Origin of the sequence: Aquidulcibacter sp., from assembly GCF_049239865.1 — a bacterium.
Classification (GTDB): domain Bacteria; phylum Pseudomonadota; class Alphaproteobacteria; order Caulobacterales; family Aquidulcibacteraceae; genus Aquidulcibacter.
In genome coordinates this window covers 56,351-111,505 of record NZ_JBMLTR010000080.1, presented here as the reverse complement: position 1 = coordinate 111,505, position 55,155 = coordinate 56,351, and the positions used below count along the sequence as shown (strand labels likewise).

59 protein-coding genes (2 of these 59 only partly in view) are annotated in these 55,155 nt (G+C 55.4%); 34 read left to right on the top strand and 25 right to left on the bottom strand.

The features are described 5' to 3' along the window. The 3 genes in view from ACOVRA_RS06195 to ACOVRA_RS06185 are tightly spaced (at most 43 nt apart) and all read left to right on the top strand, a layout consistent with a single transcriptional unit that may run on beyond the window. Positions 1-1,400, top strand: the 3' portion of a protein-coding gene (locus ACOVRA_RS06195) for an MFS transporter (RefSeq protein ID WP_421719527.1). It extends 31 nt beyond the left edge of the window; 1,400 of the gene's 1,431 nt are visible here — the last part of the coding sequence; its start codon lies beyond the left edge, outside the window; its stop codon occupies positions 1,398-1,400. A gap of 43 nt (positions 1,401-1,443) precedes the next feature. Next, positions 1,444-2,835, top strand: a complete 1,392-nt coding sequence (locus ACOVRA_RS06190; RefSeq protein ID WP_421719556.1) for an anthranilate synthase component I family protein — start codon at positions 1,444-1,446, stop codon at positions 2,833-2,835. Next, complete coding sequence (locus ACOVRA_RS06185) at positions 2,832-3,650, top strand: aminotransferase class IV (protein ID WP_421719526.1); 819 nt, start codon at positions 2,832-2,834, stop codon at positions 3,648-3,650. Before ACOVRA_RS06190 ends, ACOVRA_RS06185 begins: the two co-directional genes overlap by 4 nt. A gap of 22 nt (positions 3,651-3,672) precedes the next feature. Here the strand turns inward: ACOVRA_RS06185 and ACOVRA_RS06180 are convergent, their stop codons facing one another. From ACOVRA_RS06180 to ACOVRA_RS06170, 3 genes are all read right to left on the bottom strand, one after another. Then, a complete protein-coding gene (locus ACOVRA_RS06180) occupies positions 3,673-4,284 on the bottom strand; it encodes a TadE/TadG family type IV pilus assembly protein (protein ID WP_421719525.1) in 612 nt (203 codons plus the stop codon). 11 nt (positions 4,285-4,295) lie between these two features. Beyond that, positions 4,296-4,877: a TadE/TadG family type IV pilus assembly protein gene (locus ACOVRA_RS06175; protein ID WP_421719524.1), complete on the bottom strand. Its 582-nt coding sequence runs from the start codon at positions 4,875-4,877 to the stop codon at positions 4,296-4,298. Between the two features lie 97 nt (positions 4,878-4,974). Then, positions 4,975-5,439: a pilus assembly protein N-terminal domain-containing protein gene (locus tag ACOVRA_RS06170; RefSeq protein ID WP_290803292.1), complete on the bottom strand. Its 465-nt coding sequence runs from the start codon at positions 5,437-5,439 to the stop codon at positions 4,975-4,977. A gap of 517 nt (positions 5,440-5,956) precedes the next feature. Here ACOVRA_RS06170 and ACOVRA_RS06165 point away from each other — a divergent pair. The 9 genes from ACOVRA_RS06165 to ACOVRA_RS06125 all read left to right on the top strand — a co-directional run bounded on the left by ACOVRA_RS06165 (position 5,957) and on the right by ACOVRA_RS06125 (position 15,121). Continuing rightward, on the top strand, positions 5,957-6,124 hold the full coding sequence (locus ACOVRA_RS06165) for a Flp family type IVb pilin (protein WP_290803289.1): 168 nt from the start codon (positions 5,957-5,959) through the stop codon (positions 6,122-6,124). Positions 6,125-6,253: 129 nt separating this feature from the next. Next, complete coding sequence (locus tag ACOVRA_RS06160; RefSeq protein ID WP_421719523.1) at positions 6,254-6,775, top strand: A24 family peptidase; 522 nt, start codon at positions 6,254-6,256, stop codon at positions 6,773-6,775. A 174-nt stretch (positions 6,776-6,949) separates the two neighbouring features. After that, positions 6,950-7,819, top strand: a complete 870-nt coding sequence (gene cpaB, locus ACOVRA_RS06155) for a Flp pilus assembly protein CpaB (RefSeq protein WP_421719522.1) — start codon at positions 6,950-6,952, stop codon at positions 7,817-7,819. After that, positions 7,819-9,441 carry a type II and III secretion system protein family protein gene (locus tag ACOVRA_RS06150; RefSeq protein WP_421719521.1) on the top strand — a complete coding sequence of 541 codons (1,623 nt, stop codon included), beginning with the start codon at positions 7,819-7,821 and terminating at the stop codon, positions 9,439-9,441. Before cpaB ends, ACOVRA_RS06150 begins: the two co-directional genes overlap by 1 nt. A 16-nt stretch (positions 9,442-9,457) precedes the next feature. Beyond that, complete coding sequence (locus ACOVRA_RS06145; RefSeq protein WP_421719520.1) at positions 9,458-10,201, top strand: CpaD family pilus assembly lipoprotein; 744 nt, start codon at positions 9,458-9,460, stop codon at positions 10,199-10,201. Beyond that, positions 10,198-11,592 carry an AAA family ATPase gene (locus tag ACOVRA_RS06140; RefSeq protein WP_290803275.1) on the top strand — a complete coding sequence of 465 codons (1,395 nt, stop codon included), beginning with the start codon at positions 10,198-10,200 and terminating at the stop codon, positions 11,590-11,592. Before ACOVRA_RS06145 ends, ACOVRA_RS06140 begins: the two co-directional genes overlap by 4 nt. A gap of 7 nt (positions 11,593-11,599) precedes the next feature. Continuing rightward, positions 11,600-13,099 carry a CpaF family protein gene (locus tag ACOVRA_RS06135; RefSeq protein ID WP_421719519.1) on the top strand — a complete coding sequence of 500 codons (1,500 nt, stop codon included), beginning with the start codon at positions 11,600-11,602 and terminating at the stop codon, positions 13,097-13,099. 5 nt (positions 13,100-13,104) lie between these two features. Then, positions 13,105-14,079 carry a type II secretion system F family protein gene (locus ACOVRA_RS06130; protein WP_421719518.1) on the top strand — a complete coding sequence of 325 codons (975 nt, stop codon included), beginning with the start codon at positions 13,105-13,107 and terminating at the stop codon, positions 14,077-14,079. Positions 14,080-14,089: 10 nt separating this feature from the next. Further along, entirely contained in the window at positions 14,090-15,121 is a 1,032-nt protein-coding gene (locus ACOVRA_RS06125; RefSeq protein WP_290803270.1) for a type II secretion system F family protein, read from the top strand. A gap of 23 nt (positions 15,122-15,144) precedes the next feature. Here the strand turns inward: ACOVRA_RS06125 and ACOVRA_RS06120 are convergent, their stop codons facing one another. Continuing rightward, positions 15,145-15,342: a zinc-finger domain-containing protein gene (locus ACOVRA_RS06120; protein ID WP_421719517.1), complete on the bottom strand. Its 198-nt coding sequence runs from the start codon at positions 15,340-15,342 to the stop codon at positions 15,145-15,147. A gap of 102 nt (positions 15,343-15,444) precedes the next feature. Between ACOVRA_RS06120 and ACOVRA_RS06115 the strand changes: the two genes are divergently transcribed. After that, positions 15,445-16,395: an ABC transporter ATP-binding protein gene (locus ACOVRA_RS06115; RefSeq protein ID WP_421719516.1), complete on the top strand. Its 951-nt coding sequence runs from the start codon at positions 15,445-15,447 to the stop codon at positions 16,393-16,395. On the opposite strand, the gene trmB is transcribed toward ACOVRA_RS06115, so the two are convergent. The 7 genes from trmB to ACOVRA_RS06080 form a co-directional block, all read right to left on the bottom strand. Continuing rightward, positions 16,370-17,086, bottom strand: coding sequence for a tRNA (guanosine(46)-N7)-methyltransferase TrmB (gene trmB, locus ACOVRA_RS06110; RefSeq protein WP_421719515.1), 717 nt, complete (start codon positions 17,084-17,086; stop codon positions 16,370-16,372). The genes ACOVRA_RS06115 and trmB overlap by 26 nt on opposite strands. 75 nt (positions 17,087-17,161) lie before the next feature. Continuing rightward, positions 17,162-17,569 carry a helix-turn-helix domain-containing protein gene (locus ACOVRA_RS06105; protein WP_421719514.1) on the bottom strand — a complete coding sequence of 136 codons (408 nt, stop codon included), beginning with the start codon at positions 17,567-17,569 and terminating at the stop codon, positions 17,162-17,164. A 48-nt stretch (positions 17,570-17,617) separates the two neighbouring features. Then, on the bottom strand, positions 17,618-19,231 hold the full coding sequence (lnt, locus tag ACOVRA_RS06100; RefSeq protein ID WP_421719513.1) for an apolipoprotein N-acyltransferase: 1,614 nt from the start codon (positions 19,229-19,231) through the stop codon (positions 17,618-17,620). Next, the gene (locus ACOVRA_RS06095; RefSeq protein WP_421719512.1) at positions 19,228-20,160 is read right to left on the bottom strand and encodes a hemolysin family protein; all 933 of its coding nucleotides are present in this window, start codon (positions 20,158-20,160) and stop codon (positions 19,228-19,230) included. Before ACOVRA_RS06095 ends, lnt begins: the two co-directional genes overlap by 4 nt. Next, positions 20,153-21,649: an rRNA maturation RNase YbeY gene (ybeY, locus tag ACOVRA_RS06090; protein WP_421719511.1), complete on the bottom strand. Its 1,497-nt coding sequence runs from the start codon at positions 21,647-21,649 to the stop codon at positions 20,153-20,155. The genes ACOVRA_RS06095 and ybeY overlap by 8 nt, the downstream gene beginning before the upstream one ends. Continuing rightward, positions 21,646-23,034, bottom strand: a complete 1,389-nt coding sequence (gene miaB, locus ACOVRA_RS06085; RefSeq protein WP_421719555.1) for a tRNA (N6-isopentenyl adenosine(37)-C2)-methylthiotransferase MiaB — start codon at positions 23,032-23,034, stop codon at positions 21,646-21,648. Before miaB ends, ybeY begins: the two co-directional genes overlap by 4 nt. A gap of 117 nt (positions 23,035-23,151) precedes the next feature. Beyond that, positions 23,152-23,658 (bottom strand): L,D-transpeptidase family protein, encoded by a 507-nt coding sequence (locus ACOVRA_RS06080; protein WP_421719510.1) that lies wholly within the window; start codon positions 23,656-23,658, stop codon positions 23,152-23,154. Between the two features lie 75 nt (positions 23,659-23,733). Between ACOVRA_RS06080 and ACOVRA_RS06075 the strand changes: the two genes are divergently transcribed. After that, positions 23,734-24,420, top strand: coding sequence for a response regulator transcription factor (locus tag ACOVRA_RS06075; RefSeq protein WP_290803250.1), 687 nt, complete (start codon positions 23,734-23,736; stop codon positions 24,418-24,420). 23 nt (positions 24,421-24,443) lie between these two features. On the opposite strand, the gene ACOVRA_RS06070 is transcribed toward ACOVRA_RS06075, so the two are convergent. Then, positions 24,444-25,241 (bottom strand): GntR family transcriptional regulator, encoded by a 798-nt coding sequence (locus tag ACOVRA_RS06070; RefSeq protein ID WP_290803248.1) that lies wholly within the window; start codon positions 25,239-25,241, stop codon positions 24,444-24,446. 83 nt (positions 25,242-25,324) lie between these two features. Further along, the gene (locus ACOVRA_RS06065; RefSeq protein ID WP_421719509.1) at positions 25,325-25,702 is read right to left on the bottom strand and encodes a YciI family protein; all 378 of its coding nucleotides are present in this window, start codon (positions 25,700-25,702) and stop codon (positions 25,325-25,327) included. A 118-nt stretch (positions 25,703-25,820) separates the two neighbouring features. Here ACOVRA_RS06065 and ACOVRA_RS06060 point away from each other — a divergent pair, with 118 nt between their 5' ends. From ACOVRA_RS06060 to ACOVRA_RS06035, 6 genes are all read left to right on the top strand, one after another. After that, complete coding sequence (locus ACOVRA_RS06060; protein ID WP_421719508.1) at positions 25,821-27,137, top strand: 3-isopropylmalate dehydratase large subunit; 1,317 nt, start codon at positions 25,821-25,823, stop codon at positions 27,135-27,137. Next, positions 27,134-27,631, top strand: a complete 498-nt coding sequence (locus ACOVRA_RS06055; protein WP_421719507.1) for a 3-isopropylmalate dehydratase — start codon at positions 27,134-27,136, stop codon at positions 27,629-27,631. The genes ACOVRA_RS06060 and ACOVRA_RS06055 overlap by 4 nt, the downstream gene beginning before the upstream one ends. Before the next feature lie 9 nt (positions 27,632-27,640). Next, complete coding sequence (locus ACOVRA_RS06050) at positions 27,641-28,525, top strand: isocitrate lyase/PEP mutase family protein (protein ID WP_421719506.1); 885 nt, start codon at positions 27,641-27,643, stop codon at positions 28,523-28,525. Between the two features lie 190 nt (positions 28,526-28,715). Continuing rightward, a complete protein-coding gene (locus ACOVRA_RS06045) occupies positions 28,716-29,423 on the top strand; it encodes a DUF4908 domain-containing protein (protein ID WP_421719505.1) in 708 nt (235 codons plus the stop codon). Between the two features lie 56 nt (positions 29,424-29,479). After that, complete coding sequence (locus ACOVRA_RS06040; protein WP_421719504.1) at positions 29,480-29,686, top strand: twin transmembrane helix small protein; 207 nt, start codon at positions 29,480-29,482, stop codon at positions 29,684-29,686. Continuing rightward, positions 29,683-30,351 carry an SDR family NAD(P)-dependent oxidoreductase gene (locus ACOVRA_RS06035; protein WP_421719503.1) on the top strand — a complete coding sequence of 223 codons (669 nt, stop codon included), beginning with the start codon at positions 29,683-29,685 and terminating at the stop codon, positions 30,349-30,351. Before ACOVRA_RS06040 ends, ACOVRA_RS06035 begins: the two co-directional genes overlap by 4 nt. 11 nt (positions 30,352-30,362) lie before the next feature. Here ACOVRA_RS06035 and ACOVRA_RS06030 read toward each other — a convergent pair whose 3' ends face one another. The 5 genes from ACOVRA_RS06030 to hemE form a co-directional block, all read right to left on the bottom strand. Then, on the bottom strand, positions 30,363-30,800 hold the full coding sequence (locus tag ACOVRA_RS06030) for a hypothetical protein (RefSeq protein WP_290803227.1): 438 nt from the start codon (positions 30,798-30,800) through the stop codon (positions 30,363-30,365). 72 nt (positions 30,801-30,872) lie between these two features. Next, a complete protein-coding gene (rho, locus tag ACOVRA_RS06025; RefSeq protein ID WP_085340974.1) occupies positions 30,873-32,168 on the bottom strand; it encodes a transcription termination factor Rho in 1,296 nt (431 codons plus the stop codon). A 138-nt stretch (positions 32,169-32,306) separates the two neighbouring features. Then, positions 32,307-32,762: a CopD family protein gene (locus tag ACOVRA_RS06020; protein ID WP_421719502.1), complete on the bottom strand. Its 456-nt coding sequence runs from the start codon at positions 32,760-32,762 to the stop codon at positions 32,307-32,309. Further along, positions 32,759-33,805 carry a ferrochelatase gene (gene hemH / locus ACOVRA_RS06015; protein ID WP_421719501.1) on the bottom strand — a complete coding sequence of 349 codons (1,047 nt, stop codon included), beginning with the start codon at positions 33,803-33,805 and terminating at the stop codon, positions 32,759-32,761. The genes ACOVRA_RS06020 and hemH overlap by 4 nt, the downstream gene beginning before the upstream one ends. Before the next feature lie 41 nt (positions 33,806-33,846). Next, a complete protein-coding gene (gene hemE, locus ACOVRA_RS06010; RefSeq protein ID WP_421719500.1) occupies positions 33,847-34,893 on the bottom strand; it encodes a uroporphyrinogen decarboxylase in 1,047 nt (348 codons plus the stop codon). A gap of 449 nt (positions 34,894-35,342) precedes the next feature. Between hemE and ACOVRA_RS06005 the strand changes: the two genes are divergently transcribed. From ACOVRA_RS06005 to dnaQ, 5 genes are read left to right on the top strand one after another with little or no spacing between them, the layout of a single operon-like run. After that, positions 35,343-36,212, top strand: coding sequence for a pyruvate, water dikinase regulatory protein (locus tag ACOVRA_RS06005; protein ID WP_290803213.1), 870 nt, complete (start codon positions 35,343-35,345; stop codon positions 36,210-36,212). Between the two features lie 2 nt (positions 36,213-36,214). Beyond that, entirely contained in the window at positions 36,215-36,802 is a 588-nt protein-coding gene (locus ACOVRA_RS06000) for a Maf family protein (RefSeq protein WP_421719499.1), read from the top strand. After that, positions 36,799-37,650, top strand: coding sequence for a shikimate dehydrogenase (aroE, locus tag ACOVRA_RS05995; RefSeq protein ID WP_421719498.1), 852 nt, complete (start codon positions 36,799-36,801; stop codon positions 37,648-37,650). The genes ACOVRA_RS06000 and aroE overlap by 4 nt, the downstream gene beginning before the upstream one ends. Beyond that, the gene (coaE, locus tag ACOVRA_RS05990) at positions 37,647-38,258 is read left to right on the top strand and encodes a dephospho-CoA kinase (protein WP_421719497.1); all 612 of its coding nucleotides are present in this window, start codon (positions 37,647-37,649) and stop codon (positions 38,256-38,258) included. Before aroE ends, coaE begins: the two co-directional genes overlap by 4 nt. Before the next feature lies 1 nt (position 38,259). Next, the gene (gene dnaQ / locus ACOVRA_RS05985) at positions 38,260-39,006 is read left to right on the top strand and encodes a DNA polymerase III subunit epsilon (RefSeq protein WP_421719496.1); all 747 of its coding nucleotides are present in this window, start codon (positions 38,260-38,262) and stop codon (positions 39,004-39,006) included. Here the strand turns inward: dnaQ and secB are convergent. Continuing rightward, positions 39,003-39,503 carry a protein-export chaperone SecB gene (gene secB / locus ACOVRA_RS05980; protein ID WP_421719495.1) on the bottom strand — a complete coding sequence of 167 codons (501 nt, stop codon included), beginning with the start codon at positions 39,501-39,503 and terminating at the stop codon, positions 39,003-39,005. The two genes, dnaQ and secB, sit on opposite strands and share 4 nt — an antisense overlap. A gap of 136 nt (positions 39,504-39,639) precedes the next feature. On the opposite strand from secB, the gene ACOVRA_RS05975 reads away from it, so the two are divergent. From ACOVRA_RS05975 to ACOVRA_RS05960, 4 genes are read left to right on the top strand one after another with little or no spacing between them, the layout of a single operon-like run. Continuing rightward, positions 39,640-40,257, top strand: a complete 618-nt coding sequence (locus ACOVRA_RS05975; RefSeq protein WP_421719494.1) for a Tim44/TimA family putative adaptor protein — start codon at positions 39,640-39,642, stop codon at positions 40,255-40,257. Positions 40,258-40,259: 2 nt separating this feature from the next. Then, entirely contained in the window at positions 40,260-41,606 is a 1,347-nt protein-coding gene (locus tag ACOVRA_RS05970) for a murein transglycosylase A (RefSeq protein ID WP_421719493.1), read from the top strand. A gap of 2 nt (positions 41,607-41,608) precedes the next feature. Further along, the gene (locus tag ACOVRA_RS05965; RefSeq protein ID WP_421719492.1) at positions 41,609-42,214 is read left to right on the top strand and encodes a Smr/MutS family protein; all 606 of its coding nucleotides are present in this window, start codon (positions 41,609-41,611) and stop codon (positions 42,212-42,214) included. Then, entirely contained in the window at positions 42,215-43,837 is a 1,623-nt protein-coding gene (locus ACOVRA_RS05960; RefSeq protein WP_421719491.1) for an alpha-glucosidase, read from the top strand. Here the strand turns inward: ACOVRA_RS05960 and ACOVRA_RS05955 are convergent. After that, entirely contained in the window at positions 43,834-44,706 is an 873-nt protein-coding gene (locus ACOVRA_RS05955) for a dienelactone hydrolase family protein (RefSeq protein WP_421719490.1), read from the bottom strand. The two genes, ACOVRA_RS05960 and ACOVRA_RS05955, sit on opposite strands and share 4 nt — an antisense overlap. 186 nt (positions 44,707-44,892) lie before the next feature. On the opposite strand from ACOVRA_RS05955, the gene ACOVRA_RS05950 reads away from it, so the two are divergent. From ACOVRA_RS05950 to rph, 3 genes are read left to right on the top strand one after another with little or no spacing between them, the layout of a single operon-like run. Next, a complete protein-coding gene (locus ACOVRA_RS05950) occupies positions 44,893-45,483 on the top strand; it encodes an ATP-dependent Clp protease proteolytic subunit (RefSeq protein ID WP_290803185.1) in 591 nt (196 codons plus the stop codon). Beyond that, complete coding sequence (gene rimM, locus ACOVRA_RS05945) at positions 45,476-46,069, top strand: ribosome maturation factor RimM (RefSeq protein WP_421719489.1); 594 nt, start codon at positions 45,476-45,478, stop codon at positions 46,067-46,069. Before ACOVRA_RS05950 ends, rimM begins: the two co-directional genes overlap by 8 nt. After that, positions 46,069-46,785: a ribonuclease PH gene (rph, locus tag ACOVRA_RS05940; RefSeq protein ID WP_290803446.1), complete on the top strand. Its 717-nt coding sequence runs from the start codon at positions 46,069-46,071 to the stop codon at positions 46,783-46,785. The genes rimM and rph overlap by 1 nt, the downstream gene beginning before the upstream one ends. A gap of 3 nt (positions 46,786-46,788) precedes the next feature. On the opposite strand, the gene ACOVRA_RS05935 is transcribed toward rph, so the two are convergent. Next, on the bottom strand, positions 46,789-48,057 hold the full coding sequence (locus ACOVRA_RS05935) for a dicarboxylate/amino acid:cation symporter (RefSeq protein WP_421719488.1): 1,269 nt from the start codon (positions 48,055-48,057) through the stop codon (positions 46,789-46,791). Positions 48,058-48,369: 312 nt separating this feature from the next. Between ACOVRA_RS05935 and ACOVRA_RS05930 the strand changes: the two genes are divergently transcribed. Continuing rightward, entirely contained in the window at positions 48,370-49,653 is a 1,284-nt protein-coding gene (locus ACOVRA_RS05930; RefSeq protein ID WP_421719487.1) for a dicarboxylate/amino acid:cation symporter, read from the top strand. Positions 49,654-49,674: 21 nt separating this feature from the next. Here the strand turns inward: ACOVRA_RS05930 and ACOVRA_RS05925 are convergent, their stop codons facing one another. From ACOVRA_RS05925 to ACOVRA_RS05915, 3 genes are all read right to left on the bottom strand, one after another. Further along, the gene (locus ACOVRA_RS05925) at positions 49,675-51,222 is read right to left on the bottom strand and encodes a peptide ABC transporter substrate-binding protein (protein ID WP_421719486.1); all 1,548 of its coding nucleotides are present in this window, start codon (positions 51,220-51,222) and stop codon (positions 49,675-49,677) included. Positions 51,223-51,269: 47 nt separating this feature from the next. Then, positions 51,270-52,466 (bottom strand): glutamine-hydrolyzing carbamoyl-phosphate synthase small subunit, encoded by a 1,197-nt coding sequence (carA, locus tag ACOVRA_RS05920; protein ID WP_421719485.1) that lies wholly within the window; start codon positions 52,464-52,466, stop codon positions 51,270-51,272. Positions 52,467-52,561: 95 nt separating this feature from the next. Then, on the bottom strand, positions 52,562-54,361 hold the full coding sequence (locus ACOVRA_RS05915) for a cation:proton antiporter (RefSeq protein WP_421719554.1): 1,800 nt from the start codon (positions 54,359-54,361) through the stop codon (positions 52,562-52,564). Positions 54,362-54,453: 92 nt separating this feature from the next. Here ACOVRA_RS05915 and ACOVRA_RS05910 point away from each other — a divergent pair, with 92 nt between their 5' ends. After that, the gene (locus ACOVRA_RS05910) at positions 54,454-54,903 is read left to right on the top strand and encodes a hypothetical protein (protein WP_421719484.1); all 450 of its coding nucleotides are present in this window, start codon (positions 54,454-54,456) and stop codon (positions 54,901-54,903) included. Positions 54,904-54,912: 9 nt separating this feature from the next. On the opposite strand, the gene ACOVRA_RS05905 is transcribed toward ACOVRA_RS05910, so the two are convergent. Beyond that, on the bottom strand, positions 54,913-55,155 hold the 3' portion of the coding sequence (locus ACOVRA_RS05905) for an SDR family oxidoreductase (protein WP_290804069.1). The gene runs 534 nt beyond the window's last position; 243 of the gene's 777 nt are visible here — the last part of the coding sequence; the start codon falls outside the window, past its right edge — the gene reads right to left on this strand; the stop codon is at positions 54,913-54,915.

Below are 55,155 nucleotides of genomic sequence, written 5' to 3'. Positions count from 1 at the left end.
ATTCAGCCGCAACAGAAGAAAAACTAGACCGCTCTGCCCTGTCTTGGGCCTGCTTTGAGGCCGGGCGAAACCCTTATGTCATTTTGTGCACCATCTATATTTTAGCGCCCTATATCGCCACTACGGTTTTTTCTGACCCGGTTGTTGGCCAAGCAACAATCGCGAGCTGGCACACATTGGCCGGGATCATCGTCGCGCTGACCGGGCCCTTCCTTGGGGCCATTGCCGACCGATTTGGTAACCGCAAGCCGATTTTGGCCGCCGTGACCTGCGCCATGGTGGTAGCAATATTCAGTTTGTGGTGGGCGCTACCAGCAGGCCAAGGCGGGCTATCGATTGTCATGATCGGCGCATTGACCACAGCCCTTGGCGTCATGTTTGCCTATAGTGAAGTCCTGCACAATGCGATGCTGCCCACAGCCTCTACCCCTGCGACTTTGCCACACGCATCCGGTTTAGGATTGGCACTAGGTAATTTGGCTTCTGTCGTTTTTCTGATCTTTGTGCTCTGGGGCTTAGCGTTTCCAGGACGGGTTGATTGGAGCTTTGTGCCAAGTCAGCCCTTGTTTGGCCTTAACCCCGAAACACACGAGACGAGCCGCATCGTGGCACCCATGACGGCGATTTGGTTTGCCATCGCGGCTTTGCCTTTGTTCTTCTTTTCACGCGACAAACAAGCCTCTGGCATTAAGCCCTCTAAGGCAGCGATTGATGGAGTGGTCGGCATGTTTAAGGCCGTTGGTCGACTGTTCCGCGTCGACCGCAATGCAGGCCTCTATCTGATTGCGCGCATGCTCTATGTCGATGGCAAAACCGCGATCCTGATTGTCGCAGGCGTGACAGCGGCAGGTGTATTCGGCTGGGACCTATTGGAAATGTCGGCCTATGGCGTGATTTTGTCGATTTTCGCGGTGTTTGGCGGTTTGGTCGCGGGCCGGGTTGATGCGCGGATTGGGGCAAAATGGTCGATCATTTTAGAAATCGGCGTAACCTTGATCTGCCTTTTGATCCTGACCTCGCAGTCCAAAACCCATGTGTTTTGGATGGATGTCGTCCCCGACACGCCAATCTGGAACGCCCCCATGTTCACCACGTTGCCGGAAGTGGTTTTCGTGTGTGGAGCCATTGTCATCGCCATTTCCATCACGGCTGCCTATGCCTCGTCGCGCACCCTGATGGCCCGCCTTGCCCCGAAAGGCATGGAGGGCGAGTTCTTTGGCCTCTACTCGTTAGCGGGATCGGCGACTGTTTGGATGGGTCCAATGCTGGTTGGCGTCTTCACAAAAGCGTTTCAAAGCCAACAAATTGGCTTGGCATCAACGGGTATTCTACTCGTTGGTGGCCTCTTCTTGATGCTTTTTGTGAAACAACCACCTCGCCTTGAAAGCGGAACCTACTAGATTTCGGACGGTCGCTTGAAATTGCTTTAAAGACGCACGCGTGATGCACCCATTTGTTCGCCCCCTTTCCTGGCAGCTCCCGCTGCAGGCGCTGGCCTGTTTTGGGCATGAAGAAGGCTGCCTTGGATTTATCGGAGGCGGTGCGCATGCCTTGTCGCGCTGGTCCTATGTTATGGCAAAGCCCGTGCGAACCCACGTCTGGCATCGCAGTATGCAGGGCGACCCCTTTGCCGGCCTGCACGAGGCATTAACGGCACCTCGCATGACGCTGCATCCCAACTTAGGCCCATTTCAAGGCGGCTGGGCGGGCCTATTGGGGTATGAGCTCGGCCACGCCTTTGAAGCCCTACCCGAAACCGACACAAAAACTTGGCCCGATGCTTGGCCTGATGTTTGGTTGGGACTGTATGATACGCTGGCGGTCTTTGACGCGGAGAACCAGCGGGCTTGGGTGTTATCTTGGGGTCTCACAGACTCCGGGCAGCTAAGCCCAGCGCTGGCCGAACAGCGGGCTCAAGGCCTCTCGGATCAGATTGAAGCCGCCCAACCCCTGCGACTGCGCGCGGTAGAAGCCCCAACCGATTTAGCACTGAGTCCGAGCCAGCCGCGGACGCTTGTTGAAAGTCAGATCGCACAGGCCATCAACTATATTCAAGCAGGGGATATCTTTCAGGCGAACATCTCAGCGCGATTTTCAGGTCAGCTAGAGCCCAGCGATACGCCATTGGACTTGTTTAGCCGCTTAATGGGTCGCCATCCTTCGCCATTTGCTGCCTACTTGTGCTTAGGGGACAAAATTGTTGCCTCGCATTCGCCCGAGCGTTTCATCTCACGAACGGCGTCTGGCAATCTGGAGACCCGGCCGATTAAGGGCACGGCCTCGCGCCATAAAGATCCCGTGCAAGACGCCCAAAGCGCCCAAAGGTTGCTGGCCAGCCAGAAGGATCGGGCTGAAAATCTAATGATTGTCGATTTGATGCGTAATGACATCGCGCGTGTCTGTGGAGCAGGAAGTGTTAAAGTGCCGCGCTTATGCGATCTGGAGAGCTTTTCAACCGTGCATCATTTGGTGTCCGAAGTTAGGGGTCAACAAAAGCCTGGGCTTAGCTTTTTTGATGCCTTGCGCAGTTCTTTCCCGCCCGGCTCCATCACGGGCGCTCCCAAGGTGCGCGCCATGGAGATCATCAGCGAATTAGAAGGGGAGCCGCGCGGCCCTTGGTGCGGCTCGATGATCCGAGTGGGGTTTGACGGTTCTGCCGATTCCAATGTGTTGATCCGCACTGCTGCATGCCGCAAACAGGGGGATCGCTGGCACATCGACGCCCGCGCCGGGGCTGGCATTGTTGCCGACAGCGATCCGTCTCAAGAGTATGAGGAAATCCTAGTGAAAGCGCGCGCGCTGCGCATCGCAGCACATGGTGGAGACGTCTTGTGACAAGCCCCCCTCTTGGCGATCTGTGTTGGCACAATGGCGATTTGATCAAGATAGCCGATGTGCGCATTGACCCGGCCGACCGCGGCTTTACGTTGGGCGACGGTCTGTTTGAGACACTTCTCTGGACTGGGCAAGAGATCCGTTTCTTTGAGGACCACATGGCCCGTTTGGGCCATGGCGCGAGCGCGTTGGGACTGGATATTCCGTTTAATATTGCAGAGATCGAACAAGGCCTTTTGGCCTTAGCTGCTGCAAGTGGCCAGAGGCCAGCGGCACTGCGCCTTACGGTGACTCGCGGAGTCGGCCCCCGTGGCCTGAAGGTCCCGGACAAGTCTTTGTCCAATGTATTGGCAACGATTGCGACGGTATCGACCGAGTTTCCAGCCGTTGCGGTTCATGTTGTCGATATTTATCGGTCATCGGGCGCGCCCTCGGCGCGATTTAAAACCTTGTCCTATGTCGATAACATTATTGCTCTGAACGCGGCCCAAGCTTTGGGCGCGGACGACGGCTTGATGCGCGGGCCTGATGAATCCATCGCATGTGCTACCAGCGCCAACATTTTGATCCAACAAGACGGTATTTGGCGCACGCCGCCGCTGGAAGATGGCGCCCTACCCGGGATCGTGCGGGGTCGTTTGGTTCGTGCAGGACTCGTTATCGAGAGCCGAATCCATGTTGCAGCTCTCGAGACCTGCCAAGCGGCCTGTCTGACCAATGCGCTGGTCGGAGTTCGACCTATCCACACGCTTAATAAACGGGGGCTTGAATCAGAGCCTACGCTTTATGCTGCACTTCGGGCGGCGCTAAAGTGACTTGAGGCCAAAAAGCCTTGCTTTAACAACCCGGCGTCGTAACCCCTGTCAGGCACAGCTTGGCGGATTTGCGGGGCCGGAAATAGAAGCGTTCGCGCAATGTCGTTGTGTTAGACAAAAATGAGGTACCTAGCGATGTGTATTGAAGGGTTACTTCCCCTACAACGACACCGCCGTTGGCCGCGAACAAGCCCGTGTCGACCACAACCGTGTTGCCGACCTTTAAGCTGTGGCTGTTGTTCACGTTTGCGCAGCTGCCAGTTCCATCGATCTCCTGGCTCCACTCCACCTTGGGGACGCTGCTAACAAGTGCGACCGAGGCAACAACTAGAGACGGCGTCGTGGCCGTATAGGGTTGGAACACACTGCGGGTGACGTTGGCAATTTGGGCAAGGTCGGTACAGCTCACACGGTCTGTTTGTGCTGCTAGGTCACCTAAAGTCGAAGCGGCGAGCGTCACCTTCCGATCAACACTGACCGCTTGGCTCACCTCAGACGCGCCAAACAGCATCAAAATCATCAGAGGCGCAATCAGCGCAAATTCAACCGCCGAGACACCACGCTGCGCGCCGCGCTTGTGCGCAGTTTCGTAAAGGTAGTTCAGCCGGTTTTTTAGCGAGGTTCGCACAGACATCACAAATAACCTCAATTAAACGGTTCGTTACGGAACGCCGATGTTGCGGCAATGATGCGGTTATAGTTACCAAGTGTCCCGCCTGGAGAAGTATCGGAGAAATTCCGCATAGCATTGGAAATGCCCGGCGTTAGCAAAGGCCAAACATAATAACCACGAACCACCACAATCGCGTTTGCGGCCGTTGTTTCATAAGGCTCGTCTGCTGCCGAACCTGGGGTGAGCGTACCGTCTGCCCATGGGGTCGGGAGCGTTCCAGAAACGGGCTGGTTCTGGACTTGAACGAATAAACGCGTGCTGCAATCACCTAAACCCATCATGCGGGCACAGACATTGGCTTTGAATTGGTCTTTGGTAATCGGTGTTGCGAGCGATTGGGCCTGACCGGTGCGAATCTTGCGCGCTTCTTCGGAGACGGCCGCTTCAAGTGTCGTCTGCACGAAAAAGATCATCATGGTTTCGAAGATACCGAACAACATGAAGATAAACGGGGTGGCGACCATGGCAAATTCAACGGCAGCAGTGCCCCGCTTGCCCTGCTTCGCACGACGATTGCGTAAACGCTTTACCATAAGTGAGAGCAATGCAGACATCGTCGACTCCTTCAACGCGTCCATACTAAGCACATAGGGCCTTTCGGCCTGCTTAAATTGGAGTTGAAAATTTTATTTATTAACGACGATTCACGCTTTATTGGCGCGATCCAGACCCTGCAGCAAAGCCGGATCGCGCATTGATCGCCGCAATCGCTGGCGCATTGCCTTGGGCTGTGCCCTCTGAATGAACATTAGGAATGCATCGATCCTGACAGATCGCGGTGGAAATCTCTTTTCCACGTTGGATGGTAATCATGTCACGCACATTGGACGGGCGCACTTGAATGGTACCAGAGAATACGGTGTTGCCTGCAGCATCCACGGCCGTAATCTCCGTGGTGCCTTGTGACTTTCCTACCACAAAAAGAACGCGTGCATCATGCACGATCACATCTGCGATATTGGCATTACCCACAACAACGCCAGTGACCGGTCTTTGAAATCGGAGCGGTTGTGTTTGGTCGACTTCCAATTGAAAGGTTTGAGCCCCAGCTGTGCCTGCTGCCAAAGCGACGAAAGCGCAGGCGATCGAGGCCAATGGTTTAACTAAATTGGTCATGACAAAACTCCGTGCTGGATCTTTCATTAGCGCTCACCTGTAAACCAGCCATTAACGAGTGCAGTCCGCTCTCGGGTGGCTTTTAGGGTCGCCGGACGTTCGGAAAAACCTCACCTCGCACGTATGTATAATATATAAGGTACTTAGGACGCAGTCGCCCCCTAATCAAAAGGAGCCGTTTCGGCGGTAATCGAAGAAGAATGACCAGCTACATTTGTTACTTTGGTTTAACGCTTTGCCTGAATCGGTAATATATTACTTTGGAATTCGTCTCTAATTCTATCGAATGTAGGAAGTTGCAGAAATTTTGTCAGAACAAAGTAGAAAAATATCATTTAAAAACAATAACTTAAAAATGGTCTGCCGCAATTGTGCCGATAAAAGGGCATGTCTGATCAATTTTTACGTTTCAGTTTACGTCATGTTTATGAGTCTTCGCTAGAACAAGCAGGACACAGGGAATTAGAAGCATTCAAGACTTCAACCACCCGGTCGCATGTAGAATGGGAACCTAAAAATGAAAAAGCTTTTCTCGAAAATCCGCAATAATGAGTCCGGTGCAACCGCTATCGAATACGGTCTGATCGCAGCTTTGATCGCTGTTGTTCTGATCACCTCGTTGGGCACCTTGGGCAACAACATGAGCAACCGCTTCAACACCATCGGTACCTCGATCGGTCGTTAATACGGGCTTTGTCTGTTAAAATTGGCGCTTGGTTTTCGAACCAAGCGCCTTTTTTTTTGGCTTGGATTCCGGCGGCGTGCCGACAGTAGTATTTACTTTGGCTTAGCGGTCCCATGGTAGACAATACAGATGACACTTGGACCTGACACTTTGGCGGCTGGAGCCGGCTTGGTTGCCTTTTCGGGCGCCATGATCTGGGCAGCCATTGGCGATGTCCGGACCTTTCTGATTACAAACAAACTTAACATGCTGATAGCCGGTGGTTTTTTGGCTTTCGCTCTGCCGATGGGCCTTGGCCTGAATGATCTGGCAGCACATATCGGTGTTGGCTTGCTGACTACGCTAATTGCCCTCGCCATGTTTTTAGTCGGTGTCTATGGTGGCGGCGATGCAAAACTTACCGGTGCAGCTGCGCTTTGGCTTGGTCCAGCTGCGATGATGCCCTTCATTCTGTATACTGCGATTGCCGGTGGTGTCTTGGTCATCACTTTGATCGTCAGTAGACAATTGGCGCGCCACTTTGGCTTACCCAGAAATCCGCGATGGGCGAGGCGATTGCTGCGAAAGTCTGCCGCCGTTCCCTACGGTGTGGCTTTAGGAATCGGGGCAATACTTGCAACACCCTATACCCTGTGGTTTCCCAACATTTAACTTAAAATTGTGCTAATTATTCGTACTTCTTGAACCAAAGAAGTCGCACCGTTAACCTCTTCTTAGAACATATTTACGCATGGTCGTCCCGTAAATCATTTTGGATTTGGGTGATTCTCTAAGGGTCTGACAGGAAAAACTCCGAGTTGGAACCCCGAGTGGGAGATGCATAGCGTGAATATTCGGCAAATCTCGATCATTGGCGGTGCTATGCTAGTCGCAGGTGGAGCCTTCATTTGGATGCGCACGCAGTCCGCGAATCCGCAGGTTGCGCAGCCTGTTGCCGCCACCGAAGTCAAGGCAGAGACCGTCAATGTTTTGGTAGCCAAGCGCGACATGGTCGTGGGCGAACGCATCTCGCCATCCTCTTTAGGCTGGGAAGCTTACACGCCAACAAGCGCATCGACGCCTGGATTCTTTCTGCAATCCAAGAACCCCAAAGCGATTGAAGAATTTAGCAATGGCATTGTTCGCCAAGCCATGGTGAAGGGCGAGCCAGTTTTGGCTAGCAAGATTGTCGATGTTGAAGCGACGACCGGGGCCATGGCAGCTCTGCTAACGCCCGGCATGCGGGCCGTTTCGTTTCCAATCAGCCCTGAAACGGCGGTGGCGGGCTTTGTTTTACCCAATGATCGCGTGGACATCCTCTTGACGCGAGAGGTCCAATTCTCATCCAACGGCCAGTCGGTGTCGAGAGTCATTTCGTCTGCAATTCTAGAGAATGTTCGGATCCTAGCGATCGACCAAGCGATTACGCAAGATAAGGATAAAACGACCTTGCCAGGCGGGATTGCAACGGTTGAACTGTCCGCAGCCGATGCCGAGAAGCTTCGATTGGCGCATAAATTGGGCGATCTTTCCGTCACATTACGCGGTTACGCCGATGCAGGTGGGGCCACCTTTGCGGCTCCAACCAGAGACGTCATGAACCAAGGTAGTATAGCAATGTCAGGCGATCCAAAGCCGCCTTCCCCATCGCCAAACGTTCAGCAAGCATCACAGGCGATACCAACGACCGTTAAAGTGTATCGGGGGGGGCAGTAATGCAGCAAACCCAAACCGTGAAATCTTTTATTGCAGCTGTTTCATGCTTGGCGCTCAGCGCGGCGGCTCTACCTAATGTTGCGCTGGCACAAGTTGGCCAAGCAACCACCGGCAAGGCCACACCACAACATTCTACCACTCAACGCCTCACTTTAGCTCTCGGCAAATCGGCAATTGTCGACCTCCCAGTTGAAGCCAGAGATGTTGTGGTTGCCGATCCGGAGATTGCTGACGCCGTGATGCGGACGAGCAAACGCGGGTTTTTGTTAGGCACGAAAATCGGCGAAACGAATGTTTTCTTCCTCGACGCACAAGGACGCCAGATTCTAGCGCTTGAGATCCGCGTAGCCCGCGACACCTCAGAACTAACTGCGTTGATCCAGCGACTGGTGCCCGAAGCCCGCGTCGTCGTCGACAGCGTCAATGAGTCGATCATCTTAACTGGGGATGTGCCGAATGGCTTGGCCGCAGACCAAGTCTTGCGGATATCGGGCCAATATGCCGGCGGCACGGATAAAGTTCTAAACATGATGAACGTCCTTTCGGGCGATCAGGTCATGTTGCGGGTGCGCATTGTGGAAATGCAGCGGTCCGTCATCAAGCAATTGGGTATGAACCTGTCGTCGTCCAACATCTTAAACCAGTTGCTGCCAAAGGACTGGGGCATCAAGTTTGCCACGGCCAATGGTTTCTCTGTTAACGGTGCCTTCTTGGGCGGAACCACGCTTGACTCCAGTTGGGCGCGGAACTTCATTCGTCCGGTTTCTAATACGTTTGACGATGCCAAATCAGCTCTAAGAGACCCTAGCCAATACGCCGGTGCCGGGGGCTATAGTTCTACCTTTGACCCGACAACAAACATCACCAAAGTCACCTACGGCCCCGGTGAATTGGTGACTGGCGAACGCACCGACAGCAACATTCAAGCGCTTGAGCGTGTAGGTCTGGCCCGAACATTAGCGGAGCCAAATTTGACCGCTACTTCTGGCGAGCCCGCTAAATTTTTGGCCGGTGGTGAGTTCCCCGTTCCAACCGCGCAAGAAGGCAATCGTGTTTCGGTCGAATTCAAACCTTTTGGCGTCGGCTTAGGCTTCACGCCAATCATTTTGAGCCCAGATCGAATCTCGCTGAAGATTTCAACCGAAGTTTCTGAGATTTCGACGGCGGCTTCATTCCGTCAGGCAGATACTTTGATCCGGGATGCGGCCGGTAACGTGACCGACACCATTCGCGGTCTGTCGATCCCAGGCGTCTCGGTTCGGCGCGCAGAAAACACCATGGAGTTGCCATCCGGCCGTTCAATGGTGATGGCAGGCCTGATTCAACAAGCGACGCGCCAATCGATTGAAGGCCTGCCGGGCCTCAAGGACCTGCCTGTCCTCGGGAATTTGTTCAGGTCACGCGATTTCCAAAGCAACGAGACAGAACTCGTCATTATTGTCACGCCTTACATCGTGAAATCGACGACGATGGATGAACTTCAGACCCCAGGCGATGGCTATGCCCCCGCCAGCGACGCAGCTGCTTTGCTGCTGGGTCGGATGAATAGAATGGTGAAGCCCGATTCCAAGGGCCTGCCAAAAGGACGTTACCGTGCCCCTATCGGCCATATTGTGAATTAGAGTCAGGAAGAAGCCGATGACCAGAGAAGTCGCGAAATATGCTTCATTCGCTCAGCCGAGCAAAGCCGCCCTCACGGCGGTCGCTTTGACAGCGCTGATGCTGCTGGGTGCCTGTGGAGGTGCCCGCGCCGCCAAAGAGGAGCCACCAGTCGATATGGTGGAGCAAGCACATCTTAAGCGCACCGTGCTCGATGCCTTTGTTCCTGAAGCAATCCCAGTGGAGGCGCGCATCGCCATCTCCGCGCCCAGTGGTGCGATTGGAATCAATGTTCAAGAAGCGGCCGAGCTGAAATCATTCGCACAAGATTACGTGCGCCTCGGTCGTGGCAATGTCGTTGTCTCAGTTCCGGCGAACGCCAGCAATAGCCAAAGCGCCGCCCAAGTCGCCCAGGACGTACAACGGGCCCTTTTTCTGGGTGGCGTCGACTTTTCAAAAATTTCTGCGGGACCCTATCAGGCTCAAGGTCAAACGAACGCTCCGATTTTGATATCGTTCGGACGATATGAGACCAAGCCGATCGTTTGCGAACCTTGGACCGCTTTCGATCCACGTAAGACCGCCGAAAATATTCCACCGGACCGATTTGGCTGTGCGCAGAATGCCAATTTGGCAGCGATGGTTGCGGACCCCGGTGACCTATTGGGCGATCGCAAAGAGGGGACGCGTGACGCGGCCCGTATTCAAAACGGTATTGATATGCATCGCAAAGGCGGTGTCCCGGCGGTGAGTGGTGCCGTTGCAGGTGGGGGTGGCAAATGATTGGGAATGCAAAACGCAAGCCCATGTGGGAAGAACTGGCAACGGCTGACGAGCCATTCGAGCTCGACGCCGATTTAGATTTCTTGGAACCATCCCACGCCCAAAACATTCCAGCGCCCGCTTCACCGGGTGATTTCGATGCTGCGGCTTTCGAAGAGACGTATGTCGGCGAGTTGGCTCGCGGTGGCGACCAGCCGGTACCCCGGATCTCTGTCCAAGTGTTTTGTGAGAGACCAGATACCGCCCAGCTGCTGCAATCGGCGTCAACGGATCGCCGCATCGCGAAGGCGCATGTGACAGTTTCGATGGGCGGCTTGGCCGGTGCTATTGAATTCTTCCAGTCTCAGCCTTCGCCCAACCTGATCATTGTTGAAAGCTTGGCACCCCCAGCCGTATTGATCCAGCAATTGGACGAGTTGGCTTCGTATTGCGAACCCGGAGTCAAGGTGATTCTGATTGGGGAATCCAACGATATTGGTCTGTATCGGGAGCTGATCCGCCGTGGCGTTTCGGAATATCTGGTGCCGCCGCTGCAGCCGCTGCAGCTGATCCGAACGATTTCTGGACTCTATGTCGATCCAAGCAAGCCCTTCTTGGGCCGCACTATTGCCTTCGTTGGAGCCAAGGGTGGTGCCGGATCGTCTACGATAGCGCACAATGTGGCCTGGTGCATGGCCGAGCACGCGCGGGTGAATACGACATTGGTTGACCTCGACTTGTCCTGGGGAACCACCGGCCTTGATTTTAACACCGATCCTGCGACAGGCATTGCCGACGCCTTGGAACAGCCCGAACGGGTCGACGATGTGTTGCTCGATCGCTTGTTGACCCGCCACACCGATCATTTGACCTTGTTTACGGCTCCCGCCTCTCTCGAACGCGAGTTCGAGATTTCGCCCGATGCTTATGAGACCGTCATTGAAGGGGTGCGTCGGGGTGTTCCTTATGTCGTTCTCGACCTGCCCCACACCTGGTCAAAATGGATGCGTCAGACGCTGTTGTCAGCCGATGAAGTGGTCGTGGTCGCACAGCCAGACTTGGCTGGCCTACGCAATGCCAAGAATATCTTCGACATGGTCCGCGTCGGTCGTCCGAATGACACGCCGCCAAAGGTCATTTTGAACATGGTCGGTGTGGCAAAGCGTCCTGAGATCCCTGTCAAGGACTTTGCCGAGGCCCTAGGCGTTCAACCAACACTGGTTCTTCCCTATGATCCTCAATTGTTCGGAACTGCGAGCAATAATGGGCAAATGTTGGCGGATGTGAACCCGAACAGCAAATGTGCTGAAGGCATGGACTTCTTGGCTCAATTGTTCACGGGTCGTGCACCGCAGCCGAAGGCCAAGTCCAGCTTCCTCTCAAAACTAATCCCCGCAAAAGCGGCTAAGTGAGGATAGGATGTTTGGTAAACGCGCAGACGGGGCGGCACAGGCAACACCCCCTAAGTTTGCCCCCATTGAGCCCCCCAAGCCAGCAGCAGCGCCCGCAGCGCCGCCGCCAAGTGCTGCGGCTGCACCAGCAGCTGCAACACCAGCTGGGACTTTAGATCCTGCACGGGTCGCAAAAGCTGTTCGCGCGCCGACGCAATCGGCCCCGCCGCCAAGCCCCTCCAATGATGGGCGGACCGAGGAATATTATCGCACTAAGGCCTCTGTCTATAATGCCTTGATCGAGACGATCGACCTGGGTCAATTGGCAGCATTAGATCAGCGCACCGCCCGCGATGAGATCCGCGATATCGTCAATGAGATCATCGCCATCAAACAGGTGATTGTGTCGGTTGCTGAGCAAGAGCAATTGCTCAATGACATTGTCAACGACGTGCTGGGTTACGGACCGCTTGAGCCCCTTTTGGCGCGCGACGACATCGCCGACATCATGGTCAATGGGGCGAATGCCGTCTTCATCGAAGTTGGCGGTAAGGTGACAAAAACGCCAATCCGCTTCCGCGACAACCAACAGCTGATGAACATTTGTCAACGCATTGTGAGCCAAGTCGGTCGCCGCGTGGATGAAAGCTCACCCATCTGCGACGCGCGTCTGCCAGACGGCTCTCGTGTCAACGTGATTGTGCCACCCTTGGCACTCGACGGGCCTACGCTCACCATTCGTAAGTTCAAAAAAGACAAATTGCGGATGAAGGACTTGGTCGGTTTTGGCGCCATTTCTGAGCCGGCAGGCAAAGTGCTGGGCATTATCGGCGCTGCCCGATGCAATGTGTTGATTTCAGGCGGTACAGGTTCAGGTAAAACCACGCTGCTGAACTGTTTGACCGGCTATATCGCACCAGACGAACGCGTCATCACCTGCGAAGACGCTGCCGAATTGCAATTGCAACAGCCCCATGTTGTGCGCCTTGAAACCCGCCCACCAAACTTGGAAGGCCAAGGTGCGGTGCACATGCGCGACTTGGTCAAAAACTGTCTGCGGATGCGTCCAGAGCGCATCATCGTCGGCGAAGTCCGCGGCCCAGAAGCATTTGACTTGTTGCAAGCCATGAACACGGGTCACGACGGTTCGATGGGCACGTTGCACGCCAACAGCCCACGCGAAGGTCTATCGCGGATGGAAAGCATGATCACCATGGGCGGCTTCTCTCTGCCCACCAAGACAATCCGCGAAATGATCGTGGGTTCAATCGACGTCGTCATTCAGGCAGCACGTCTGCGCGATGGTTCGCGTAAGATTACGCATATTACTGAAGTTCTTGGCCTAGAAGGCGACGTCATCGTGACCCAAGACCTGATCGTCTTCGAAATGGATGGTGAGGACGCAAACGGCAAAATTATCGGAAAACACCGGTCTACCGGCATTGCGCGCCCGAAATTCTGGGATCGCGCTCGCTATTATGGCCTAGAAAAAGAGCTGGCCGAAGCCCTTGATGCGGCGGACGTGTAACGACAATGGATCTTGGAGCCATCATTCCTGTCTTAGTTGCGGTCGGTGTGGTGCTGATGGGCATCGCATTTGCTGGCGACGACAATCAGGAATCCCAAAAGCGGATTAAGTCGGTAGCTCAAACGCGGGAATCGGCGATTAAGCGCCGGGGTGCTGACCCCGACGAAACCCGACGCAAGCGCTTGTTGGGCAATATCAAAGACATTGAGATGCGTGAACGCCAATTGCGTCGGGCGCGTCTGTCGGTTGGTGCGCGCATCGAGCAAGCCGGCCTGACGATGGAAGAAAAGACCTTCTGGATGTTGTCGGGTGCGGTTGGCATCATGGCTGGCCTAGGCATAATCGTAAGCGGCAATTCTTGGTACATTGCCCTAGGTGGTGCCGGGGTTGCTGCATTTGGCTTGCCGCGCTGGGTGTTGGGCTTTCTGGTTGGCCAACGACAGAAGAAGTTCATCACGGAATTTGCAAACGCCATCGACGTAATCGTGCGCGGCGTGAAGTCAGGCCTGCCTTTGGCAGAGTGCTTGAAGATCATCGCCCGTGAAGCACCAGAGCCCTTAAGCTCTGAGTTTCGCCGTATTTGCGACAGCCAATCCATGGGCGTGCCAATGGAACAATGTTTGGCAAAACTGTTTGAACGTATGCCTTTGCCGGAAGTGAGCTTTTTCTCGATCGTTTTGTCGATCCAGCTAAAGGCCGGCGGTAACTTGTCTGAGGCGCTCGGCAATTTGTCCATCATCTTGCGTTCGCGCAAACTGATGCGGGAAAAGATCAGCGCTTTGTCCTCAGAGGCGAAGGCGTCTGCCTTTATCATTGGTGCCTTGCCCATTTGCGTCTGCGTAATGGTCTACATCACCAGCCCATCCTACATGGGCCTGCTCTTCTCAGACCCAACTGGGCATTTGGGTTTGGGCGCTGGCATCCTGATGATGGGGACCGGCATTTTCGTCATGCGCAACATGATTAACTTCGACATTTAAGGAACGGACCATGTTCTTAGAAGTCAAAGATTTTGCGCGCATGGTGACAGACCCGGATTTCGTGGCATCTGCGATCATGGCTGTTGCGTTGTTGGTGACCGCCTTGACGATCGCTCAGCCCCTATGGAAGACCGACCAGTTGGCCGCGCGCATGAAGGGTGTGGCAACTGACCGAGAGTCCATGCGCCGCAAAAGCCGGGCAACGATTGCAGCTGAGCACGCCGAAAAGACCTCGCTTCGGCAACGGGCCAAAGGGCCTTGGAAATCCATCGTCGATAAGCTGAACCTGCAAAAGCTGCTCGAAGATCCAAATGTGACCCAAAATCTGATGGAAGCCGGCCTGCGCGGACCCGGTCCTGTGGCGATCTTCTACTTTGCACGCTTTGCAACACCAATTCTGTTCTTTGTCGGCGCACTCACTTATGTGACATTGTTCGGGAAGGACATGACGAGCAACAATCGTCTCATTGCCGCAATGGTGGCGTGTGTTGTGGGCTTTTATTTGCCCAATCTGATCGTGAAGAACATCGCGACCAAGCGCCGGGCTTCGATTATGCGCGCCTTCCCTGACGCGCTGGATTTGCTGCTTATTTGCGTTGAATCAGGGATGTCTATTGAGGGTGCATTTCTGCGGGTCGGGCATGAAATCGGGTCGTCCTCGATTGAACTTGCCGAAGAACTGAGCCTAACCAATGCCGAGCTCGCTTATCTGCAAGATCGTCGAGTTGCCTACGAGAATTTGGCAAAACGCACCAACCATCCGGGCGTTAAGGGTGTCGCAACAGCCTTGATCCAAGCCGAGCGATACGGGACGCCCCTTGGTTCTGCCTTGCGCGTGATGGCGAAAGAGAACCGCGAGCTCCGCATGACAGAAGCAGAGAAGAAGGCAGCAGCATTGCCTGCAAAACTAACCGTGCCAATGATCGTATTCTTCTTGCCGGTATTGTTTATCGTGATCCTGACCCCCGCCTATATTCAGTATCAGAATATGAACAACGGTGCTGGTCCAAAGAACGTCACGGGCGCCCCGCCACCTCGCTGATGGCAATGCGCTGGAAGCCTAAGCTAATGCGCGCTTGCGCCAGCTTTGCTGACATATAGCCGACCACAATAGAGGCATTCGACTTGGCCTTCCTCACCCATTTCGTACCAGACCTTTGGGTGGCCCAAAGCACCGCCACCGCCATCACAAGAGACACGATGATCGTCCACATAAATGGTTTCAACTGGCTGGGTAGAATTTGACGGAACGGTGACGGACATTAATCTGTTTCTCTCACAGCTGCGTGATTGCTACGGACTGTTTAGCGCCTTAATTAGAACCTTACGGCCCTATCCGTCAACGTGTGCGCCAAGCGAGAAACCATGACCCAATCCTCTTTTGCCATTGAAGCCCGTGGGCTTCAAAAAACCTATGCTGCCAGCGGGAAATCTCCTGAAAAGCAGGCGCTCAAGGGGTTGGATCTAGCTATCCCGAAGGGATCGATTTTCGGCCTCTTAGGCCCCAATGGCGCGGGAAAGTCGACGTTCATCAATATTTTAGCTGGACTGGTGATCAAAACGGCCGGCGAAGTTCGCATCTGGGACATTGATATCGACAAAGACCACCGCGCCGCCAAAGCGGCGATTGGGATTGTGCCGCAAGAGATCAGCTTTGATGCCTTCTTTACCCCTTTTGAGACACTCGAGCTGCAAGCAGGATTCTATGGCGTGCCTGCAAAGGAACGCCGCTCGTTGGAATTGCTGGAGGCTGTTGGCCTTGCGGATAAGCGCGACACCTATTCGCGGCAGTTATCAGGCGGCATGAAGCGGCGTTTGCTGATCGCAAAAGCGCTTGTTCATACCCCGCCGGTCGTCATCCTCGACGAACCGACTGCTGGCGTCGATGTCGAGCTTCGGCGGTCTTTGTGGGAATATATTACCATGCTCAATAAGGAGCGTGGCGTGACCGTCGTCTTGACGACGCATTATCTCGAAGAAGCCCAAGAGCTGTGTGATAACATCGCGATCATTGATCAGGGCCAACTGATCGCCTGCGAACCAACACCCACAATTCTCAGACGTCTCGACAAGAAGGCAGTGGTCATTTCGCCCTTAGAGCCTCTGACCGAAATCCCGGCCGGCTTGGCCAATCTTGAATGCGTGTTGCGGCCCGACGGTGCTTTGGCGATCCACTATCGTCCCAACGAACACAGCGTTGAGGCCTTATTGTCCCAAGCGATGGGTTCTGGCGTGCGGATCAAGGATCTGCGGATCGAAGAACCGAACCTCGAAGACGTGTTCGTGGCGCTTACGACGCCTGCGGGCGGGCGGTAAAGCGCAAGAAGATCGGCGCACAATCTCCTAGTTTCTTGGTCTCATAGCGCGTAGTGATATGGTCCTTGGGCGGCGTACGCCAATCTGTTGCTGTTTCCGCAAGCCATTCAAAGCCGCCGTGTTGGGTGATTTTCGCCAGCGTCCACGCCGCATAATTGGCCCAGTCGGTGGCGAAGCGCAGCTCACCGCCGGGCTTCAGTGCCCGATGGGCATCATCGAGAAAAATTTGCTGAATGAGGCGGCGCTTATTGTGCTTGACCTTGTGCCAAGGGTCGGGAAACAAAATCACCAGCTTATCGAGACTGGCAGGCTTTAAGGCCTTTAGAACTGGCCGTGCATCAGAGGCCAATAGACGCACGTTGGTGAGGTTGTGATCTTCGATACCAACCAGGGCCTTGGCGACCCCCTCTTGGAAGGGCTCCGCCCCCAAAAACAAATGATTTAGATGGCGCTCTGCCTGCCCAATCAGATGTTCGCCGCCACCAAAACCAATCTCAAAGATCACCGCCTCAGCCGTTGGCATCCATTGAAGCGGATCCAACGTCTCGGAAGGCTCTGCTGGGATCGACACGCGCGGAAACAGGGTTTCAAACAGCTGCTCTTGCCGCTCAGACAGGGCGCGGCCACGCACACGGCCAAAGGATCGAAGCGGCCCAAAGGGCTTTGGTGCGGAGAAATCAGGGTTGGACATGGGCTGCTTATGCCTGTTTGTCCGCCCTTGGACTAGAGCTGAGCGCGCAGCTCGGGCAGCTTGCGCGCAGATGCTTTAGTCATCGTCGGCCAAGATTTTGATGAGCTCGATCACCTTCTTGCGTTGAGACGCGGATTTCAAGCGGGCATAATCTGCCAAAAGCTCCAGCGCGCCAGGCGCGGCCAAAAGACTTGCAGTCGAGAGTGTCTCGGCTTCACTCTGGGATTCAGAAACACCGGGGCCTAAAGGAACACTCAGACCATCAAAGAAGAACGATGGCTCAACCCCCAGCAGACCACACAATTGGAACAGTCGACTCGCCCCGACGCGATTGAGCCCGCGCTCGTACTTTTGCACCTGTTGAAACGACAAGCCCAGCAGTTCGGCTAAGCGTTCTTGGCTCATGCCTAAATCTTCGCGCCGTTGTTTCAAACGACAGCCAACATAAGCATCAACGGAAGTAGAGCGACGGTGATTGATCATGAAACCTTGCCTTGGTGTCGGCATTATTTCAATGAAGAGTTGATTGTGTCAATGCCGATTATGTCGCCATACCGCCAGCATGCCAAAGCCAAGCATCAAAATACCAAATGCAAGCTCTCCAAACCGGGCATAAAGCGTAGGCCCAACCGTGGCCGGCAGCCGCGCAGTCGCATAACCAGCACCCGCCCGATGTTCAGCCACAGGCCGGCCAAGCCGGTCAACAATCGCCGACCAACCCCCGCTGGCCGAGCGTACGAGAGGCAGGCCAGTCTCGATTGCCCGATAGCGAGCTTGCGCATAATGCTGGTCTGGGCCCAATAAATCGCCGTACCAAGCGTCAATCGACACATTCAAAATCCACGCGGCCTTGCCTGTCGCCTGCTTATTAAAGCTTGGAAACACAATCTCATAGCAGATACGTGGATCGGCCAAAGGTGCTTTGGGAAGACTCAATGTCGTGGGCTCGGGGCCGGGCGACATCTCGCCATCATAAGAAACCAAACTGGCGATGCCCAAGGCTCTAAAGAGCGGACGCAGGGGCAGATACTCGCCGAATGGCACCAAATGATGCTTGTCATAGACCGAGCGGGTCGTGAGGCCGCCCTGCTCGACGTCAAAAACCAAAAGGCTGTTGGTATAGGCTGGCTGCCCGGCCAAAAGGTCCCGTCGGATTGATCCGACCGCCAATGTGCGCGCGCCCAGACGGGCTTGGATCTGATCTAGGACAAATGGCTCTTCCAAGAGAAGGAATGGAAACGCCCCCTCAGGCCAAACGACAATATCGGCCTTTTGCGCCTCCGGCGTTTCTAGCAAGCCCAGATAGGTTTCGACGATCCGCATGGTATTGGCAGGATCCCAGACATCCTTTTGACTAAACCCTGCTTGCCCGGCCGCGATGATCGGGCCCTTGCCCCCCATGGGGCTGACAGGCCCTGCTGATTGTAACTGAAAAGAACCGAAAGCATAGCTTCCGAGCGCCAATAATCCTGCCGCGATCAGGGCAATAGGTCGGCCGCGCCGGTCACCCTTGGCCAGAAGCACCACCGGGGTAGCCAAGGCCCAAAGCGTCAAAAGTGATAGACCATAGGGGCCGATTAAGCTTGCGGTCTGGCTAATGGCTTCACCTGGCTTCCAAATGTAGGCGGGGAGGTTCCAAGGAAGCCCCGTGAACATATGGCTGCGTAAATATTCGCTAACGCCAAAGCAAAAAGCAAAGGTCAGCAACCGTGCAGCGCCGGGGCTCCAGAAGAACATTGCGGCGACTGCCGCTAAGCCCCAATAAACACCCATTGCAGCGGGCAGCGCTGTAACCGCAAACGGCATCAAAGCGGCAAATTTCTCGGCATCTACCAAAAATGCATTGCCGACCCAGAACATGCCAGCGAGAAAATAGCCAAAGCCCCAGGCCCAGCCACGCCAGAAGGCAGAGCGCAGCCGCTTTTTGTTTTGGGATGCGCCATCCAGCAATAGGACTAGACCACAAATAGACACTGCAAAGGCGGGCCAAATATGGAAAGGCGCGTGACCGAGGACCGCTAACGCCCCCAAGAGCATAGCACACCCCCCGGACAGCCAAGCGGGAGTGCCGGGCCCTAAGAAGGCAAGGGGCTGACGGATTCCGGCCTCAGCTGGCTTTGATGGGATCGCTTGGCTCTCTGTCACGCAGAGGGTGCCTGCAAACTATCGGTATTGGCCTTTTCCACGGCCTTAGCAGAACGGATGCGCACCCGCTTTATCCGGCGCGGGTCCGCGTCAATCACTTCAAAATCATAGCCGGTTGGGTGATGGAGAATTTCACCCCGCGGTGGGACGCGGCCCGCCAACGCAAATACCAAACCGCCGAGCGTATCGATATCATCTTCCATATCTTCCAACGTCAGATCGACGCCAGCACGCTCGGAAAAGTCATCCAATTCTACCCTTGCATCGGCCTCCCAGACGCCATTGCCGGTATCGACGATTAGATCTTGATCGAGATCATCATGCTCGTCATCAATGTCGCCGATAATCTCTTCGACAAGGTCTTCAATCGTCACAAGACCATCGGTGCCGCCATATTCGTCAATCACCAAAGCCATGTGGCACCGCTTCGCACGCATTTGCAGCAGCAAGTTCGGTAGCTTCATGGAAATGGGCACATAGAGCAAATCACGCTTGAGCCGCCCCAATACGAGATCATCCAGATTGGCTTTAGTCTCGCCTTGCTCGTCCGGGATCAACAGCGACAAAATGTCCTTCACATGGATAAAGCCGAGCGGGGTATCGAGATTTTCAGCATACACTGGCATGCGCGAATGCTGATGCTCTTCAAACATGCGGGCTACTTCGCCAAGCGGCATTTCAATGTCGACCGCCGTGATGTCGGCACGTGGCACCATCACATCGCGGACCGACAAACGGTCAAAGCTCGCAGCTTTGACGATCATATCTTTCTGATTGCGCTCGATGGTTTCGCCAGATTGCTCTCGCTCACGTAGAAGCTCTGCGGGGTCTAGGCCCGCATAATCATTTTGGCGACGCAGTTTCTGCGTCCACCGCTTCCAAAAGCTAGTTTTCTTGGCTGAGTTACTACTGGATGGGTCGTCAGTCATGGGTGTGATAAGGATCAGCAATGCCGAGGCTTGCCAATATCTCTCTCTCTAAGCCTTCCATCTCCGCCGCATCATCATCGGCTTCATGATCATATCCTAAAAGATGTAATAGCCCATGCACAAGTAAATGGGTAGCGTGATCTTTAAGATTTTTGCCCTGTTCTTGTGCCTCTCGGGCGCACGTTTCATAAGCGAGGGCGACATCGCCCAATGTCTTCTCTAGCGCGTGCACGGTTTCAGGTGCCGGAAAAGACAGAACATTTGTTGGCTGATCCTTGTGCCGCCACTGGGCATTCAAGCCTTGAACAACCGCGTCGCTGGTCAAGAGCAACGCAAAGCTGTCGCCAGCTGGTTCAAAGTAACGTGAGACGACTTTCACGATTTTGTCGATTTCTGCGTCGGAAGCAGGACCAAACACCCCATGCCAGCCTTCGCTTTCAATCTGGACATCAACATCAAACGAAGCAGATTCCTCAGTCATCACAGGCTCTGGCGTTACGGGTGGCGGAACGGGTGCGGGTGTCATGTCTGCAACTTCGCGCTCATACGCCGAGACGATCCGGCCGACGAGTGGGTGGCGGACCACATCTTCAGCCGTAAAATGCACGATCTTCATGCCTTCAACGCGCCGCAAGATGTGTAAGGCATGAGGTAGCCCAGAATCGCTTGAGCGCGGCAAATCGATTTGGCTTGGGTCGCCATTCACGACCATGCGCGAGCCTTCACCCAAACGAGTCAGGAGCATTTTCATCTGCATGCGCGTTGTGTTTTGCGCTTCATCGACGATTACAAATGCGTCGGACAAGGTCCGCCCGCGCATAAAGGCTAAAGGCGCAACTTCAATTTCACCGGCAGCCTTGCGGCGCTCCAACTGGGCGGCACCGAGTAAAGTCTTAAAGGCATCCCAGATGGGCTGAAGATAGGGGTCAACCTTCTCTTCAAGGTCGCCAGGCAGAAACCCTAAACGCTCGCCTGCTTCTACCGCAGGTCGGGTGACGACAACACGCGAAACCCGTCCCTCCAGCAGCATGGAGACCGCGACAGCCACCGCCAGAAATGTCTTACCGGTGCCGGCAGGACCCACGCCAAAAACCAAGTCGAACTCACCGCCCATCAAAGCGTCGAGATAGACGGACTGCGTCGGGGTTCTGGGCTTTATGTCGGCGCGGCGACCCGGCAAAGCTAAGGCCCCACTGCGCGCCCGTGACCCGGCGCGTACGAAGGTGATGGCGGAGCGGACCTCAGGCAACCCCAAAGCCATTCCTGCTTCGGCTTTTTCGATCAAAGCCTGTAAGGCCTCGCGTGCCTGATTGACAGACACCGGATCGTCGCCATGGACAAGAATATCACCACCTTGGGCCGTCACATCAACGCCAAACGCATCTTCCACCAAGGTTAGATTGCGATGCGCAGGGCCAGCCACCAAGGGCACTAAGCTTGGATTGGTGAGGGCGACGCGGCCCTCTTCGGATTTGCGGCGACGCGTCACGAAGCGGTCACCAATTCCCCAGTTAGGGAATTCGGCATCGTACCAATGATGCGCACGCTGTGAAGTTGGCCGATCAATTCCGCTGGCCCCGCCACATGCACAGATTGCAACCAAGGACTCCGGCCCAAAATTTGCCCTTCGTTGCGGCCCTTGCCCGTAAAGAGCACGTCAAACGTCTCACCAACTTTGGCGGCATTGAAGGCGCGCTGTTGCTCTAGGATCAGAGCCTGTAGGCGCTGCAACCGGTCGTCGGCCACTTCAGAAGCGACTTGGCCAAACATTTCCGAGGCCGGTGTGCCGGGGCGCTTGGAATATTTGAAGCTATAGGCACCCGCATAGCCAACAGCGCGGACCAATTCCATCGTATCTTCAAAGTCTTGCTCGGTCTCGCCGGGGAAGCCCACAATGAAATCAGAGGCCAAGGCGATATCCGGGCGGGCCTGACGCACCTTAGCGATGCTGTCGAGATAGCTTTCTACACTATGCTTGCGGTTCATAGCTTTGAGGATTTTGTTGGAACCTGACTGCACGGGCAAGTGCAGATAGGGCATCAATTCCTTCACCTCGCCATGGGCCTCGATCAGATCATCACTCATGTCACACGGGTGGGAAGTCGTATAGCGGATGCGCTCAATCCCGCCGATTTTGGCCAAATGGCGCACCAATTGCGCCAAAGACCACGTTTCAGAACCAGCCAATGCTGGGCCTTGGCCATGATAGGCGTTGACGTTTTGGCCTAGAAGCGTGATCTCGCGCACACCTTGCTGGGCAAGGCCACGGGCTTCTAGAATGATCGGATCCACTGGCCGAGAATATTCGGCGCCACGTGTGTAAGGCACCACACAGAAGGTGCAGAATTTATCGCAGCCCTCTTGGACGGACAAAAAGGCGGATGGGCCGTCTGGCGCACGCAAGGTTGGCAGGGCGTCAAACTTCTCATCCGCTTCAAAGCTCGTTTCTAGGCGTTCGCCACTGGCACGGGCCGCGCGCGCGATGAGTTCGGGCAGCTTGTGATAGGCTTGCGGGCCAACCACCAAATCCACAGCAGGGGCGCGGCGCATGATTTCTTCGCCCTCCGCTTGGGCCACACAGCCGGCGATGGCGATCGTCATCTTGTCGCCGTTAAGCGCCATCGTGTCCTTGTGCGCCTTCAAGCGACCGATTTCGGAATAGACTTTTTCAGTCGCCTTCTCGCGAATGTGGCACGTATTGAGCACAACAAGGTTCGCGTGATCAGGCTTATCAACCGGGCTATAGCCCAATGGCCGCAAGACATCGGCCATGCGTTCGCTGTCATAGACATTCATCTGACAGCCATACGTCTGAATAAACAGGGTCTTACCAGGTACGGCGTCGCCCGTTTGCACAGGTGTCGGGCGATCCATCAGATCGTCTTTGTGGGATGTTGCGGCGTCTTCATGCATGAAGCCAGCCTAAAACGCCAAACGCGGCAAATACGCAAGAGCATTCAAGCAACACTATGCCCGCGAAACCAGATGATCTCAGACTGTGAAGGCCACCGCATCGCCCGGCTTTGCGTGGACCAACAAGTCACGCAGGTCGTCTTCGGCCAAAGCAACACAGCCTTCAGTGGGGCGATAATCTTCCGACGCGCAATGCATGAAGATGGCTGACCCCATCGCGGGCACAACGGGATCATCATTATGACCAAGGACGACAATGATGTTGTAGAGCCCATCCTCGCGCCACAAATGTTCGGCACTCGCTGGATACGGATGGGTAACGGGTTGATTGTAGTTTGGATCATCGGACGCGTCGCACCAGCCATCTTGGGGCTGAATCGGTGTTGCCTCAAACCCAGAGACGGGCTTTGGCCCACGATCTTCCCGCCACAATATGCTTCGGATTGGCCAAACCCCCAAAGGGCTGGCCCCGTCGCCTTCGCGCTTATCAGCTGCCGTCTTCGCCCCGCCCTTACCAATGGAACAACGGACTTTGGTTTGTCCGTAGGTTAGCCAACCCGATGTTGATGCTGCAAAAACCTGCATAAAATCCCCCAGATCAAGACTCTGTGATGCCGCACCCTCTTGTATCACGCAATAGGGTGCAACCATGTAGTGGCCATGTCACGCAAGCGCACCCTTCTTCTGGTCGATGACGACCATGATCTCCGTACCACCTTGGCCGAGCAATTCGAGCTGACGGGGGAATTTGACACCGTAATGGCCCAAGATGCCGCCAGCGGCGTCGCCGCAGCCCGCACCAAGGGTCCTGACCTCGTCCTGTTGGATATTGATCTACCTGATCTCGACGGTCGCGAAGCCTGTAAGGCGATCCGCACAGGCGGATTTGCTGGCCCGATCATCATGCTGACTGGTCAATCCACAGATTCCGATACGGTCTTGGGTCTCGATGCCGGGGCAAACGATTATGTCACCAAGCCGTTCCGCTTCGCTGTCTTGCTGGCGCGCGTTCGTGCCCATTTGCGCAGCCACGATCAAACTGATGTTGCGACGCTGAAGATCGGGCCCTATGACTTTAAGCCCGCCAACCGCACGCTGACCGACGCCAGCGGCAAACGTATCCGTCTGACCGATAAGGAAGCGGCAATTCTACGCTACCTCTATCGTTCCGGCGCGAAGGCTGTGCCGCGCGACGAATTGTTGCGCGAAGTCTGGGGCTATAATGCTGCGGTCACGACCCACACGCTGGAAACCCACATTTACCGTCTTCGCCAAAAGATCGAGCCGGTCTCAAGCCGCAATGGCTTGTTGATCACCGAAGGTGGCGGCTATCGCCTGGAGCCATAAGGCTAAAGGCTAGAGGCTAGAGGCTAACGCCACTCATCGCGGCCACCTTTGCGTTGCCGCGTCAGATTCATATGATACTGGAAGCGTTCAGGGCGGTAAAAGCCCTGAACAACTTCAATCGGTGCCGATTGGGAATCCTTCATCACACGGACGATTTTGAGGAGCGGCGAGCCAGTTGCGATCTTCAGCGCTTGCGCGGTCGCAGGCTCTGCGCTGCAGGCTGTGATCCATTGTTCGGCCGAAACGGCAACAAAGCCTGCCCGCTCTAACAAGTCGAGCATCGGCGTGTGGCCGAGCGAGTCCGGGTCAAAAGTCGCGGCAATATCAATCGGCAAATGGGTGACGATGTAAGAGAAGGGCTCGCCCTCCAACTTACGGATCCGCTCGGCCCGCTGGACAGGAACGCCGCTTGGCAGGCCTAAAAGTTCGGCAATCTCTGCGGTGGCAGCGACTTGCGCGACATTAATCAGCTCAACTTCCGTGGAAAGGCCCATCACTTTGAGGGCTTCCATGAGATTATCAAAGCTGCCCTTCACCACGGGCACGGTGGCATTATAGGTCACCACTGTCCCGCGACCACGATGGCGCGATACCATCCCAGCAGACGCCAATTCATTCAGTGCCCGTTTCACCGTGATGCGGGAAACATTGAACACATGCGTCAGATCCTGCTCGCCGGGAAGAACTGCACCCAGAGGAAAAGCGCCGGAACGTATTCGCTCACGCAAGACCAAGAACAATTGGTGATACAAGGGCGTTGGCAGCCTTGCATCGACCATGGTAGCCTTTAACTCTGAACTTGGTTCATGGGATGTGGGCAAGGTCGTGTCCATCAAGAAAAGCCAGTCTGCCAGCTGAAGATAAAAAGACCTCGTTCTGGCAGCCTACTGAAGTAAAATTGGTTTCACCCACCGTTGGCACGCTCTCGAACAGAGTCAAGACTCTCCCAGATCTTACCGCCCGGATAAAGTCCGATAGACATGGTCATGTCATGTACTTCGATGGAGGCAAACATCTCACACGTAAAATACGGATCGCCGCGCATAATTGCCCAGGCCGCCTCTTCATTATCGGCGCAGACGATCAAGCAAGATCCGTGAATCTTTGCACTGCCAGGTGCCTTCAGCGGCCCCGCCGTCACATAAGACTGCCAATGGGCTTCTACATGGGCCAGGTGGCCAGCCAAATGTTCGAGGCGCATCTCCGGAGCGGTCGGCCCGTCTTTGCAGACAAACAAAAACGTGGGTTGGCTCTGTCTCGGTACGGTCGGTGGATTGGACACGTGGGCCTCCCTGATCATGGCTTGAGCCACTTTAGGGGTGAGTCATTGCCTTGCCAATGTCGAAACGTTATTTGATATAAAGATAGATCATTTCTAAAAGTAGGATGCACCTGCGCGCATGTCTGAAGCTTCCAGACCCCAAACGGTGAGTTCAGGTCAAACACTGGCCCAGAAACTGCTGGCGCGGGCATCGGGTAGCGACTTTGTAGCACCGGGCGACATCGTTGTGGTGCAAGTCGACCTTGCGATGGCGCATGATTCAAGTGGGCCCCGGCGCTGGAAACCGCATTTAGAGGCGCTGGGCGCAAGCCTATGGGACCCGTCGCGGGTGGTCATTGTCTCTGATCATTATGTGCCCGCTGTCGATGCGGAAAGCGCTGCGATCCTGAAACTCACGAGGGACTTTGCTCAAGAGCAAAAGATCGGCCACTTCTTTGATATGGAAGGTATTTGCCACGCCATTCTGCCTCAAAAGGGCTTACTCCGCCCTGGCATTTTCGTGGCGGGTGGCGACAGCCACACCCCCCATGCAGGCGCCTTTGGGTGCTATGCTGCGGGGTTTGGTGCCACAGATATGTTGGGCATTGTGGTCACCGGGCAAACTTGGACCATCGTCCCCGAAACCATACGCGTGGAATTGACCGGTAGCTTTAAACGCTATGTTTCGGCGAAGGATGTCATGCTGTTTCTGTGCCGCGAATTAGGCATGGATAATGCTTTCAAGGCTATCGAATATGGTGGACCCGGTGTGGCTGCGATGTCGATGGAAGAGCGTATGGTGCTATCCAATATGGCCGCAGAACTCGGTGGTGAAGTCGGCCTGATCGCTGCAGACGAGGTGACATTAGCTCATATTTCCGCCCATGGCGGCAAGGTTTCGGCGGTTGATTTGGCTTGGCAGCCCGATCCTGATGCCGCTTATGAGCGCATTGTGACGATCAATCTCTCAGAGCTAGAGCCGCAAATCGCTGTTCCCCATTCACCGGCAAATAGCTTCCCAATTGGTCATGCGACTGGTGCTCCAATCGATCAGGCCTATATCGGGGCTTGCGTTGGCGCGAAGCTCGAAGATTTGCACATGGCCGCACAGATCCTGAAGGGGCAGCGCGTCGCCCAAGGGGTGCGTCTACTCGTCGCGCCAGCCAGTTCGCAGGTCACAGCCGATGCCGCAGCAGATGGCACTCTGTCGGTATTATTAGCTGCTGGAGCAACCCTATTGCCGTCGGGTTGTGGCGCGTGCGCGGGCATGGGGGCGGGCCTTCTGGCGGCAGGCGAAACATGTATCTCCACCACCAATCGCAATTTCAAAGGCAGGATGGGTCATTCTGAGGCCTTCGTTTATCTGGGTTCGCCTTATACGGTTGCGGCCAGTGCGATCGCTGGCTGCATAAGTAATCCCCGAGTTCACGCAGCCGATTTGGCAGGTTTAGCATGACAGACGCCGCAGAATTTGGCCGTGCCTTTGTCTTTGGCGACAATATTGACACCGACCTTCTGGCACCGGGTCATCTTATGAAGCTTTCTCCGGAAGAATTGGCTCAGCACTGCCTTGAAGCCATCGCCCCAGATTTTGCAAAAGCCGTTCAGCCTGGCGACTTTGTTGTCGCAGGCAAGAATTTCGGTCTCGGCTCCTCGCGAGAGCAAGCGGCAGTTAGTTTGCGTCAATTGGGTGTTGGTGCCGTGATTGCACCCAGCTTTGCGCGCATTTTCTACCGCAATGCCCTGAACTTGGGCCTTCCAGCCTTATTTTGTGAAGATGCTCATCGGATTGCTGAGGGCGACCAGTTGATGGTCGACCCAGTCTTGGGCAAGATCACGAACAAGACACGTGGTGAGATTTTATCATGTAAGCCTATACCAGACCATTTGATGGCCATGGTGCGGGCCGGGGGCCTGATCGCCCATCTACACGCAAGACGCGGCACATAGGGATCGAGCATGACACAATTTTCTTTGCACGAGCGGCTCGGCCAAAGCAAAGCCCTATTGGCCCCAGGGGCCTATGACGCCTTAAGCGCGCTTTTGGTGGAACAGGCAGGCTTTGAAGCCATTTATATGTCGGGCGCGTCGATTTCTTATACGCAATTGGGTCGGCCAGATATTGGGTTGGTGTCAGCTACCCAAGTTGCCGACATCATTGGCCGCGTGCGCGATCGCGTGCAGATTCCGCTGATCGTCGATGCGGATACTGGCTTTGGCAATGCCTTGAATGTCCAACATACCGTGCGTTTGTTTGAGCGGATGGGGGCCAATGCCTTGCAATTGGAAGATCAAACAGCGCCCAAACGCTGTGGCCATTTAGCTGGCAAGGAATTGGTCGCCGCCAATGAAATGGTCGGCAAAATCAAGGCCGCAGTCGATGCCCGCACCTCGGAGCAAACCCTGGTCATCGCCCGCACGGATGCCATTGCCGTTGAGGGATTTGAGCCCGCTCTTGCACGGGCAGAGCTTTATCGTCAGGCGGGTGCGGACATCCTATTTGTCGAAGCGCCACAGGCGATTGATCAGATGCAGGCGATTTGCCAGGCCTTCCCCAACACACCTCTGTTGGCCAATATGGTTGAGGGCGGCAAAACACCGCTACTTACATGCGACCAATTATCTGACATGGGATATCGTTTGGTGATTGCGCCTGGTTCCATGGTGCGGGTTCATGCTTTTATCGCACAGCAATTTTTGCAATCCCTAAAAGCCAATGGCACGACCGCTCTCTTCCGAGATCGAATGTTAGACTTCAAACAAATCAATGACTTGTTGGGTTTGCCGGACTTAATGGACCAGGGCGCGCATTACGAAATGCGGGGCCAAGAGGCGGCGGAATAAAAGCGCACGTCTGTAAGGAAATTTTCACTGCGCTTCGTTACACTTTTGTCTCTATGTTGCCAGATTCTAGGTGCATATGGACGGCATGGTGAATAGGGACGGTCTCGTAAGTGAAAGGCATCTGGGTTCAGGTGTTTGCGCTCAACCTTTGTTGAGCTGGCTCTCGTGTGCCTTTATGGCGTTGGGGTTGATGTTCGGCGGATCGGCCAATGCACAAACGCAAAAGCGCGCCAGCGACCTTACCCTAAACGACATATTTTCCAGCCCCAATGCAGCTGCCGCGCAAGCAGTCTCTTTCAGTGCTGGACCAAACAACATCCGCTTTGTGCTCGACCGGTCCCAGCCCCGCGTCGTCTTGTTGCGATTTGACGGCGATCCAGAGGTTTGGGCCCTAACTTCGCAATGGGGCCCACGTGGCGATGAATTTCTGCGCAATGATATTGGCGAAGTCATCATTCGAATTACGACTTTAGGCGGGGTAACAATTTACGGGCCACTCGGCACCAATGGCGGCCTTGCATCCAGCGAAGGCAAAGCCAAAACCTTATCGGCACCTGCTCGGAGCGAGGGCACGTTACAAGCGACGCTCGAAAAAGCGCTGCGGTGGTTTGATAAATTCTCTAGCCGGAGCATAAGGGTGGAAGCCTCGGGCGCATTGCCGCCTGCCCTAGTCTACGAAGCGCTCGAACGCGCCGCGCAAGGCATGTCGCGCGCCCCACGCGGCTATTTTGGTCGGCCAGAGCGCCGGGTGAAACTTATTCGCGTCCAGCGTAGCTTTGATCGTCCAAGTGTACGGTGGCAATCAGGCATTTTGACAATTGGCGTTGTTCCGGGTTCGGGCTACGCGGGAAGGCCCTCGAGCGCTGCCGTGTTGCTGGCTTTGACTAAGGGCAATTAGTCGCAGGACAGCCTCAGGCGATTGCCGGAACCCTGCGCCCGGCATATATCAGCCTTATGACCCTAGAACCCCTCAATATCGCAATTTTCGTGGCTATGGCCGTGGTCCTCACCGTCCTCGTTGCCGGTATCGCAAATCTGGCCATCACGGGCGATAAGGCACGCTCTCGCTCTAACCAATTGATGCGGCTACGGGTTTTGGTTCAATTTATAGCGGTTATCCTCTTGATGATCGGCTTCTGGCTTAAAACGCGGGCGGGATGACCAAAAGAAGTTTTGCTGACAAAGTCGCCCTAGTCACTGGGGGAGGTGGCCAGTTTGGCCGCGTGATGTGCCAAGCCCTTGCGCAACGTGGCTGTAAGCTGATTGTCGGCGACCTTGATCTGACGGCGGCGCGCGATACAGCAGCCCGAACAGCAGGATTAGCTTTAGGCTTAGATGTGACCGATCCTGCGATGTGGGCTAATGCAACATCGTCAGCTCGCGACCTCTTTGGTCCAATCGACTTTGTTTTCCATTGCGCCCAACATCGCGCTGAGAGCGCCGATGCGGATGGTTTAGCGCGTCTGTGGGCTACGCAATTGTCATCGTTGGAGATCGCCCAACGGATTTGCGGGCCGGATATGGCCGCGACACGTGGGGTTCATGTGCTCTTCGTATCTGCCGCTGCTTGGCAGCCTGACCCGATGCGTCCACTCTGGTCTGCCGCTGAAGCAGCGAAACGGAACTGGCATAAGGCCAATCAGATTGCAGCTACCAAAGTTGAAAGCGCACTGATCGCTTATGACGTGCCGCCCCGACCTTCGCGTAAGACGGCAGATGACGAAATCGCGGCGGCATGTTTGTGGACTTTGTCCCGCGGCGAAAAGCAGGCCTTTGTTCCCGGCGGCTTTGGCGTGGCTGGCTTTTGCCGGAAAGCAGCGCAATAGGTTGTGTATGGTTAGGCTGGCATACCCGGGCAGCGGAGGTACTTCTCTGCTGTCGCACCATCCCAAGAAATGTCAGCAGTTTGATCGCCAGTTTGCTCAATGATCAAGCTGAACGAGACACCAACACCGTTTTGACCTTTGACTTCATAGCCTTTTTCGGTCGGCTCGACGGCCAATATCTTGTGACGCTCAATGCCAGATGGCCGAATGCTATCCAGCCAAAGGCCGGTCTCTTCATCCATCAAAACATAGCCTTGATTCATCCTTTGGGGATTGCAGGCGATTGGGCCAGCGTCGCCCGGTTGGCCCATGAAGGCCGCATTGGTATCTTTGCCAGCAAACAGAAACTCTCGGTCATCCGCTGAGATTTTACCAAGCGGATCAGCTGGCGCGCAGGCCGTTGCAATCATGCCTGCCGCCAAGATATTTCGGATCAGAGTATAGCGCATGGCCAGACCCCCTTTAAGAACGCGGCTGGCACCATCCAGCCGCGCTCAAAGTCCATCACAGAGCAGTTAATCTTATGTGTTCATACTCTGGAAAAAGTCATCATTATTTTTGGTCTGCTTGAGCTTATCGAGCAAGAATTCCATCGCATCCATGGTACCCATAGGGTTGAGGATACGTCGCAGCATGTACATTTTCGGCAGATGCTCTTTTGGAACCAAAAGCTCTTCCTTCCGAGTACCCGACTTAATGATGTCGATGGCTGGGAAGACGCGCTTGTCAGATACCTTGCGGTCCAGAATGATTTCGGAGTTACCCGTGCCTTTGAACTCTTCGAAGATGACTTCATCCATGCGCGAGCCGGTTTCAATCAACGCCGTCGCGATAATGGTCAGCGAGCCGCCTTCTTCCAGATTACGGGCAGCACCGAAGAAGCGCTTCGGGCGCTGAAGCGCGTTTGCATCCACACCACCGGTCAGAACCTTACCCGAGGACGGCACAACCGTGTTGTAGGCGCGGCCTAGACGCGTAATCGAGTCAAGCAGGATGACGACGTCACGGCCATGCTCGGCCAAGCGCTTGGCCTTCTCGATCACCATTTCAGCAACTTGCACGTGGCGCGTTGCTGGCTCGTCGAAGGTTGAGGATACGACTTCGCCCTTTACCGAGCGCTTCATATCGGTGACTTCTTCAGGCCGTTCGTCGATCAACAATACAATCAGATAAACTTCTGGGTGATTGATCTCGATCGACTTGGCGACGTTCTGCAGAATGACTGTTTTACCGGTGCGTGGCGGTGCCACGATCAAGGCGCGCTGGCCTTTACCGATTGGCGCAACAATATCGATGACGCGGCCCGTCCGGTCCTTCCGCGTTGGATCTTGGATTTCCAGATGTAAGCGCTCGTCTGGATAGAGCGGGGTCAAGTTGTCGAAATTGACCTTATGGCGGGCCTGCTCTGGATCCGTGAAGTTGATCGTATCAACTTTGGAGAGAGCAAAATAGCGCTCGCCGTCTTTAGGCGCTTTGACGGGGCCTTCGACCGTGTCACCGGTCCGTAAGCCGTGACGACGGATTTGCTGGGGGGAGACATAAATGTCGTCTGGGCCGGAGAGATAGTTAGATTCCGGCGAACGCAAGAAGCCGAAGCCGTCTGGCAACACTTCCAACACGCCGCCGCCGCCAATTTCAGAGCCGCGTTCGGCTTGCGCCTTCAAAATAGCAAACAAAAGATCTTGGGTGCGCAAGTTAGATGCGCCATCAATTTCCAGGGATTCTGCCAGTACCACCAATTCAGTGGGGGTACGGGTCTTTAATTCTTGTAGGGTGGACCGGCGAGGTGGCGCGTCGATCGACAATTCCTCTGACATGTCAGGGCCTCAAAATATCTTTGGTGAAAGCCGTCTTTGCAAGGACTGCAGCGGCTGTAAGGAGGTGCCAGACCGTGTGACGGCCTCAGCAACTGGAGTTCACATGACGATTATCGCAGGCGCGGTCAAGGTGTGTGTTCAAGAAAAAGGCTCAAGGACAACCATAAAGACAGCAACAATCATCAAAACAAAGGGCAGCTCGTTCAGGAAACGGAAGGCCACATGGTTCAAGGGGCGTTCGCCACGCTCAAAGGCTTTGCGCCACCGCATGTATAAATGATCGACGGCGGTAATTGTTGTCACCATAGCCAATTTGATCTGCATCCAGGGATGAGCCAATAAATCCCAACCGCCCCGCCCGATCAGCAAGCTTAGCCCCAATATCCACACAACAATCATAGCCGGAACCATGATGCCGCGATGCAGGCGGCGTTCCATGATGATCAATTGCTGATCCAACTCGCCACCAAGCGGGGCCATGGAATGATAGACAAAAAGGCGCGGCAGATACATCAGGCCGGCCATCCACGCGATCACCGCGATCAAATGAAGTGCCCGAAAGACTTCATAATGGCTGGCGATCCATGAACTCATGCGGCGCATCCACCAAACTCTGCCCGCGGGCAGGACGGACATGCCACGACGCACCCTGTCGTACGCGCCGCGAGGATGGAGTCAGAACCTTCGAGCAGGTCCGTTGTCAGACGTGCAAGTTCATCGATGAATTTCGCGCGCGTACCAAGGGCTGGCGCACGCAAATAAAGCGGCACACCGACCTCATGGGCGACTTCATAATATTCCTCGTCCAGCTCAACCAAAGTCTCAATATGCTCTGAGACAAAGGCGATTGGCACCACGATGACGGGAATCTTGTCCGCGCCTGCACGTTCAATCTCGGTTTCGGTTGCGGGACCAATCCATTTTACCGGGCCGACGCGGGATTGATAACAAATCGCATGCTCAAAATTGTCGGGGAGTAGCGGACGCAAAGCGGCCACGGTCTCTTCGACCTGCTTTTGGTACGGGTCGCCATCAAGAATGATTTTCTCAGGCAAGCCGTGAGCTGACCACAAAACCCGAACGCGCTCTGGTGAACCACCAGCGTGCCAAGTCTCCATCACCGCTTCGGCGTGCGCTTCAATAAAGCCAGGTGCATCGGGATAGCAGCAAATCAGTTTGGCTGGACCGCCACCGGCTTTTTTCCAAGCCAGTAACGACGAATCCGTCGTCGTGGTCGAAAACTGGGGATAGAGCGGTAAAAGCACGGTCTCGTCAGGGTTGAAAGCGCGAACTTGAGCAATCGCATCTTTTACAAACGGTTTCCAATAGCGCATGGCTAGGAAGGTTTTCACTTCCGCATTTTCATAGCCTGGACGCGCTTTCACGGCTTTTTCGAGCGCCTCGGCTTGGGCGAGAGTTTCCGGTACCAAAGGCGAACCACCGCCCATTTTAGCATAATTGGCCCGTGCCGATTTAGCCCGCAGCGTTGAAATCAATCTGGCCAGCATCCAGCGAACTGGTGCCGGTACACGAATGATTGCGGGATCAGAAAACAAATTCTTCAAAAAAGGGCGCACAGAGTCCGGCCCGTCCGGACCCCCTAAATTGAACAGCACGATCGCTATTTTCTGTCCCATAGATATTTTGATTACCTTTTGTTTGACCCGCAGACGTCTATTTAGGTCAAACCCTTCACGCGCCGCATCACATATTCGACATTGGCGATCGGCGTTGCAGGCACGACGCCATGTCCAAGGTTAAAGATATGTGGTCCCGTAGCCGCTGCGGCAAGAATAGCATCCACAGCTTGCTCAAGCGCGGCACCACCAGCCACCAAGGCCATGGGATCAAGATTGCCCTGCAAACACACTTTTGCGCCCAATGAAGCTCGCGCTGCACCGAGGTCTGCTGCGATATCAAGGCCGACGCCTTGTACCGAGGTTTCGCGATGGAATTGGCCAACCCGGTGACCCGCCCCACGTGGGAAGCCGATGATCGGAACATCTGGATAGACAGCGCGAACCACATCTACGGCCCGTTTGATCGGCTTAGTCACCAAACGCGCAAACAAATGGCCCGGAATATCTTCAGCCCAGGATTCAAAAATCTGCAGCGCATTGGCGCCAGCTTTCACTTGCGCAATCAAATGTTGGCCCACAGCGTCAGCTAAAATGGCCAAAAGATCGTCAACCAATTCCGGGTTCTGATACGCAAAGGCACGCGCAAGATCACGCTCGCCACCCCGTCCTTGAATCATATAGGTCGCCAAGGTCCAGGGAGCGCCAGCAAAGCCAATCAAAGCACGATCGGCATCCATCGCAGCACGTACCCGCTCCAAGGCCTCATAGACCGGTGCTAGGCGTGTTTCGAGACGCGACATATCCAGCTTCGCAATATCCTCCGCGCCTTCGAGAGGGGTTAGAAGTGGGCCTTCGCCTTCGGCAAAACGCACATCGCGACCTAAGGCATGGGGAACCACGAGAATGTCGGAGAAAATGATTGCAGCATCGACTGGATAACGCCGAACAGGTTGTAAGGTGGCCTCAGCTGCCGCTGCTGGTGCATAGCAAAAATCAAGAAAGCTTTTGTTCTGAGCACGCAGTTCACGATACTCTGGCAAATGTCGGCCCGCTTGGCGCATCAGCCAGATTGGAGGATGGGCTTGTTGCTCACCTAGGAGGGTGCGAACCAATGCACTGTTTTGACCCTTTGCTCCCTCACCCATGGCGGGCTCCCCTTCCCTTATAAGATTTAGATTCTTGAATCAGTAAACAGTAGTACGGTGGATAGACTGACCCTTGGAAGTCACCTGCATGACATAAATGGATTTCTCAAGCGGTTTATCAGCTTTTGCCCCTGTTTTCTCCACAGGGTGGAGAGCGCGAAAAGCTCTGAAAATCATGCGATTGCTGGGGGTGCTGCTGCATAAGTACCCACATTGGGGACGCTTATTTCAACATCTTACCAGCCCTGTGGATGTTCGAGAAAAGTTCCGCAGGCTTTTTGGGCTGGTTCTACACAAGCGGCGATTTGTCTCACATATTCATACAAAATTAACCGCGTTTCTTAGAGATTCATTAAGTCCTTTTAACAAGTTATTAACAGCCATACCGGGATAGCTGGGTCAGACGATCCGTACGTTTTTGGTCAGACCTAAAGAAGTTTGGCCCGATCATGCACGAAGACCTTGATCCGGAATGGTTCGTCGGTCACACCTTGCTCATGCGCATCTCCACTTTCCTAAACGTTCATTTGGTGTCTGATTCCACCGGCGAGACACTCAATGCGGTATTGCGGGCTGTCGCGCCCTTGTTTGAAGGTGTGACGCCTTTAGAGCATTCCTATTATCTGGTGCGTTCTCGCCGCCAATTAGACCGCGTTTTGGCGGAGATTGAGTCATTCCCAGGGGTAGTCCTTTTTACCATCGCCGCGCATGATTTGCGCGACGTCTTGGTAGATCATTGTAAGCGCTTGGGCATCCCGGCCCTACCGCTCCTCGATCAAGTTCTCACCATGTGGGAACACCATCTGAAAATGCGTGCCGGCGAAAAGACTGGCTCTAAGCAGGCATTGGATGAGAATTATTTCCGCCGGATTGATGCGCTAAACTACACAATGGCCCATGACGACGGCCAAATGGTGCATGAATTCAATCAAGCCGAAGTGGTTCTGGTGGGCGTCAGTCGGACATCCAAGACACCAACCTCGATTTATTTGGCCAATCGAGGCATTCGAACTGGAAATTTTCCGTTAGTGCCAAAAGCACCTATCCCGCAGGCGCTGTTAGAGCTCAACAAGCCCCTGGTCGTGGGGTTACGCGTTTCCCCCGATCGGTTGATCGCCATTCGCCGAAATCGCCTGTTATCGCTCAATGCAGATGCGACCAGCGAATATGTCGATGAAGACGCGGTGCGCGAAGAGATTACGGACGCTAACCGATTGTTTGAACGCCAGAATTGGCCAGTTATTGATGTAACCCGGCGATCCATTGAAGAAACGTCCGCTGCCATCTTGAACCTGCTTGCTGACCGGAATGCGAAATAATCATGCTAACGCTTGCTTCTACCAGTGCGATCCGTCGCCATCTTTTGACTCAAGCAGGTGTTGCGTTTGAAGCCGTCGGGTCTGGCGTCGATGAGGATGCGGTCAAGGACGCCATGCGTGCCGAAGGGGCCAGTCCGCGCAATCAGGCTGATAAGCTGGCCGAACTCAAAGCCTTGAAAGTGTCCCAGAGGCGGCCTGGCTTTGTGCTGGGGTGCGATCAAATCTTGTCGTTTGAAGGCCATTCCTTTGATAAGGCTGAGACCTTGGACGAAGCATTTGAGCGCCTCAGCCAATTGCGCGGAAAAACGCATAGTCTTGAATGTGCAGCGGTTATTGCAAAAGATGGTCAAGCCGTATGGCGTTTGGTGACAAGCCCGAAGCTGACTATGCGCGACTTCTCCGACGACTTCCTGCGGTCCTACTTGAAGCATCATGGACAAGAGGCACTTTCCAGTGTGGGCTGTTATCAGTTTGAGGGGCCGGGCGCGCAATTGTTTGAACGGGTTGAGGGTGACTTCTTCTCGATTTTGGGGCTGCCATTGCTAGAAGTTTTGGCGTTTCTGCGCCTGCATGGCGAGGTCCCGACATGAAAATCACTGGATCAACCGAGCTTTATGCGGTTTTGGGTAATCCAGTCCGGCATTCCATGTCGCCGGTCTTACAAAATACGTGGATCCAAGCGCATGGCTTTAAAGCACTTTATGTGGCGCTTCCCGTTGAGCCAGACAATTTTGAGGTTGCGTTGCAAGGCCTCGCCGCAAGCGATGTTTGCGGTTTGAACATCACGACCCCTTTCAAAGAGCGCGCTGCCGCTGCAGCCCTTCGTCAATCGGATCGGGTGAAACTGGTCGGGGCCGCCAATTGTCTAACCCTAGACCGCGCTGGACGTGGCTATGACGCGAATAATACAGACGGGGATGGCTTGGTTGCTGATTTGGACGTACGGGCCTCAGACTGGCGCGAACTAGCTGGCCAAATCGTGGTCTTAGGGGCGGGTGGAGCAGCGCGCTCTATCCTTGCCGCCCTCTCTGCGCATAGCCAAAAGCCAATTCGTGTCATTAATCGAGACCAAGATCGGGCGCAGCAGATCGCAAATCAGCTCAATCCCGAACAAATCCAAGTTGGTACGTGGCAGGATTTGCCACAACACTTGGCTGACGCCAGCCTAGTCATTAATGCCACAAGTCAGGGCCTAAACAATCAGTCGCCTTTCTCGCCGGACTTTTCGCCTACCCAGCCGGACGCGGTCATTTACGACACCATCTATTCACCGCGCATGACGGCCTATCTCGAAAGCGCCAAAGCTTCTAAGCGGCGATATTTCGACGGACTTGGCATGTTAGCTGGCCAAGGCGCACTCGCGTTTCAATATTGGTTTGGCGTTCTGCCGGACATCAAGGGCGGCCTGAAAACCCTAGAAGAGGCCTTTGCCGGATGAAGATCGTTGCACTAACCGGGTCTATCGGGATGGGGAAGTCCACCACCTCGGCGATGTTTAAGGACTTGGGCGTTCCCATTTGGGATGCGGATGCGGCAGTCCATCGGCTCTATGCGCCAGATGGGGCGGCAATACCCCCCCTTCAGGCCTTAATCCCCGAAGCGATTGGGCCAGAGGGCGTTGATCGAACCGTATTGACACGTAAAATTCTGCAAGATCCGGGGCTTCTCAAGCAGATAGAATCCATCGTGCATCCCTTGGTCGGTAAGGATCGCGCTGACTTTTTGGTCGCTGCGCGCGAACAGGGCGCCCCCTTGGTCATGGTGGATGTGCCTTTGTTGTTTGAAACAGGCGGTGAGGCTTATGTGGATGCGGTAATCGTGGTCTCTTGCCCGCCAGACTTGCAACGGGCACGGGTTCTGGCCCGCCCCGGCATGACAGAAGAGAAGTTTGAATCAATCCTGGCCCGTCAGACACCCGATGAGGTCAAACGGTCTCAGTCCGATTTTGTCATCGATACGGGCTTAGGTCTTGACGCCGCTCGCGAACAAGTTGGGAAAGTTCATGCGGCACTGTTGAGCCAGATAGCCCAAGGGGCAGAAGAATAAGATGCGCGAAATTGTTTTTGATACCGAAACAACAGGAACCGACCCCGAAAGGGGCGACCGAATTGTCGAAATCGGGTGCGTGGAACTGATCGACCTTGTTCCTACCGGCGTGACTTTTCACCGATATATCAATCCAGAGCGCGATGTTCCGGCAGAAGTTGTGCGGGTTCACGGCCTGACGGGTGAATTCTTGTCCGATAAGCCAGTGTTTGGTGCGTCTGAAGTAGTTGAAGAGCTATTGGCCTTTATCGGCGATGCGCCGCTTGTCGCCCATAATGCAGAGTTTGACCGCCGCTTCTTGAATGCAGAGCTTGGCCGGCTGGGGTTGTCGCTCATTCCAAAAGAGCGCTGCGTTGATACTTTATTGATCGCGCGCAAGAAATATCCCGGCGCGCCTGCCTCGTTAGACGCTTTATGTCGCCGGCTGAACATAGATTTAACGGCGCGCGATAAGCACGGGGCGCTGTTAGACTCGCAATTGCTGGCGGCAGTTTATCTCGAACTTAAGGGAGGCCGGGAAAGGCGTCTCGATTTTCTCGATCCTGACGCGGCGGCTCAAACCCAGAACCAAACGCCGCAAGGCATTTTGGAAGCCAAATCAAGCCAGCCAAGGCGAGAGCGCCCCCAAGCCTTAGGGCTTTTGTCGACGCTGGAAGAAATAGAGGCGCATCGCGCCTTCGTCGCCACACTGGGTAAGGAACCTGCTTGGAACAGATTCCTTACCGAAAGTGGTCAAGGGACAGCCTAGGAAGGCTGACCGCCAGCGCGCTCAACCCGTTGTGTGGCATAAAGCGCACCAAAATCCATCGGATCCAGCATCAAAGGTGGATAACCGCCGGCTTGGCTGTTGGTTGCGATCAATTGACGCGCGAATGGGAAGAGGATCTTCGGGCATTCGGCCAACAACAATGGCTCCAGAGCATCGCCTGGGACATTGGCGAATTGGAACAGGCCAGAATAGACCAATTCGATGATGAATTGGGTCTGGCCCTCACGATCGCTGCGCGCATTGATCTTCAAATCAACTTCAAAGACCCCGGATTCATCCATCGCCCGAGCGCTCACGTCTAATTGAAGATCGATTTTTGGCTGGGTGCCTTCCCGCAGGGAATTAGGCGCATTTGGATTTTCAAACGAAAAATCCTTTACATATTGGGCTAAAACACGGACCGAAGGGGCTGTTTCAGCCCCACCATTCGCTAAAGAACCGTTTTCCAGTGGCGCAGAGGCCGTATCATCTGTCATGTCTTGATCTCCAGAAGCTGTGGTGGCTAGCACGCAACAGCCCTTTACGGCAACCAAGTGGCTGACTTACGCGTCATTGCATCCTATATGAGGGTATGACCGCCATTTAAAACCAAGCGGGACCGGATCGAAAACCATGGAAATAGTCTTTTTCGCCGTCGTGGCAGCTCTCGTCCTTGGCCGTTTGTACCAAGTGCTTGGCCAAAACCGTGGCGCTGAGCCACCTCCCATGCGGCAACCAAGATTTGGCTTGCCCGAGACGCCTGCCGAAAAGGCAGATGGCGACGATCAAGCAGACGATGCCGGTAAGGTTCTGACCTTCCCCGTGCGCGAATACGATGGCCCGGGGGCCGCTGGCCTGAAAGCGATCGCCGCTGCTCAGCGCGGGTTTAGTGCCACTAGCTTCTTAGAGGGCGCGAAAGCTGCCTATGAGATGATTGTAACCGCCTATGGCGCAGGTGACGAAGAGACCCTCAAGGGTTTGGTCGATGCCGATGTCTTTGAAGCCTATAAGACTGCGATGGATGAACGCCGTGCAGCCAATGCCGCGAAGATCGAAGTCATCCGTTTAAGTGATGCGAAGATTGTCGACGCCGAATTGGACGGCAAAATCGCCCGCATCGATGTAGCTTTCTCGTCTGATTTGGCCGACGGGGGCGATGGCCTTCGCGCGGCCGATGAAGTTTGGACGTTTGAACGGGCCGTTGATGCTCGCGATCCGAATTGGCTGTTGAGCGCGGTACGGACGGCCTAATCATGCGTCGTTCTCTGGGTCTTTTGACTGCATCAGGACTGATGTCGGTCCTCCTAACAGCATGTGCCACGGTGGCCCCGACACCCGTGCCAGAGCCTGTGCCGCCACCAACACCCGCGCCCGTGGTGAGGCCAGAGCCAATAGCTGCGCCGGCGGTTCCCGTGCCAAGGCCAGCCACGCCTTTGCGGCCAGCGACGACTTCGGCTAGCCCGTCTGCTGCACCCCTGCCGCCTGCCGATATTGTCCCACTCCAGTTTAATCAGACCGCGTTTGAGAGCTTGCCCAATTGGGCAGAGACCGATGTGGGCGCTGCCCGCCGTGCACTGGTACGCTCTTGCGCAATATCGCAGGCTCGGGCCAAAGATCAGCTGTTATCGACCGTCGCGACCTATTCCGGTCGTGTGGGCGACTGGGCTGGCGTTTGCGCGCTGGCCCAAGACCCCAGCCTTGAAGACCGAAGCTTTTGGGAAAGCCAGTTTCAAGTTTGGCGCGTCTCAACAGAGGCCACGGAAATTGGCCGCCTAACGGGCTATTATGAGCCAATCATGGCCGCGTCTCGCGTCAAAACACCTGTCTTTTCAGAGCCAATCCAAAGCAGACCGTCTGACCTGTTTGAGATTGATCTAGGCCAGTTCGACGCCACATTGCGCAATCGCGCGATTGTTGCACGCATGGATCGTGGCAAAGTTGTCCCCTATTGGTCGCGCGCACAGATCAATGAGAACACGGCACCGGTATTGGCTTGGGGTGAGCCGGCGGAAGTTTTATCCTTACAAGTTCAAGGCTCTGGTCGGCTGCAGTTTGACGACGGCACACAGGTTCGCGCTGCCTTTGCTGCCCATAATGGCCATCGCTTTGGGTCAAACGCACAAGAGTTGATCCGACGGGGCGCGCTGCCGGTCAATGGGGCTTCCATGGACGCGATCAAGACGTGGTTCAAGACCGCCTCGCCGAAAGAGGCCCGTGAAGTTTTAAACGCCAATCCACGCACTGTCTTTTTTCAGCTTGAGCCGATAAAAGATCCAAGCGCAGGCCCAAAAGGTGGGCAACAAGCCGCCCTTGAAGCCAATGGGTCCCTCGCGGTGGATACAAGCTATCATGCGTACGGGGTGCCCATTTTCTTGGCAGCAGACGCGCCACGGGTCGCGATTTCGACCGATGTCAGCCTGCGGCGCTTGGTCGTAGCCCAAGATACCGGAGGCGCCATTCGTGGCCCAATCCGCGGCGATCTTTATTGGGGCACGGGGCCTGAGGCTGGATTACGGGCAGGTCGGATCAACCATGATGTCCGTTTCTGGGTGCTCCTGCCAAAAGGCATCTCGCCCACCTCCGCGAATTCGGGTCGCTGAGCATGAGCCGGCGTCGCGATATGATGCCGGATGAAGCAAAGCTTTGGCATCGGGTCGCCCGAACTGTGCGGCCTTATGGCCACCAAAAGCCCAAGTTAGCGGACGACGATCCTGAGCAGGTGGCTGTACCTGTTCCCGAAGTGGTTAGAAAGCCTGCGCCTGAATTGCCTCATCTGGCGCTTAAACGCGCCAAGGCGGCGCGACATGTTCCTGCGTCTCCCGTCCCAAGGCCAGAAGCTAAACCCGCATCATTGGTTTCCGACGCCTCTGGGCACAAAAAGGTACGGCGCGGCAAGTTGGACATCGATGGCACGATTGATCTTCACGGCTATCGGCAGATGGATGCACAAACCGCCCTTGCCGGCTTTTTGGTTCGGATGCGCTCCAGCGGCGCTCGCTGTGTGCTGGTCGTCACTGGCAAGGGCCGCGCGATCGAAATTGGGGAAGACTATCTAACACCGCAACCCGGCGTAATTCGGCGTCGATTGCCCGAATGGTTGAGTGGGCATGGGGTTCGTGAGCATGTATCGGGTTATGCCTCTGCCCATCCCCGTCATGGTGGAAGCGGGGCCTATTATGTTTTGCTGAAAGCGCTGAAGGATACTTAAATGAGCGGTCATGAGCCTGATGAGACTTGGTGGAAGACCCGCTCTGTTTATCAAATCTATCCGCGCTCTTTTCGCGATGCCAATGGCGACGGCATGGGCGATTTGGCGGGGATTACCCAAGGCCTAAGTGCGATCAAGGCTTTGGGGGCTGGTATCGTCTGGATGTCGCCAATCTTTCGCTCACCCATGGTCGATAATGGCTATGATATGTCGGGCTACCGGGAGATTGATCCCCTCTTTGGCACAATGGCGGATTTTGAAGCCCTGCTTGCGGAAGCCAAGCGCTTGGACCTCAATATCGTGTTGGATATTGCGCTCAATCACACCTCGATTGATCATCCTTGGTTTCAGGCAGCATTAGCTGACCCATCTGGGCCTTACCGCGACTATTACATCTGGCGGGATGAACCCAATAATTGGCAATCCATCTTCGGAGGCCCCGCTTGGTCGAAGGCCGATGGCGATGACGCTTTTTATCTCCATCTGTTTGATAAGACGCAGGCAGATCTAAATTGGGAGAACCCCGAAGTTCGCGAAGAAATTTATGGTGCGATGCGGTTTTGGTTGGACAAAGGCGTTAGCGGCTTCCGCCTCGACGTCGTGACGGTCATCTCAAAACCTCCGGGCTTACCCGACGCGCCAGACCCCAGACCCATGCCGCTGTACGATATGCTGGCGGGCGGGCCGCGCTTGCATGAATGGTTGCGCGATATGCGACGCGAGGTATTTGACCTCTATGATTGCGTGGCGATTGGGGAGGGGCCCGGCCTCAATCCAGAGCGGGCCGCAGCCATCGTGAACCCGGCCGACCCGATGCTGCACATGATCTATCACTTTGATTTTGTGGACCACACAGGCGCACGGCAGGGCAAGGATTGGGACCGGGTTTGGTTCAAAAGTGTCTTTGATCGGTGGGATAAGGGCATTGGTCCAAACGGCTGGAACTCTTGCGTTGTGGGCAATCATGACCTTCGCCGCTTAATTGCGCGGTTTGGTGACGCAGAAGCTGACCCTGATCAGGTCGCCAAGGCTTTAGCCGCGACTTATGTTCTGCAACGCGCCACCCCCTTTATCTATCAAGGCGATGAATTGGGCTTGGGCGATACGACGATCACAAGCGTCAACGAATTGGATGATGTATGGGCGAAGACGACCTATCGGCTCGCCCGCTCTAAGGGGCAGAGCGAAGCGGAGGCTCTAGCTAAAGCGGTCGCCATGACCCGCGACCATGCCCGAACTCCCTATCCGTGGACGCCCGAAGGTGGGTTTGGAACGGGAACCCCTTGGCTGAAACCAACCCCCAATCGCGGTGGGGTGGACTTCGCTAGCCAGCAGGCAGACGAACACTCAGTGTGGGCCTTTTATCGCGCTTTGTTAGAGCTTCGGGCCAAAGACACCGAGACATGGGTCTTTGGGGCCTATGAGGACCTGCTTCCCGAGCATGAGAGCTTGTTTGCCTATCGCCGCGGCGCGCAAGGCGTGGTTTGCGTAAACTTGGGCGGCCAAACTTGCGCGTTACCAGAGGCCATCACTGCCCTAATGGCTGAGCGGAGCTGTATCCTCACCTCTGGGGAGGTCACGCCAACCCATATGGGTCCGTGGTCGACACACGTCTGGGTCTAGGGCTTCACGCCATTGGCGGCAAACCAAGTCAGCAATTCGTCCCAGCCTTGTTTGGCGGCGGTTTCTTGATATTGCGGCCGATAATCTGCATGGAAGCCATGTTGGGTACCGGGGTAGACGATAAAGCGGCTCTTCTGATTGCCAGCCTTTGCCAATGCAGCCTTCATCGCTTCAACGCTAGCCAATGGGATCCCGCCATCATTTTCGGCATATAGGCCCAGCACGGGGCTTTTGAGTTCACCCGCCACTTCCATGGGCCATTTGCGTTGGTCGGTTGAGCCATCGCGCGGGGTTAGGCGGCCATACCAAGCCACACCTGCTTTGATCCGGGGCGTCAACGCACTTGCCATCCACACAACGGCTCCACCCCAGCAAAAGCCGGTGATGCCGATGGCGTCCTTTTTGACGAATTTCTGCTGGTCCAGCCAAGCGATGGTTGCCGTGATATCGCCCATAACTTGCGCATTATTGGCGGAATTCACGATGGGCATGATCTTGGCGAAGTCGGTAAGAGGTGCGGGATCACCTGCACGTGCGAAGAAGGATGGCGCGATTGCGACATAGCCCAAGCGCGCAAATCGGCGGCACACATCTCGGATATATTCGTGCAGACCAAAAATCTCGCTGACCACGATGACCACGGGCTTACGCCCTTTTGCCTGCGGCCGTGCGACAAAGGCGGGGAGGTCAAAGCCCTGCGAAGGAAAAGTGATCATCTCCGAAATTAAGCCATCTGATGGCGTCGTGATGGCCGCTGCATGGACAGGGCGAATAGCCGCGGCAAAGCCCGCAAAGCCCAGGGCACCCGTTAGGCCGCGTCGAGACAGAGTTAGTGTGGCGTCAGGGCCTTCAGGTCGGGTCAAATTCAAGGCGCGATACTCCTTCGTCTTTGGGTTTCACCTTTGCCTAGGTGCGTCAAGTGCATTGCACGCTCTTTCATAATCCATCAGGCTTTACCACTTAGAGCAGACGATAACAGCGCTGTGGCTGCCGCTAGGTTGACCAAATCAACAAAAGCGTGTCGGAAAGAGCGAGTGAACGAGGAGCCTAGAAGCATGTTTCGCATGGACGAAGAAGACGAAAGCAAAGCGGGAAATCCAGCCCCAGCCATTGTAGAAAAGGCGCTCTTCGACAGCCGCACCATTCTACTGACCGGCGGCGTTGACGACAAACTGGCTCAGCGGGTTTGTGAACGCATGCTGGCGCTCTCGGGCGAGTCCGATAAGCCCATCCTTTTGATCATCTCTTCACCAGGTGGTCACGTGGAAAGCGGCGACATGATCCATGATATGATCAAGTTTGTTTCGGCGCCTGTGAACGTTTTGGGCTCCGGCTGGGTCGCCTCTGCCGGCGCGCTCATTTATGCAGCGGCTGAGCGGGAGCGTCGCTTCTGTCTGCCCAACACCCGCTTCTTGCTGCACGAACCACGCGGTGGCGTTGGTGGCATGGTGTCGGATATTGAAATTCAGGCCCGTGAAATCATTCGCATGCGCGAGCGCTTGAACGCCATTTTCGCTGATGCAACTGGCCAGCCCATCGAGAAGATCAAGGCTGATACCGATCGCGACTATTGGATGAGTGCCGAAGAAGCGGTGGCCTATGGCCTCGTGGGCAAGATTGTCACCAAGCGCACCGATATTGCCTAAGTCGTTCGTATTGGTCGGTGCAATCGCCGGTGCCTTTGGGGTGCGCGGCGAGGTTCGCCTGCGCAGCTTTACGGCCGACCCAGAAGCCATCGTGGATTATGCCCCTTTTTGTAATGAAGAGGGGCAAATCATTTTGTCGGTCCAATCGTGGCGTCCGATTAAAGACGGCATTGTGGTGACGTCAAAGGACGTTCCGACGCGCGAGGCCGCGATGGCAATGCGCAACACCAAGCTGTTTGTGCCGCGCGACCGTCTGCCCGAAGCCGAAGAAGACGAATTCTATCATGTCGATCTGATTGGGTTGCGGCTGGAAGCTTTGGACGGTGCAGACCTAGGCCGTGTTCGAGCAGTTATCCCAGGCCCACAAGATTTGCTTGAGATTGAGGCGACGCCAGGTGCCAAGGGCAGTTGGTTCTTGCCCTTTACCAAGGCATTGGTTCCGATTGTCGACTTGCCGGGCAAAAAGCTTATTGGCGATGTGCCGCTTGGCTTGATCCCGATGGTTGGCGAAGTTCCAGAAGAGCCGCCGCCTCCCCCTGCCCGCCCAAAATCTCCGAAAAAGCCCGCGAAAGGCCCATCTACATGATCCGTCCATCTGGCCGCACCGCCGACCAATTGCGCCCCTTAAGCCTTGAGGCGGGTGTGTCCCGCTATGCGGAGGGCTCATGCTTAGCAAAGTTTGGCAATACACATGTGTTGGTTACGGCTTCCTTGGAAGAAAGTCTGCCCGGTTGGCTGCGCGGTCAAAAGCGCGGCTGGGTGACGGCGGAATATGGCATGTTGCCCCGAGCGACCCACACGCGCGGTCGTCGGGAAGCGGCTTCGGGCAAGCAATCGGGCCGCACGCAAGAAATCCAGCGCTTGATTGGGCGTGGTCTGCGCTCGGTCGTCGATCTGGTCGCTCTGGGTGAGCGTCAAATCACCATCGACTGCGATGTCATTCAAGCCGATGGCGGCACACGGACTGCGGCGCTGACGGGTGCTTGGGTCGCGCTGAAGCAAGCCTGCCTTTATTTGAAAGCAGAAGGTCTGATCACAGAAGAGCCGATCCGAGCCCAAGTTGCTGCTGTTTCTTGCGGCATTTATCAGGGTGTGCCGGTTCTCGATCTCGATTATCCCGAAGATTCAAACGCTGAAGCGGATGCCAATTTTGTATTGGCCCAAGGGCTCGGCCTTGTCGAAGTGCAAGCGACAGGCGAAGAGCGGCCGTTTACCGAGGCAGAATTGCAGGTTCTGCTCTCGCTCGCGAAGTCTGGCTGTGAGGAATTGTTTGAGGCCCAACGCAACGCATTGGGCCTCTAAGCCTTAGCTTTGGTTTTTGATGCCGGCCTTTTGGTCGGCTACCAATTCATCATCGGTGAGATCGCCTTCCCACTTCGCAACCACGGCGGTGGCGATGGAATTGCCGATGACGTTGGTGGCCGAGCGGCCCATGTCGAGGAAGTGGTCGACGGCTAAGATCAACAAAATCCCGGCTTCTGGAATTTTGAAGAAGGAAAGCGTTGCCGCAATCACGACGAGCGACGCGCGTGGTACACCTGCCATGCCCTTAGAAGTCACCATCAGCAACAGCAACATCGTGGCGATCTGCGGTACGGTCAGGTGAATGCCATAGGCTTGCGCGATGAACAGCGTTGCGAAGGTGCAATACATCATCGAGCCGTCGAGATTGAACGAATAGCCCAGCGGCAGCACAAAGCTGGCGATACGGCGCGACACGCCAAACTTCTCCAATTGCTCCATCGTTTTCGGATAGGCGGCTTCGGAGGAAGCGGTGGAGAAAGCGAGCAAAGTCGGTTCGCGGATTCGGGCAATCAAATTCCCGATTGCAGGGCCGATGACGACAAAACCTGCCAGCAAAAGCAGGCCCCACAAAATCACCAGCGCTAGATAGAAGCCACCTATGAAGGATGCGTAGGTACCCAGAACCGCCAAACCCTTGGTCGCGATCACGGCAGCGACGGCGGCAAATACCGCAAATGGTGCCAACGACATCACATAGCCGGTTAGCTTCAACATGGCGTGGGAGACCTTGTCAGCGAGGTCTGCCAAAGGCTTGCCCTCTTCGCCCATCGCGGTCACGGCGACACCGAAGAAGATCGAGAACACCACGATCTGCAAGATCTCATTATTGGCCATGGCTTCAACGATGGATTTCGGCACCAAATGGATAATGAAATCCTTCAGGGTCAAGGCCGAAGGCTTGATATCACTCGTCTCACCAATAGCGGGGATTGGCAGATTGAGGCCAACGCCGGGATGCAACAGGCTGGCGATCACGGCACCCAGCGTCAAAGAAACCAGGGAAGCGGCCAAGAACCAAGCCATGGTCTTGATCCCGACGCGGCCCAACGTCGTTGTGTCGCCAATATGGGCAATCCCGGCGACCAAGGTTGCAAACACCAAGGGGGCGATGATCATCTTGATCAAACGCAGGAAAACATCGGTCACAATCTTAAAGTTGGCCGCCCAAACCTCTTGGCCTTCTTTGGGAACGAACTCGAAAATGGCGGCACCGACCGCAATCCCCAGAACCATTGCGGCGAGAATAAAGAGTGTGAAATGCTTGTTCATGCGGCAGCCCTGTTTCTATTCTGGACACACAGCAGGCCACGAGGTTTCAAAACCCCCTGTTGATCCCGCCCGCCTGTGGTCCACCCCCGTGCGACTTAGAGACTAGACTTATGCTTCATTCAACTTGATGTGAAGCTTTAATAGCCGTCTGGCGGAGGGAAGGGCCGAAATTGCGCCTAACATGAGCAGGTTAAGCGCCCACAGCGCTACGGACGGTCCAAACACCTCACGATGAATTGACCCTATGGCGATTGGCACTGTGCCACATCGATCCTGGCCCAGACCTTTTCGCACACAGCCAGTTGGACTTGCATGACCGCCTTTTTTCAAAAGCCTCTGTGGCTCCGCATTCTTGTTGCTATGGTTCTAGGGGTTATCTTGGGCTTCGGCATCCGGCCTGATGGCTATTTGGATGGTCTGATTGATGGCGAGGCTTGGTCTGCCGCGCTGAAATTGTTGGGTGATGCTTTCATCCGCTTGATCCGGATGTTGTCGGTCCCGTTGATTTTTGTATCTGTGGCCGCTGCCGTGGTGTCGATTGGCGATTTGAGCCGACTGGGAAAGTCCGGTGCCCGGATCGCGGCTCTTTATATCCCGTCAGGTCTTTTGGCTGCGTGCTTGGGCGTTGGCCTAGCCATGCTGTTGCAACCTGGCGCTGGCATTGAGGCACCCGCTGGTTTGTCCGCGCCCCCGGTAAAGCCCCCACCGACAGGGGCGGACATTCTGGCCATGTTCATCCCGGCCAATCCGGTAAAGGCACTGGCGGAAGGCGAGATGTTGAGTGTGATCGTATTCGCCATCCTATTAGGTATTGGCGTTTTGGGGGCGCGGGAGGCGGCAAAGCCTGTGGCCGATGTTCTGGATGGTGCTGCTCATGCCCTTACCAAACTCGTCACTTATATCATGGAGCTGGCACCCATCGGGGCCTTTGCTTTGATGGCTTGGGCCGTTGCATTGATGGGGGCGGACGCTTTGGTGAAGCTCGCGGCCCTGATTGGCACCGTCTATCTTGGCTGTTTCATCTATGGCTTTGTGGTCTATGGCAGCTTTATAAAATTTGTGTTGGGCCTACCTCTTTTGCCATTCTTTAAGGGGATGTCCGAGGCGATGGCTGTGGCCTATTCGACGTCGTCTTCCAACGCGACCTTGCCTGTCACCATGCGCTGTATGATTGAAAAGCTGGGGATTTCTAGGCGGATGAGTGCCTTTGTCTCATCCATGGGCGCGACAGTGAATATGGATGGCACGGCCATGTATATTTGCATCGTGACGATCTTTGGCGCGCAATTGTTTGGGATTCCGCTCGACGGCGGGCAATTGGTCGGCATTGTGATTGCCGCCTCACTTGGTGCCATAGGCGCTGCAGGCATCCCCGGTGGGTCAATTGTCTTTATCCCGCTGGTTCTGGGAATCGCCGGAGTTCCGGTGGAAGTGATTGCCATCATTCTAGGCGCAGACCGGATCATGGATATGATGCGGACAGTTGTGAATGTGCTGGGCGATAGTGCGGCCGCAGTCGCTGTCGCCAAGTGGGAAGGCGAACTGGATGTTGAGGCCTATAAGGGCAATCAAATTCGTGAAGAGCGCCTAGTTTAAAGCCAATCGTTTAGCCGGCGTTTAAGCCTTGGTCAGCTTCAGGCTGGGCCAAATGATCGGCGCAATGCCTTCGATCCCGCCGGTGACACGTTCGGCGACCAGCCAAGACGACGGGAAGAACCAGACGCCGGTGACCGGACAGGCCTTCATCAAGATGTCTTCCGCCGCCAAGGTTTTGGCCAAGCGGGCCGCAGGTTCACTTTCCGCGCGTGCATCTGATAAAGCCTGATTGAAGGCCGGGTCTTTCCATTGGTGGGAATAGGCCGTCCCGCCTTCACCCCATGAGGCCATGAGGTCAATCGCGTCGGACTTCATGCCTTTATCGATGCGGACAATGGCCGCCTCAAAGTCAAAACCATTGAGGCGCGAGACGATGGCGCTAGAATCGGCGGCAAACATCGTGGCCTCAACTCCAATCTGCTTCCACATATCCACCATTTGGATGGCTGCGCGTTCGCGGTCGTCCTTGGTGACCAAGAGCTCAAACCGGAGGGGGTTGGTGGCGCTAAAGCCCTTTGCACTCAGGATCGCACGGGCACCCTCTGGGTCATATTTTGGCTGAGCCTGATCGCGAACATAGCGCCCTGCAGGCTCAACAGATCCGCGCATCACGGCATTGGCGATGACGCTCCGGTCAAAGCCCATAGCCAGAGCTCGCCGAACATCGGCGTCTTGGAACTGCGGCTTCTTGGTGTTGAAGCTCATATAAACGAGGCGCGGGGCGGGAAAGCGCTGATACTGGGTGCCAAATTCCTTGGCGAAATCGGCTGCGCGTAGCAAGGGCGGGTCTTGCGCCAGGTCTAGATCGCCAGATTGGAACATGCGCAAGCGGGTCGAGGAATCCTCAATCGCCTCAACACTAATCTGGCTGGGCATGCCCTCAACCCAGCCGCCCTTGGGATTTTTGTCGAACACAAGGCGCGTTTGCGATCGCTCAATCGGTTTGTATGGGCCAGAGACAACGATCTTGTCGAGCTCTGTCCATTTCTCGCCGTGTGCAGCAATCGCATGCATCGGAACAGGATAGAATTCTTGCATACGGCTCCAGAACGCGGCGTCAGAAACGGCCAATTCGATGATGAGGCGGGTGGGGCTTGGCGCAGACACGCCAATGGTCGTGGGGTCTTTGCCGTCCACCACACAGTCGCGATAGCCCTTGATCATATAAAGTTCTGACGCGTCGGCATAAGCGGTCTTTTTGTCGGCACCCATGCGTAAGCTGTCTAGAACATCTTTGGAATCAATGGCCTTTCCATCTGACCACGTGAGGCCTTGCGCAATTTCAAAGGTCCAAGTTTTGTTATTATTGCTGGGCGTCCAGGAAGTTGCGAAGCCTGGGGCAGGTCCACCCTTGGGGCCATAGCCAACCACGGGCAAATAAAATTGGCGGAATAGCAGGGCAGCAGCGGCAAATTCGGCCTTCAGCGGGTCTAAAGAATCCGGTCCACCGCCGAGACCCACCCGCAAGATATCTGCGGGGGCCGCGGCCTTCCCGCAGGCGGATAAGGTCGATAAAGCTGGGACGACAGCGAAGCTGGAAAGCAGGGTGCGGCGATTGATTTGGCTCATAGCCTGACAATGCCGCCCAATCAGCCGACGTCAAGTGCACAAGCGCGTCATTGCGCCTGTTTGTGTGTGCGCATGGCTTCTCTAAAGCGTTCAAACAAATAGAAACTGTCTTTAGGACCTGGGCTAGCCTCTGGGTGATATTGCACCGAGAAGACAGGTTGATCGGCCAGTGCGATCCCGCAATTAGAGCCATCGAACAGGGAGACATGGGTCTCCACAACCCCGTCGGGCAGGCTGTCACGGTCAACGGCAAAGCCATGGTTCATCGAGACGATTTCAACCTTGCCCGTGGAAAGGTCTTGCACCGGATGGTTCGCACCATGATGGCCGTGCGCCATTTTGACGGTCTTCGCCCCCAGAGCGAGACCCAACATTTGATGGCCCAAGCAGATGCCAAACACCGGTACTTTAGCAGCGATGATTTTTTGAATGGTCTCAACCGCATAGGTGCCGGTCGCAGCGGGGTCGCCTGGGCCATTCGACAAAAGAACACCGTTTGGCTTGAGCGCGAGTACGTCTTCCGCGGAAGTTTGTGCTGGCATCACATGGATTTTGGCCCCGGTTGAGCCAAGGCAGCGTAGGATGTTTTCCTTGACGCCAAAGTCCAGCACCACGACCTTTAGCGCTTCTTGGGTGTCGGCGACGCCGGTTCCGGCTGGCCACACCCACTGGGTACCATCAAAGTCGTAAGGGGTCTTGCAAGTCACGTCTTTTGCAAGGTCCAAGCCTTCGAGGCCAGACCAAGCGGCTGCTTTAGCTGCCAAGGCCGCCACGTCAATTTGGCCGTCGGGGGCATGAACAATTACCCCATGCGGCATGCCATGTTCGCGAATACGGACTGTTAGTGCTCGGGTATCAATCCCGGTCAGGCCAACAATGTTTTTGGACTTTAGCCAAGCATCTAGCGAAGCCGTGGACCGCCAGTTTGAGGGGCGGGTGATGTCGGCGCGCATCACAGCACCGCGGGCACCGTGAGCGGCGGCTGGGCAAGAATCTTCTTCGTCTTCGCGATTGGTGCCGGTATTACCAATGTGGGGTGCGGTAAAGGCAATGATCTGTCCCGCATAGGACGGATCTGTCAGAATTTCCTGATACCCAGACATCGCCGTGTTAAAACAGACTTCGGCGACAGCCTCGCCAATTGCGCCACAGCCGTGGCCCCAAAAAACAGTACCATCAGCCAGAACAAGGGCGGCGGTTGGTTGGCGCGCGAAAGCGAGCGCGTGATCTTGCGCAGAGGTCAAGGTGGTGCTCCCGGGATTTTGTTGCTGTTAAGCCCGAGAGCGCGTGAGGTCAAATCAGGATGGCAGCAATGTCGATTTTGGGGTGTCTACAACGCTCATGAGTTTCCCTTGAGGTGCTGGTCGCGTAAGACCCGCATGCGCTCTGACGGCGTAGCCGACGTAGAAGCCTCTAGCAGCGAGGCGCGCATCGTAGCCCTCTTTTCATGAATGGCGACCAAGATGTTGCCCATGGGCACACCAGATTCAACCAAAATAGCTTCCCCGACCTGCAGGCTGGCTTCTAAGGTTTCCGGCACGGCTTCGCGAACCCCGAGGCTATAAAGGTGGACGGCGTGTGCGGCGTCTCGGCTGCGGGCGACAATCGGTAGATTTGGTTGCTCAAGGTGGGCGGTGGTCACAACTTGATCGACGGCAGAGCCGCCATCCATGGTGACAACCAGTGCCCGAGCCCGCTCAATCCCGCACGCCCGCAGAAACTCGCCGCGTGAGGCGTCGCCTAAATAGACCTTTTTGCCAGCCTTTCGTGCACGTCTAACCCGTTCAATATCGGAATCCACGGCAATGTAAGGGATTTTTTGTTCGGCCAATAATTCCACCGCGACGACCCCAACGCGGCCATAACCGGCCACGATCACATGCGGGCTGTCGGTCTGGCTGGCCTGTTGAGCTAAATCCAGTTCCTCGGCTTCCGTTGGCAGCTTGGTATTGGCCGCCTTCATGCCATAGCGACCCAGAAGCGGGATTAAGCACATGGTGATGGCGGCGACGAGGAGCGCAAAATCTGCTTGCTCGGCAGGTAGGACTGACAGGCTGGTCGCAAGTCCTAAAACCACAAAGGCAAATTCCCCACCGGGGCCAAGGATGAGGCCGGCCTTTATCGCGGCGGGTCGCTTGATTCCGAAGCTTGGGCCAAGGGCGGCAACCACAGCGGCCTTAACGACGATTAGGCCGAGTATAGCCGCGACAATCTCAAGCGGCCGCTCCAATACTTTGCCAATATCGACACTCATCCCGACCGAGACGAGAAACACGCCGAGCAGAAGTCCCTTGAACGGCTCAATCGTGGCTTCGACTTCGCGGCGATACTCGGTTTCTGCGAGGAGTAGCCCGGCCAAGAATGCGCCGAGCGCCATCGAAAGTCCTGCCGCCGCACTGCCAAGTGCCGTGCCGATTACAACCAACAAGCAGGCGGCCATGAAGATTTCAGGGCTGCGGGTTCTGGCCGCTTGGCGGAACAGCGGGCGCAGCACGATGCGGCCAATCACAATCGTCAATGCCACGGCTAAGACGGCGACGGCCAAGCTCTGGACGAGGCCGCCAACGCCTAAGCCCATACGGTCGGGTGCCAACATGGAGACAGCAAACAAGATTGGCACGACGGCTAAATCTTGGAAAAGCAGAACCCCAAAGGCCCCACGTCCGGTGGGACTGGTCAGGCGCTTTTGCTCGGCCAAGGTTTGCAACACGACAGCGGTTGAGGAAAGCGATAGCGCGAGGCCGATCACGGCGGCACCTGTGCCTGTGGTCCCGAGAAAGAAATAGCAGACTGAAAAAATGGCGAGAGCGGAAATGCCTAATTGTAGTGAGCCCAAGCCAAACACGACTTTGCGCATCATGTTCAGGCGCTCAAACGAGAGTTCAAGGCCAATTGCAAAAAGCAAAAACACGATCCCCATTTCAGCCATCATGGCGATGGAGTCGCGGTCTTGGATCGTAAACGCATTCAGCCAAGGATCTTGAACGGCGAGCCCACCCAAGCCTGATGGTCCCAAGATGATGCCACACAGGATGAAACCCAGCACGGGGCTGATTTTAAAACGGTGAAACAGGGGCACAACAATGGCTGCAGCCGTTAGAATAATGACCGGCTCTTTAAAGGCCGTCATGTCCACCATACCCGCCAAAACATATCCTCCTGCAATAAATCTAATGCAGCCTGAGATGATTTGCCACGTTTCTTTAACGCGTTTCCTAGAAAATCGTTGCTATGACTGATTCGAATCAAAATCTGAGCAGACGGCGCTTAGCAAAATCTGCGGCCGCCGCGACTTTTGCATTGGCTTCCACCGCCGCTTTGGGCGTTTCGAGTGCCCGGGCTGCTAAACCTGTTCCTAAAGGGGGCGGGAATGAAGCCGGCTTTTTGGGCTCAAACCAAATCACCGCCAGCATTATGCGCCAATTTCGCCCAGTCGGACTTATGCAGATCGATATGGGGATTGTGGTGAGCGCTATTCCTCAGCGCGAACGAGCTCAAGCGGCGACCCCTGCCCTGCGCGCGGCTTGGCGCGGTGTGGCGCAAGAATTCGTCAATAGCTTCTTTATTCCAGGCCGCGTGCCCGATACCCAGATTTTGGGTCAGCGCATGCAAGCCGTTACCGACCGCGTCGTCGGCAACGGCATTGCGCGTGTGGTTCTGTTGTCGGTGATTGTTCGTTAGGCTTTGGGCCTACATGGCAGAAATACCGCCATCGACTTTCAATTCTGCACCGGTCACAAACTTGCTCTCATCGCTGGCCAGATAGACGGCGGCATAAGCAATATCGTCAGGCTCACCCAATCGACCCAATGGGACTTGGCGGGCAAGTTTTGCATAAGCTTCTTCTTGCGAACCAACCAAACCGGCCATCCCGTCCAAGATCGGCGTCTTGATAAAGGTTGGGTGGATGGAGTTGCAGCGGAAGCCCGGCAC

Excerpts from the sequence above, each read along its gene's own strand:
- ACOVRA_RS06005 (WP_290803213.1), top strand. The coding sequence starts at position 35,343 with ATGCACGAAGACCTTGATCCGGAATGGTTCGTCGGTCACACCTTGCTC.
- ACOVRA_RS06145 (WP_421719520.1), top strand. The coding sequence starts at position 9,458 with ATGACCAGAGAAGTCGCGAAATATGCTTCATTCGCTCAGCCGAGCAAA.
- ACOVRA_RS06190 (WP_421719556.1), top strand. The coding sequence starts at position 1,444 with ATGCACCCATTTGTTCGCCCCCTTTCCTGGCAGCTCCCGCTGCAGGCG.
- ACOVRA_RS06150 (WP_421719521.1), top strand. The coding sequence starts at position 7,819 with ATGCAGCAAACCCAAACCGTGAAATCTTTTATTGCAGCTGTTTCATGC.
- ACOVRA_RS05960 (WP_421719491.1), top strand. The coding sequence starts at position 42,215 with ATGAGCGGTCATGAGCCTGATGAGACTTGGTGGAAGACCCGCTCTGTT.
- hemE (WP_421719500.1), bottom strand. The coding sequence starts at position 34,893 with ATGGGTGAGGGAGCAAAGGGTCAAAACAGTGCATTGGTTCGCACCCTC.
- ACOVRA_RS06030 (WP_290803227.1), bottom strand. The coding sequence starts at position 30,800 with ATGCGCTATACTCTGATCCGAAATATCTTGGCGGCAGGCATGATTGCA.
- ACOVRA_RS06055 (WP_421719507.1), top strand. The coding sequence starts at position 27,134 with ATGACAGACGCCGCAGAATTTGGCCGTGCCTTTGTCTTTGGCGACAAT.
- ACOVRA_RS06160 (WP_421719523.1), top strand. The coding sequence starts at position 6,254 with ATGACACTTGGACCTGACACTTTGGCGGCTGGAGCCGGCTTGGTTGCC.
- ACOVRA_RS05925 (WP_421719486.1), bottom strand. The coding sequence starts at position 51,222 with ATGAGCCAAATCAATCGCCGCACCCTGCTTTCCAGCTTCGCTGTCGTC.
- ACOVRA_RS06135 (WP_421719519.1), top strand. The coding sequence starts at position 11,600 with ATGTTTGGTAAACGCGCAGACGGGGCGGCACAGGCAACACCCCCTAAG.
- trmB (WP_421719515.1), bottom strand. The coding sequence starts at position 17,086 with ATGTCCAACCCTGATTTCTCCGCACCAAAGCCCTTTGGGCCGCTTCGA.
- ACOVRA_RS06120 (WP_421719517.1), bottom strand. The coding sequence starts at position 15,342 with ATGTCCGTCACCGTTCCGTCAAATTCTACCCAGCCAGTTGAAACCATT.
- ACOVRA_RS06075 (WP_290803250.1), top strand. The coding sequence starts at position 23,734 with ATGTCACGCAAGCGCACCCTTCTTCTGGTCGATGACGACCATGATCTC.
- ACOVRA_RS06130 (WP_421719518.1), top strand. The coding sequence starts at position 13,105 with ATGGATCTTGGAGCCATCATTCCTGTCTTAGTTGCGGTCGGTGTGGTG.
- ACOVRA_RS05970 (WP_421719493.1), top strand. The coding sequence starts at position 40,260 with ATGCGTCGTTCTCTGGGTCTTTTGACTGCATCAGGACTGATGTCGGTC.
- rho (WP_085340974.1), bottom strand. The coding sequence starts at position 32,168 with ATGTCAGAGGAATTGTCGATCGACGCGCCACCTCGCCGGTCCACCCTA.
- ACOVRA_RS05935 (WP_421719488.1), bottom strand. The coding sequence starts at position 48,057 with ATGAACAAGCATTTCACACTCTTTATTCTCGCCGCAATGGTTCTGGGG.
- ACOVRA_RS06095 (WP_421719512.1), bottom strand. The coding sequence starts at position 20,160 with ATGACTGACGACCCATCCAGTAGTAACTCAGCCAAGAAAACTAGCTTT.
- ACOVRA_RS06165 (WP_290803289.1), top strand. The coding sequence starts at position 5,957 with ATGAAAAAGCTTTTCTCGAAAATCCGCAATAATGAGTCCGGTGCAACC.
- coaE (WP_421719497.1), top strand. The coding sequence starts at position 37,647 with ATGAAGATCGTTGCACTAACCGGGTCTATCGGGATGGGGAAGTCCACC.
- ACOVRA_RS06170 (WP_290803292.1), bottom strand. The coding sequence starts at position 5,439 with ATGACCAATTTAGTTAAACCATTGGCCTCGATCGCCTGCGCTTTCGTC.
- ACOVRA_RS06125 (WP_290803270.1), top strand. The coding sequence starts at position 14,090 with ATGTTCTTAGAAGTCAAAGATTTTGCGCGCATGGTGACAGACCCGGAT.
- ACOVRA_RS05975 (WP_421719494.1), top strand. The coding sequence starts at position 39,640 with ATGGAAATAGTCTTTTTCGCCGTCGTGGCAGCTCTCGTCCTTGGCCGT.
- ACOVRA_RS06115 (WP_421719516.1), top strand. The coding sequence starts at position 15,445 with ATGACCCAATCCTCTTTTGCCATTGAAGCCCGTGGGCTTCAAAAAACC.
- ACOVRA_RS06175 (WP_421719524.1), bottom strand. The coding sequence starts at position 4,877 with ATGTCTGCATTGCTCTCACTTATGGTAAAGCGTTTACGCAATCGTCGT.
- hemH (WP_421719501.1), bottom strand. The coding sequence starts at position 33,805 with ATGGGACAGAAAATAGCGATCGTGCTGTTCAATTTAGGGGGTCCGGAC.
- dnaQ (WP_421719496.1), top strand. The coding sequence starts at position 38,260 with ATGCGCGAAATTGTTTTTGATACCGAAACAACAGGAACCGACCCCGAA.
- aroE (WP_421719498.1), top strand. The coding sequence starts at position 36,799 with ATGAAAATCACTGGATCAACCGAGCTTTATGCGGTTTTGGGTAATCCA.
- miaB (WP_421719555.1), bottom strand. The coding sequence starts at position 23,034 with ATGGATCGCCCGACACCTGTGCAAACGGGCGACGCCGTACCTGGTAAG.
- secB (WP_421719495.1), bottom strand. The coding sequence starts at position 39,503 with ATGACAGATGATACGGCCTCTGCGCCACTGGAAAACGGTTCTTTAGCG.
- ACOVRA_RS05915 (WP_421719554.1), bottom strand. The coding sequence starts at position 54,361 with ATGGTGGACATGACGGCCTTTAAAGAGCCGGTCATTATTCTAACGGCT.
- ACOVRA_RS06080 (WP_421719510.1), bottom strand. The coding sequence starts at position 23,658 with ATGCAGGTTTTTGCAGCATCAACATCGGGTTGGCTAACCTACGGACAA.
- ACOVRA_RS05950 (WP_290803185.1), top strand. The coding sequence starts at position 44,893 with ATGTTTCGCATGGACGAAGAAGACGAAAGCAAAGCGGGAAATCCAGCC.
- ACOVRA_RS06045 (WP_421719505.1), top strand. The coding sequence starts at position 28,716 with ATGTTCGGCGGATCGGCCAATGCACAAACGCAAAAGCGCGCCAGCGAC.
- ACOVRA_RS06050 (WP_421719506.1), top strand. The coding sequence starts at position 27,641 with ATGACACAATTTTCTTTGCACGAGCGGCTCGGCCAAAGCAAAGCCCTA.
- ACOVRA_RS06180 (WP_421719525.1), bottom strand. The coding sequence starts at position 4,284 with ATGTCTGTGCGAACCTCGCTAAAAAACCGGCTGAACTACCTTTACGAA.
- ACOVRA_RS05930 (WP_421719487.1), top strand. The coding sequence starts at position 48,370 with ATGACCGCCTTTTTTCAAAAGCCTCTGTGGCTCCGCATTCTTGTTGCT.
- ACOVRA_RS06040 (WP_421719504.1), top strand. The coding sequence starts at position 29,480 with ATGACCCTAGAACCCCTCAATATCGCAATTTTCGTGGCTATGGCCGTG.
- ACOVRA_RS05965 (WP_421719492.1), top strand. The coding sequence starts at position 41,609 with ATGAGCCGGCGTCGCGATATGATGCCGGATGAAGCAAAGCTTTGGCAT.
- ACOVRA_RS06035 (WP_421719503.1), top strand. The coding sequence starts at position 29,683 with ATGACCAAAAGAAGTTTTGCTGACAAAGTCGCCCTAGTCACTGGGGGA.
- ACOVRA_RS06020 (WP_421719502.1), bottom strand. The coding sequence starts at position 32,762 with ATGAGTTCATGGATCGCCAGCCATTATGAAGTCTTTCGGGCACTTCAT.
- ACOVRA_RS05910 (WP_421719484.1), top strand. The coding sequence starts at position 54,454 with ATGACTGATTCGAATCAAAATCTGAGCAGACGGCGCTTAGCAAAATCT.
- ACOVRA_RS06140 (WP_290803275.1), top strand. The coding sequence starts at position 10,198 with ATGATTGGGAATGCAAAACGCAAGCCCATGTGGGAAGAACTGGCAACG.
- ACOVRA_RS06000 (WP_421719499.1), top strand. The coding sequence starts at position 36,215 with ATGCTAACGCTTGCTTCTACCAGTGCGATCCGTCGCCATCTTTTGACT.
- ACOVRA_RS06060 (WP_421719508.1), top strand. The coding sequence starts at position 25,821 with ATGTCTGAAGCTTCCAGACCCCAAACGGTGAGTTCAGGTCAAACACTG.
- ACOVRA_RS06105 (WP_421719514.1), bottom strand. The coding sequence starts at position 17,569 with ATGATCAATCACCGTCGCTCTACTTCCGTTGATGCTTATGTTGGCTGT.